The 42832-nt window shown below is 31.7% G+C and carries 47 protein-coding genes; 15 read left to right on the plus strand and 32 right to left on the minus strand.

All coding sequences use genetic code 11. The annotated features are described in order from the left end of the window. Positions 1-155 precede the first annotated feature (155 nt). The 4 genes from B3M86_RS09360 to fabV form a co-directional block, all read right to left on the minus strand. Positions 156-689: an STM3941 family protein gene (locus B3M86_RS09360; RefSeq protein ID WP_280052099.1), complete on the minus strand. Its 534-nt coding sequence runs from the start codon at positions 687-689 to the stop codon at positions 156-158. 5 nt (positions 690-694) lie between these two features. After that, positions 695-934: a hypothetical protein gene (locus tag B3M86_RS09365; protein ID WP_291075730.1), complete on the minus strand. Its 240-nt coding sequence runs from the start codon at positions 932-934 to the stop codon at positions 695-697. 528 nt (positions 935-1462) lie between these two features. Then, positions 1463-2872, minus strand: a complete 1410-nt coding sequence (locus B3M86_RS09370) for an amino acid permease (protein WP_291075728.1) — start codon at positions 2870-2872, stop codon at positions 1463-1465. A 312-nt stretch (positions 2873-3184) separates the two neighbouring features. Further along, complete coding sequence (gene fabV / locus B3M86_RS09375) at positions 3185-4387, minus strand: enoyl-ACP reductase FabV (protein ID WP_291075726.1); 1203 nt, start codon at positions 4385-4387, stop codon at positions 3185-3187. A gap of 150 nt (positions 4388-4537) precedes the next feature. Between fabV and B3M86_RS09380 the strand changes: the two genes are divergently transcribed. Together B3M86_RS09380 and B3M86_RS09385 are read left to right on the plus strand one after the other, a co-directional pair. Then, a complete protein-coding gene (locus B3M86_RS09380) occupies positions 4538-4966 on the plus strand; it encodes a transposase (protein WP_280062512.1) in 429 nt (142 codons plus the stop codon). Positions 4967-4978: 12 nt separating this feature from the next. Beyond that, the gene (locus tag B3M86_RS09385) at positions 4979-5284 is read left to right on the plus strand and encodes a hypothetical protein (RefSeq protein ID WP_038333921.1); all 306 of its coding nucleotides are present in this window, start codon (positions 4979-4981) and stop codon (positions 5282-5284) included. A gap of 33 nt (positions 5285-5317) precedes the next feature. On the opposite strand, the gene B3M86_RS09390 is transcribed toward B3M86_RS09385, so the two are convergent. Then, the gene (locus B3M86_RS09390; protein ID WP_038333915.1) at positions 5318-5629 is read right to left on the minus strand and encodes a DUF3817 domain-containing protein; all 312 of its coding nucleotides are present in this window, start codon (positions 5627-5629) and stop codon (positions 5318-5320) included. A 196-nt stretch (positions 5630-5825) separates the two neighbouring features. On the opposite strand from B3M86_RS09390, the gene B3M86_RS09395 reads away from it, so the two are divergent. Then, positions 5826-6944 (plus strand): calcium:proton antiporter, encoded by a 1119-nt coding sequence (locus B3M86_RS09395; RefSeq protein WP_291075723.1) that lies wholly within the window; start codon positions 5826-5828, stop codon positions 6942-6944. Between the two features lie 62 nt (positions 6945-7006). On the opposite strand, the gene B3M86_RS09400 is transcribed toward B3M86_RS09395, so the two are convergent. The 4 genes from B3M86_RS09400 to truA form a co-directional block, all read right to left on the minus strand. Then, the gene (locus B3M86_RS09400; protein WP_038333906.1) at positions 7007-7957 is read right to left on the minus strand and encodes a LysR substrate-binding domain-containing protein; all 951 of its coding nucleotides are present in this window, start codon (positions 7955-7957) and stop codon (positions 7007-7009) included. A 135-nt stretch (positions 7958-8092) separates the two neighbouring features. Beyond that, positions 8093-8509, minus strand: coding sequence for a hypothetical protein (locus B3M86_RS09405; protein ID WP_180906020.1), 417 nt, complete (start codon positions 8507-8509; stop codon positions 8093-8095). A gap of 77 nt (positions 8510-8586) precedes the next feature. Next, on the minus strand, positions 8587-10347 hold the full coding sequence (locus B3M86_RS09410) for an ABC transporter ATP-binding protein (protein ID WP_291075721.1): 1761 nt from the start codon (positions 10345-10347) through the stop codon (positions 8587-8589). Continuing rightward, complete coding sequence (truA, locus tag B3M86_RS09415; RefSeq protein ID WP_291046972.1) at positions 10334-11089, minus strand: tRNA pseudouridine(38-40) synthase TruA; 756 nt, start codon at positions 11087-11089, stop codon at positions 10334-10336. The genes B3M86_RS09410 and truA overlap by 14 nt, the downstream gene beginning before the upstream one ends. Before the next feature lie 34 nt (positions 11090-11123). Here truA and B3M86_RS09420 point away from each other — a divergent pair, with 34 nt between their 5' ends. Beyond that, entirely contained in the window at positions 11124-11615 is a 492-nt protein-coding gene (locus B3M86_RS09420; RefSeq protein WP_125350164.1) for a metallophosphoesterase family protein, read from the plus strand. Between the two features lie 43 nt (positions 11616-11658). On the opposite strand, the gene B3M86_RS09425 is transcribed toward B3M86_RS09420, so the two are convergent. After that, positions 11659-12693, minus strand: coding sequence for an alpha/beta hydrolase (locus B3M86_RS09425; RefSeq protein WP_219034553.1), 1035 nt, complete (start codon positions 12691-12693; stop codon positions 11659-11661). A 223-nt stretch (positions 12694-12916) separates the two neighbouring features. On the opposite strand from B3M86_RS09425, the gene B3M86_RS09430 reads away from it, so the two are divergent. Next, complete coding sequence (locus tag B3M86_RS09430) at positions 12917-13129, plus strand: DUF2071 domain-containing protein (protein ID WP_260392011.1); 213 nt, start codon at positions 12917-12919, stop codon at positions 13127-13129. A gap of 55 nt (positions 13130-13184) precedes the next feature. Here B3M86_RS09430 and B3M86_RS09435 read toward each other — a convergent pair whose 3' ends face one another. Then, positions 13185-13664: a GNAT family N-acetyltransferase gene (locus B3M86_RS09435; protein WP_219034554.1), complete on the minus strand. Its 480-nt coding sequence runs from the start codon at positions 13662-13664 to the stop codon at positions 13185-13187. A 161-nt stretch (positions 13665-13825) separates the two neighbouring features. Between B3M86_RS09435 and B3M86_RS09440 the strand changes: the two genes are divergently transcribed. Next, on the plus strand, positions 13826-14056 hold the full coding sequence (locus tag B3M86_RS09440; protein WP_280037543.1) for a CDGSH iron-sulfur domain-containing protein: 231 nt from the start codon (positions 13826-13828) through the stop codon (positions 14054-14056). Between the two features lie 152 nt (positions 14057-14208). Here B3M86_RS09440 and mnmA read toward each other — a convergent pair whose 3' ends face one another. From mnmA to B3M86_RS09455, 3 genes are all read right to left on the minus strand, one after another. Beyond that, positions 14209-15402 (minus strand): tRNA 2-thiouridine(34) synthase MnmA, encoded by a 1194-nt coding sequence (mnmA, locus tag B3M86_RS09445; protein WP_219034556.1) that lies wholly within the window; start codon positions 15400-15402, stop codon positions 14209-14211. Between the two features lie 64 nt (positions 15403-15466). Next, positions 15467-16783, minus strand: coding sequence for a Na+/H+ antiporter NhaC family protein (locus tag B3M86_RS09450; protein WP_219034557.1), 1317 nt, complete (start codon positions 16781-16783; stop codon positions 15467-15469). Between the two features lie 165 nt (positions 16784-16948). Then, positions 16949-17815 carry a cupin-like domain-containing protein gene (locus B3M86_RS09455; RefSeq protein WP_125350158.1) on the minus strand — a complete coding sequence of 289 codons (867 nt, stop codon included), beginning with the start codon at positions 17813-17815 and terminating at the stop codon, positions 16949-16951. Positions 17816-18104: 289 nt separating this feature from the next. Between B3M86_RS09455 and B3M86_RS09460 the strand changes: the two genes are divergently transcribed. Next, the gene (locus B3M86_RS09460) at positions 18105-20258 is read left to right on the plus strand and encodes an OmpA family protein (protein ID WP_291075719.1); all 2154 of its coding nucleotides are present in this window, start codon (positions 18105-18107) and stop codon (positions 20256-20258) included. 63 nt (positions 20259-20321) lie between these two features. On the opposite strand, the gene B3M86_RS09465 is transcribed toward B3M86_RS09460, so the two are convergent. Both B3M86_RS09465 and B3M86_RS09470 read right to left on the minus strand, forming a co-directional pair. Beyond that, positions 20322-21527, minus strand: a complete 1206-nt coding sequence (locus B3M86_RS09465) for an RsmB/NOP family class I SAM-dependent RNA methyltransferase (RefSeq protein WP_038333863.1) — start codon at positions 21525-21527, stop codon at positions 20322-20324. Between the two features lie 54 nt (positions 21528-21581). Next, positions 21582-22025, minus strand: coding sequence for an acyl-CoA thioesterase (locus B3M86_RS09470; RefSeq protein WP_260392413.1), 444 nt, complete (start codon positions 22023-22025; stop codon positions 21582-21584). A 342-nt stretch (positions 22026-22367) separates the two neighbouring features. On the opposite strand from B3M86_RS09470, the gene B3M86_RS09475 reads away from it, so the two are divergent. Continuing rightward, the gene (locus B3M86_RS09475; protein ID WP_291075717.1) at positions 22368-24500 is read left to right on the plus strand and encodes a Tex family protein; all 2133 of its coding nucleotides are present in this window, start codon (positions 22368-22370) and stop codon (positions 24498-24500) included. Between the two features lie 75 nt (positions 24501-24575). Here B3M86_RS09475 and B3M86_RS09480 read toward each other — a convergent pair whose 3' ends face one another. Then, positions 24576-25079, minus strand: a complete 504-nt coding sequence (locus B3M86_RS09480) for a DUF2314 domain-containing protein (protein ID WP_219034560.1) — start codon at positions 25077-25079, stop codon at positions 24576-24578. Between the two features lie 42 nt (positions 25080-25121). Next, a complete protein-coding gene (locus B3M86_RS09485; protein ID WP_221856680.1) occupies positions 25122-26510 on the minus strand; it encodes an HTTM domain-containing protein in 1389 nt (462 codons plus the stop codon). Between the two features lie 72 nt (positions 26511-26582). On the opposite strand from B3M86_RS09485, the gene B3M86_RS09490 reads away from it, so the two are divergent. After that, on the plus strand, positions 26583-26984 hold the full coding sequence (locus tag B3M86_RS09490; protein ID WP_221856678.1) for a thiol-disulfide oxidoreductase DCC family protein: 402 nt from the start codon (positions 26583-26585) through the stop codon (positions 26982-26984). An 11-nt stretch (positions 26985-26995) separates the two neighbouring features. Here B3M86_RS09490 and B3M86_RS09495 read toward each other — a convergent pair whose 3' ends face one another. From B3M86_RS09495 to hisE, 3 genes are all read right to left on the minus strand, one after another. Next, the gene (locus tag B3M86_RS09495; RefSeq protein ID WP_260509645.1) at positions 26996-27211 is read right to left on the minus strand and encodes a GNAT family N-acetyltransferase; all 216 of its coding nucleotides are present in this window, start codon (positions 27209-27211) and stop codon (positions 26996-26998) included. Between the two features lie 281 nt (positions 27212-27492). Continuing rightward, the gene (locus B3M86_RS09500; RefSeq protein WP_221856616.1) at positions 27493-28269 is read right to left on the minus strand and encodes a M48 family metalloprotease; all 777 of its coding nucleotides are present in this window, start codon (positions 28267-28269) and stop codon (positions 27493-27495) included. 18 nt (positions 28270-28287) lie between these two features. Then, positions 28288-28632, minus strand: coding sequence for a phosphoribosyl-ATP diphosphatase (gene hisE / locus B3M86_RS09505; RefSeq protein WP_135836004.1), 345 nt, complete (start codon positions 28630-28632; stop codon positions 28288-28290). A 230-nt stretch (positions 28633-28862) separates the two neighbouring features. Here hisE and gcvP point away from each other — a divergent pair, with 230 nt between their 5' ends. Beyond that, a complete protein-coding gene (gene gcvP / locus B3M86_RS09510; RefSeq protein ID WP_291069415.1) occupies positions 28863-31718 on the plus strand; it encodes an aminomethyl-transferring glycine dehydrogenase in 2856 nt (951 codons plus the stop codon). 152 nt (positions 31719-31870) lie between these two features. Beyond that, entirely contained in the window at positions 31871-32581 is a 711-nt protein-coding gene (gene aqpZ / locus B3M86_RS09515) for an aquaporin Z (RefSeq protein WP_125350651.1), read from the plus strand. Between the two features lie 26 nt (positions 32582-32607). On the opposite strand, the gene B3M86_RS09520 is transcribed toward aqpZ, so the two are convergent. From B3M86_RS09520 to B3M86_RS09565, 10 genes are all read right to left on the minus strand, one after another. Then, entirely contained in the window at positions 32608-33207 is a 600-nt protein-coding gene (locus B3M86_RS09520) for a hypothetical protein (protein WP_291079023.1), read from the minus strand. 101 nt (positions 33208-33308) lie between these two features. Next, positions 33309-33641: a PadR family transcriptional regulator gene (locus B3M86_RS09525; protein ID WP_125350649.1), complete on the minus strand. Its 333-nt coding sequence runs from the start codon at positions 33639-33641 to the stop codon at positions 33309-33311. A 62-nt stretch (positions 33642-33703) separates the two neighbouring features. After that, on the minus strand, positions 33704-34267 hold the full coding sequence (locus B3M86_RS09530; protein ID WP_291075714.1) for a DUF1572 family protein: 564 nt from the start codon (positions 34265-34267) through the stop codon (positions 33704-33706). Positions 34268-34273: 6 nt separating this feature from the next. Continuing rightward, a complete protein-coding gene (locus B3M86_RS09535; protein WP_221856620.1) occupies positions 34274-34792 on the minus strand; it encodes a DUF421 domain-containing protein in 519 nt (172 codons plus the stop codon). A gap of 66 nt (positions 34793-34858) precedes the next feature. After that, positions 34859-35041, minus strand: coding sequence for a hypothetical protein (locus B3M86_RS09540; protein WP_125350646.1), 183 nt, complete (start codon positions 35039-35041; stop codon positions 34859-34861). Next, positions 35041-35949, minus strand: coding sequence for a M28 family metallopeptidase (locus B3M86_RS09545; protein ID WP_219035372.1), 909 nt, complete (start codon positions 35947-35949; stop codon positions 35041-35043). Before B3M86_RS09545 ends, B3M86_RS09540 begins: the two co-directional genes overlap by 1 nt. Before the next feature lie 39 nt (positions 35950-35988). Then, positions 35989-36657 carry a sterol desaturase family protein gene (locus B3M86_RS09550; protein WP_221856622.1) on the minus strand — a complete coding sequence of 223 codons (669 nt, stop codon included), beginning with the start codon at positions 36655-36657 and terminating at the stop codon, positions 35989-35991. Positions 36658-36790: 133 nt separating this feature from the next. Then, positions 36791-38074 carry a citrate synthase gene (locus B3M86_RS09555; protein WP_125350643.1) on the minus strand — a complete coding sequence of 428 codons (1284 nt, stop codon included), beginning with the start codon at positions 38072-38074 and terminating at the stop codon, positions 36791-36793. 80 nt (positions 38075-38154) lie between these two features. Continuing rightward, positions 38155-39447 (minus strand): phosphopyruvate hydratase, encoded by a 1293-nt coding sequence (gene eno / locus B3M86_RS09560; protein ID WP_280063426.1) that lies wholly within the window; start codon positions 39445-39447, stop codon positions 38155-38157. Between the two features lie 206 nt (positions 39448-39653). Next, positions 39654-40103, minus strand: a complete 450-nt coding sequence (locus B3M86_RS09565) for a hypothetical protein (RefSeq protein WP_221856625.1) — start codon at positions 40101-40103, stop codon at positions 39654-39656. Positions 40104-40233: 130 nt separating this feature from the next. Between B3M86_RS09565 and greA the strand changes: the two genes are divergently transcribed. The 4 genes from greA to B3M86_RS09585 are packed head-to-tail and all read left to right on the plus strand — an operon-like array spanning position 40234 to position 42084. Further along, on the plus strand, positions 40234-40713 hold the full coding sequence (greA, locus tag B3M86_RS09570; RefSeq protein ID WP_019976987.1) for a transcription elongation factor GreA: 480 nt from the start codon (positions 40234-40236) through the stop codon (positions 40711-40713). Between the two features lie 21 nt (positions 40714-40734). Next, positions 40735-41127 carry an HIT family protein gene (locus B3M86_RS09575; protein ID WP_114999218.1) on the plus strand — a complete coding sequence of 131 codons (393 nt, stop codon included), beginning with the start codon at positions 40735-40737 and terminating at the stop codon, positions 41125-41127. Between the two features lie 3 nt (positions 41128-41130). Then, positions 41131-41700, plus strand: coding sequence for a tetratricopeptide repeat protein (locus B3M86_RS09580; RefSeq protein ID WP_219035368.1), 570 nt, complete (start codon positions 41131-41133; stop codon positions 41698-41700). Beyond that, complete coding sequence (locus B3M86_RS09585) at positions 41701-42084, plus strand: hypothetical protein (RefSeq protein ID WP_219035367.1); 384 nt, start codon at positions 41701-41703, stop codon at positions 42082-42084. It begins immediately after the preceding gene. Here B3M86_RS09585 and B3M86_RS09590 read toward each other — a convergent pair. Beyond that, positions 42081-42509, minus strand: coding sequence for an NUDIX domain-containing protein (locus B3M86_RS09590; protein WP_280037508.1), 429 nt, complete (start codon positions 42507-42509; stop codon positions 42081-42083). The two genes, B3M86_RS09585 and B3M86_RS09590, sit on opposite strands and share 4 nt — an antisense overlap. Positions 42510-42832 lie beyond the last annotated feature (323 nt).

The following is a 42832-nucleotide window of genomic DNA, read 5'->3' on the forward strand; positions in this document are numbered from 1 at the left end:
GAGGATATGACGTACCCACAGATTTCTTTAATAAAAATGTAGCAACTTTATAAAATAACAAAAGGCAAACAAACGTTTGCCTTTTGTGTTATAGTGAATTATACGTTGTGTAAAAATAACACATTTGAACATTACCTTGGAGTAGACCAACTAATCTAATTATCTCTTTTTTCCCATTTTGTAATAACTGAAGCCTCTAACTCTTGAAAAGTACAGTTTAGTTTTCTAGAATTTAAAATTATAGTTTCATTTGGATGCCAATTATTCATAACAATAAGAAGTCTTTTTAAAAGACTTATATTATTATTTATTATGTAATTTTTTTTATTTTTAATCGATAATTCTAAATATTCACCGGAATATGTTTTAACAGTTTTTATGTGAGAAATATCGTCCCATTTAATATATCCCAGACTTTCATAATTAGAATTATCTGTTATTCCAAAATTAGTTAATATAATACCTTTTTCTTTGTTTAATAATAGTATTATATGAGTGATAACCATAGCAAACGTATATATAAAACCTATTATTCCTCCAATAAAAATTAAAATATCATTTTGAATAAATTTAGAAACAAAGAAATTTGAGTTAAAAATCATAAAGATTGACAATATATTAGATAATATAAAAAATAAGATTAATCCAATTATTTTTTCGTTACTTTTCTCTATTATTATTTCACTCATTACTACTAGTATTTTAATGGTCCTGATACTGTTTGACTACTTTGAATTAATTTTTGTGTTTGTTGATTTTTTTGATCAGGTGTCAAAGGAGTCATAGCTTTATCTAAATAAAATTCCATTGTTTCTTCACCTACTACTCCTCCAACGACTGCACCTAAAAAGCCTGTAATAAGAACTCCAGGACCCGTTTCTGATCCTACTATAAGTCCAGCAGTTGCTCCTCCTAACATACTGTACATTCTCATATATCAATATTTACTTTTTTACAAAATTAATCTTTTTTACTTTATTGACATTATAACAAAAACTATTCTATATCAATAATGTAATTTATATTTTCAATTTTACAAATCTCCAACAATTATCTAAAACCAAATTACGGTTTTACGTAAAATAAAAATCCAAAAAATAATTTTCCTACTATAGTGATTACGTTTAAAAGAATTGCACGCCAAAAAACTGAACTTGCAACAAAAAATAGGACAAAATATTTAAGACCTAAGCTGCGAGCTCTTTGATATTTTCACGCTGGTAGCTCTGTTGAACGGCGCGATCTTTAAACTCTTTACTATAAAATTTTTTCTTCATTTTTCTAAGTTAATTTTTACAGCTTAATCCATAATTCTTATGTCCAAATAAAGGTAGCAAGATCAACCTGTCAGCCCACGAAAAGCTTAAACATTGTTCAAACTTTTTTTTAGGTTTCTTATCACCACAAAAAATCCTTCATCTAAAAGACAAAGGATTTCTAAAAAACTCAAAATGATGATTTTCTAACCATCAACCTTACTATGTTGTTTTCCGTAGAAAAAGTAAATACAAATTCCGATTACTAACCAAATCAAAAGTCGCCACCAACTTTCCATTGTTAATGAAGTCATTAAATAAACACAAACAATAATTCCCAAAATTGGAACAAATGGAACAAATGGAACTTTAAATTTACGTTCGGCATTTGGCATTTTTTTACGCATCACAATAATTCCAATACAAACTAAAGTAAAGGCAAATAAAGTTCCGATACTTACCATATGACCTAAATCTTTGATTGGTACAAAACCAGCAAAAATGCTCACAAAGACTAAAAAGAATACATTGGTTTTCCAAGGTGTACGAAACTTTTTGTGTACATCTGAAAAGAAAGAAGGTAACAATCCGTCATTACTCATGCTATAAAATACGCGACTTTGTCCTAATAACATCACTAATATAACCGATGTATAGCCTGCGATAATTGCTAAAATCAATACACTTTGTAAAAATGTATAACCTGTTACTGCAAATGCTGTCGCTGCTGGTGACGCATCCCCCTTAAAGGTTTCGTATGGTACCAAACCTGTCATTACCCACGAAAATAATACGTACAAAATGGTACAAATAACCAACGATCCCAAAATACCAATCGGCATTCCTTTCTGTGGATTTTTAGCTTCTTGTGCCGCAGTAGAAACCGCATCAAATCCAACAAAAGCAAAGAAAACAACTGCTGCTCCTGCTGCAATTCCTGGCATTCCTCCGAATTGAGTTCCTGGAATATTTTTAGGAATAAATGGAATATGATTTTCTGGATTGATATGACTCCAACCCAAAATGATAAAGACAATTACGACACTTACTTTTAAAATTACAAGAATATTATTGATAATCGCAGATTCTTTTGTCCCTCTCATTAACACTAAAGAAAGTAAACATACAATAAAAACTGCCAGCAAATTTACCATTCCGCCATCGGCTGGAGCATGCAACAATTCTTGAGGTAAATGAATATTTATTCCTTGCAAAAATTTATCGACGTAAGCCGACCAACTCACACTTACAGTTGCCGCTGCCAAAGCATATTCTAACACCAAATCCCAACCGATAATCCAAGCAATAAACTCTCCCATTGTTGCGTAAGAATATGTATAAGCACTTCCAGCAACTGGAATCATTGAAGCAAATTCGGCATAACAAAGTCCTGCAAAAGCACAACCAACTGCGGCTAAAACAAAGGATAAAGTAACTGACGGACCAGCATGATCTGCCGCTGCAATTCCTGTTAAACTAAATAATCCGGCACCGATAATAGCGCCAATACCCAAAGCAACTAAGGCTCCCGAAGATAGAGATCTTTTTAAACCACCTTCCGTTTCTTGCGAATCTTCTATTAGCTTCGCTAATGGTTTAATTTTCCAAATTGACATAAAAATACATGTGTTAAAACTTGACGAAATGTAAAGTGTTTCAGATATATTTTTAAAATTCGAAAAATAAATTTTATATTTTTTAGATATATTTTTAAAAGAAAACTTAATATTTACGAATAATATAATTAGAAATTAATATTAAAACGCAACTTTAAATTATTCATAAAAATTAACTCATATTTTTAATAAAACTAAATCCAATAAATTAAATAAATACGAATAAAATTATTTTTTACTTATTTTATTGAGACAAAAAAAACCTCGAAAATTATTTTCGAGGTTTTGTATTATTTTATTGAAATGATCTTCTTATTCTGCAATACTTGGAACTGAAACCAATTCGTTTGTATCAGCATCATAATCGATTTCATCAAAACTAAATCCAAACAATTGTAAGAATTCATCATGATAACCTTTGATATCAGAAATTTCTTTGATGTTCTCAGAAGTTACAATTTTCCATAAATTATCTACTTCTTTTTGTACATCTTCGCGCATTTCTAAATCATCGATACGGATACGTCCATTTTCGTCCAAAGGAACTTCTCCGTTTGCAGTATACAAGCGCTCTGCAAACAAACGTTGCATTTGCTCGATTGTACCTTCATGAATTCCTTTTGCTTTCATTACTTTGTACAATAACGAAATATATAATGGCACAACTGGAATAGCAGAACTAGACTGTGTTACCAAAGCTTTGTTTACAGAAACGTAAGAAACACCATTCAAATCTGCTAATAATTCGTTGATAACTGGAACCGTTTTTTCTAAATCGTTTTTAGCCATACCAATCGATCCATCTTTATAAATTCTATGAGTCAATTCTGGCCCGATGTAAGAATAAGCAACAGTTTTTACACCTTCAGCTAAAACACCAGCAGCTTTCAAATCTTCCATCCAAAATTTCCAATCTTCACCTCCCATTACAGCAATTGTATTATCAATTTCTTCTTGAGATTCAATCGGATCAATTGTAATATCTGTTACTTCTGCTGTATGAAAATCTACTGTTTTATTTGTAAATGGTTCTCCAATTGGTTTAAGAACTGATGAATACGCAACACCTGTTTTTGGGTGTGTACGACGTGGCGAAGCTAAACTGTAAACCACTAAATCTACTTGACCTAAATCTTGTTTGATTAAATCAATCGTTTGTTGTTTAATCTCATCAGAAAAAGCATCTCCATTAATACTTTTTGCATACAAACCAGCTTCGTGTGCTTCTTTTTCAAAAGCAGCTGTGTTGTACCAACCCGCAGTTCCCGGTTTTCTTGGTGCAGCAGGTTTTTCGAAAAAAACACCTATTGTTGCAGCATTATATCCAAAAGCAGCTGTAATACGAGATGACAGACCAAAACCTGTCGAAGCTCCAATTACCAATACTTTTTTTGGTCCTTCGGCTGAAATATTTTTTGATTTTACGTACTCAATTTGATTGTGAACATTTTTTGCAGTTCCCTCAGGATGAGTCGTAATGCAAATAAAACCTCTTGTTCTTGGTTGAATAATCATTATACTTAATTTAGTCGCATAAATTTATAAAATAAATTCTATATAACGAAACGATCTTTTTGTACATAAAATCATTCTATTTTTAATAAAATTAATAGAAATACAGATTTCGATTTACTATATTTACAATTACTCAAAACCTACTTACCTATGAAAGATATTCACATAGGCTCTTTAATCAAAAAAAGAGTCGACGAACTTGGAATTGATATATCCCGTATCAAAAGTTTCTTCAAAACTTATTCTGAAAAAGAAATTAATGCTCAATATTTAAGTAAAAGTATACAAACAGACGATTTATTAAAATGGTCGAAGTTATTGGAATATGATTTTTTTAGAATTTATACACAACACATTATTTTATTTGCTCCTGTTGGAAAAAACGCTTCAACTTCAACATCCCCTAAAAGCTCTGTTTTACCAAATTATCGCAAAAGTGTGTATACAAAAGAGATTATAGATTTTGTATTGAATTTATACACTGAAGAAAAAAAGAAAATTCAAGAAATTTCGAATGAATACAATATCCCTAAAAATACCATTCATAATTGGATAAAAAAATACCTACCACAAAATTAAATCTTACTCACTATGGAAAAACCAAACTACCAAAAAATCTATCAAGACATTATTAAACGTAATTTCCCTGAAAAAATAGAACAGACAAAAAAATTGTTAAAAAAGAATATGAATGTTTTGGATATCATGAAAGTATCAGAAATACTGAATGCAAACAAAACAGCCGAAAATCAAAAGCATAAATCTTATGATTTGAATTCTGTTTTAGAGATTTTAAAAATTCAGCAAAAAAATAATTACACCAATACTTTTACTGCTGATAAGTTTAAAATCAGTCGAAATACTGTAGCTAAATGGCGTAAAATATATGGGTATTAAAAAACGGTTTCAAAAAGAAACCGTTTTTTTTATTTATCTATTATTTTTATCCTCTTTTATTACTTTATGTACCGCTAAAGTTGCAAACGGAATAAATGCGTACATCACATAAATGATAAAGTCTTCGTCGTCCCATTTATATATTCTTCTGACTCTAAAAAGTAAAATCAAGTAAGCTGTAAACCAAAAACCGTGAAAACAACCGGCAAATGGCATTGGCAACACATAATCGAATTGATATTTAATTGGCATTGCGACCAAAAATAAGAGCGTACAACTTATCGTTTCCCACACACATGATGTGCTAAACCATTTTTTTAACTTTTCGTCAGATACGTTTAACATTTTGCAAATTTAATCGTTTATTGATAGTAGAGGTATGATAATCATTAGTTAAAAAGTTTATTTTTACTCAATTATTGAAATAACTATTAATATTTATGATAATTAAATGTTATGATTATTACTATTTATGATAATTACACATAATAATTATCAATATTATTTATTAAATTTGTAAAAATCCAAAACCTCATAATTAATGCACGTAGATAATTTTCTTTCAAAAAAATTCAATTTAGCTTTACCCTACTGGACAATTATCTGTCCCATTCTTGCCATTTTTTCATTAACAATAGCCGAAGGATTTAAAGATCAGATGTGGTTTTCTGGAATCTTAGGAATCATTTTAATTTCAGCCGTTTTATCAGCTGTACATCACGCAGAAGTTGTAGCGCATAAAGTTGGAGAACCTTTCGGAACCATTATTTTGGCTTTAGCCATTACAGTTATCGAAGTTTCGCTAATTGTTTCATTAATGATGTCCGAACCTACTGGCTTTCCTTCTGTTTTGGCTAGAGATACCGTTTTTGCTGCTGTAATGATCATTCTTACCGGAATTATAGGAATCTGTTTATTGGCTGGAGGAGTTCGTTATAGAGAACAAAATTTCATCAAACAAGGTGTTTCAACTGCTTTAATTACTTTAGTTGCAATATCTATATTAACCTTAGTTTTACCTAATTTTTTAACTTCAGAAAAAGGAGGAGAATTTTCGACAAGTCAATTAATTTTTGTGGCAATTATTTCGTTGATTTTATATGGCGGATTTATTTCTGTCCAAACCATTCGTCACCGCGATTATTTCTTACCACAAAGTAGCAAAGATAATGTAACATCAGAATTGCATGTTGAAAAACCAAATTTACTTACAACGATTTCGAGTTTGGTTTTATTATTAGTTGCTTTGTGTGCAGTTGTTTTGTTATCAAAAAAATTATCGCCAACCATCGAAACAATTGTGATGGATTTAGGCGCTCCAAAATCATTGGTGGGAATTATAATTGCCGGAGTTATCTTATTACCAGAAGGTTTAGCGGCATATAAAGCAGCAAAACAAGACCGTTTACAAACAAGTCTTAACTTGGCTTTAGGTTCTGCATTAGCTTCAATTGGATTAACGATTCCTGCGGTAGCAATTGTTTGTTATTTCACAGGATTAGAAGTTACATTAGGAATAGACGCAAAATCATCTATCTTATTAGTGTTATCCTTGTTCACCGTTTATTTATCATTAAATTCTGGTCGAACAAATATTCAGCAAGGAATTGTTTTATTAACACTTTTTGCCACATATTTATTTACTACAATAGTTCCTTAAAGAAAATTTAAAGACATAAAAAAAACGACTCAGAATTTTAATTTTGAGTCGTTTTTTTTATGTTATTTTTTTGGTAAAGAAACCATATTCGAATCTAATTTTTGATCTTTTTCTAAGAATATTTTTCCTCTCAAAATACTTTGAATTGTATTGATTAATTCTTTTTCGAAAGAATCTCTTAATTGAGATTGATGAAAAATCAACGAAACTTCTCGTGTTGGAACTGGCGACTCAAAGTTTTTGACAAATTTCTTATATTCTTGTGGTAAATCATCTGCAACCAAAGCAGGTAACAGAGTCATTCCGTAACCATCGTTCGCTAATTTAACCAACGCTTCAAAACTTCCTGAATCTAACTTAATCGGACGATTTTTCAGATTAGAAGTATCACATAAAGCCAACACATTATTTCTGAAACAATGTCCTTCTTGCAAGATTAATAAATCAGAAGTGTTTAAATCATCTTCATTGATTTTATCTTTGTCAGATAAGCGATGCCCGTTTGGTACATAAGCCACCAATGGTTCATAATAAAGAGGTTTTTCGATAATTTGATCTTCGAAAAGTGGCGAAACCACAATACCAAAATCCAACGAACCATCTTTTATTCCTTTTATAATTTTATCCGTTTGCAATTCTTTGATAATCAAATTTGATTTCGGATTATTTTTCTGAAATGTTTTATAAAATAATGGTACCAAAGAAGGTAAAACAGTAGGAATAACACCAATAATGAAATCACCTTCTAACAAACCTTTTTCTTCGTTTACCAAGTGTTTCATTCGGTTAGCTTCCATTAAAATTGTTTTTGCTTGCGCAACAATTTTCTCTCCAATTTGAGTGATTTTGATTGGATGCGATGTTCTATCGAAAATATCAATATTCAATTCTTTTTCCAATTTCTGAATCTGCATACTCAATGTTGGTTGAGTTACAAAGGATTTATCAGCAGCAATTGTAAAGTTCTTATGCTCAGCCACTGCCAGCACATATTGTAATTGTACTAATGTCATATATAAAAATTGATATCTATAAATTTTTGTGATAAAGATATACATTATTATATTATCAATCTATATCTTAAATCATAATTTAATCCATAAAAAAAGCTCGAATAAATTCGAGCTTATCATTAAATATAAATTTAATTATTTGTTTAATTGTTTCTGAATTTCAGCTGTCCAATCTTGTAATTTTTTAGCATCTTCTGGTTTCAATGTTTGAGTAAAACCTTGTAATTCTTTTTGAAAATCTACTGATTGTTTTGTCAATTCAGCTAATTTATTTGCATCACCAGCAGTTGCAGCTAATTTCATGTCAGCAGCCCATTTGTTGTATTTTCCAACAAATTCAGTAATTTTTGGATCAGAGAAAGTTGGTAAATCTTTTGCTACATCAGCAACTTTATCCATTGTCTCTTTACCAGCTTCTACTTGGTCTTCTACTGTATTTGCTACATTTTCTTGTGTGTTTTCTACTTTTGCATCTACTTTTTCTTTTTCAGATTTACAAGAAGATAAAGAAACTACACCTAATACTGCAGCAGCTAAAAATAATTTTTTCATTTTTAATTAGATTTTTAAAGTTAATATTATTGATTGTTCGAGTTAATCAAATCTAACGATTTATTTCTGTTAAATTTTTAATTTTCTTTCGAGAATTGGACTTCATATAAATTGGCATAATAACCTTTCTGAGCTAACAATTCGCTATGTGTACCTTGCTCAACAATCATTCCATTATCCATCACAATAATTTTATCTGCATTTTGAATCGTCGCTAAACGATGCGCAATGATGATAGAAGTTCTGCCTTGCGTTAGCTTATCAGTCGCTTTTTGTATTAATTCTTCCGATTCTGTATCAATAGAAGAAGTTGCCTCGTCCAACACCAAAATCTCTGGATTATAAATATATGCTCTCAAAAACGAAATCAATTGACGCTGACCTACAGAAAGTGTCGAACCACGCTCGCTTACCTCACTGTAATAGCCTTTTGGTAGTGACATGATAAAATTATCAATTCCAATAATTTTCGCTGCATTTTGGACTTCTTCCAACGAAATATCTTTATTACTTAAAACAATATTGTCATAAATCGTTGTATTAAACAAGAAAACATCCTGCAAAACAACCGCAACATGTTGACGTAAATTCTTCAATTCCATATCATGAATATTTACATCATCTATTTTAATTGTTCCAGAATCTATGTCATAAAAACGACTCAATAAATTAATTATAGTAGATTTTCCTGCACCTGTGGCACCTACAATTGCAATTTTTTCACCTGGTTTTGTCGAAAAAGAAATTCCTTTCAAAACCAAATTATTCGGAACATAAGAAAACTTCACATTTTCAAAATCGATTTTACCTTTTACATGATCCAATTTTATTGTTCCATTATCTGGCAAAGTTTGATCATCATCAATAATTTTGAACACACGATCTGCTCCTACCAAACCACGCTGAATGGTATTGAAACGTTCTGCAATTGCACGCATTGGCGCAGTTAACAACGTAACATATTGTGTAAAAGCAATCAAATCTCCGACAGAAACATCTCCATAAACAGCAGTTCTAAGACCTCCAAACCAAATCAAACTTCCTGTTGCTAAAGCCGAAATAATATCGACAACAGGAAACATTAATGAAAAATAGAAAACTGTTTTTAGATAGTTTTTCTTTAAATCATTATTAATCGAAACGAATTTGTCATATTCTGCTTGCTGACGATTAAAAACCTGAATAATATTCATTCCTGTTAATCGTTCTTGCACAAACGTATTCAGCTTCGCCACAATTGTACGTTCTTCTTGGTAAACATTTTTCAATGCTTTTTGGAATAATCGTGTAATAATCATCATCAATGGAAGAATCACAATCACAACCGTTGCTAAAACCCAATTCATCCAATACATCACAAAAACAATGAAAATGATTTTTAGTACATCGCCTAACATCACTAAAATTCCGTCATTGAAAACCTCGGCAATCGTTTCTATATCAGAAACTGAACGCGTTACCAAAACTCCATTTGGCGTTTTATCGAAGTAACCAAGCTTGAATTTGATCAAATGATTATACAAACGAACGCGCAACAAACGGATAACTCGTTGTGCAACAACATTCGCTAAATAAACCATAAAAAAAGACAAAATTCCTTCGAAAACTAACACCAAAGATAGTTTCACGATTTGCATTTGAAGCCCTGATAAATCTTTTGTCTGAATATAATCGTCGATGATATTTCCCGTTAAATACGGACGATAAACAGAAAAACACGCACTAAAAACCGCTACAAAAACCACCGACCAAAACATCACTTTGCTTTGTGCTCCGATTTGTAAAACACGTTTTAATCCATTAAAATCAAACGATGTATTCTCGTTATTTGAACTCATTTTTAAATAATTCTTTTGGATATTGAACATCTACCAAATATAATCCTTGCGCTGGTGCCGAAGCTCCTGCCGAAGAACGTTGTTTTTGTTCAATAATTTCTTCAAAATCGTGGATAGAAATTCTTCCTAATCCAACTTCAACCAATGTTCCAACAATTGCGCGCACCATATTTCGTAAAAAACGATCGGCAGTGATTTGAAAAACCAATTGTCCGTTTTCATTTTTGCGCCAAAAAGCCTCTCTCACATCACAAATATTTGTTTTCACATCGGTATGTAATTTAGCAAAACTTCCGAAATCTCCTTGCTTAATTAACAATTTTGCTGCTTCATTCATTTTTTCAATATCCAATTCTCGATTAAAAATCCAAGCACTATCAAACGCGAAAGGATCTTTGAAAGGTGAAATAAAATAATTGTAAGAACGTGAAATTGCATCAAAACGAGCATGCGCTTCATCATCCATCAAAAATAAACGATAAGCAGCGATGTCCTTTGGTAAAAAAGAATTTAACTTTTTGATTATATCAACCGATAATTCTTCTTCATAATCAAAATGAATAAACATCTTTTTCGCATGAACACCAGAATCTGTACGCCCTGCTCCGACAATCGAAATTTCTTTTCTTAAGATTTTAGACAATCTATCTTCAATAACTTCTTGAACCGAAATTTGATTGGGTTGAATTTGATAACCAAAATAATTTTTTCCGTTGTATGCTAATTCTAAAAAATATCGCAATTGTTGTAAATTTGAGCAACAAAAATACAACCTTTTGAAGAAAATTCTTTTACTTTCGGACACGCATTCTTATATCGACGATAGAATTTTGGAATATGCGCAACAAGCAGACGAAATTTGGCATGCTGGCGATATTGGCGATATTTCTGTAACCGATAAATTAGCTGAAATAAAACCTTTGCGTGCTGTTTATGGAAATATTGATGATAATAAAGCGCGCGCAGAATTTCCGCTCAACAACAGATTTACGTTAGAAGGTGTTGATGTTTGGATAACACATATTGGCGGTTATCCAGGGAAATATAATCCTACAATACGAAAAGAAATCACAGAAAATCCTCCAAAATTATTTATTTGTGGACATTCACACATTCTAAAAGTAATGCCTGATAAACAATTAGGGTTAATTCACATGAACCCTGGCGCAGTTGGTAAACACGGTTTTCAGAAAGTTCGTACAATGTTACGGTTTGAGTTGAATAAAGGAAAAATTGAAAATTTGGAAGTGATTGAATTTAAGAAATGATTTTCGAATCTCGCATTTCGAGATTCGAAGTTCGCATTTCGCTTTATTTCGCTAACTTGAATTCTTTCAGAATAGTAACAAACTTCGAATTAGTGATATATTCTCTAAATTCGTGCGAATCTTGTCCAGAAAAATCTGTTTCTTCTAAGAATGTATAATTTTTAGAAAGCTCATCATATAAATCTTTTTTGTAACCAAAATCTGTCGCAATCAAACTTCGAGATAAAACCCCAATCTTTCCTTTCCCTAATACATAATCCGTATTATTTATCGTGATATGCATGCGTTTTAACTGAGGTGTAAAGGTTTTTAATTGATTATTATCCAATGTGAAATCAACTTTTCCAATCGCAGGCGCCAACATAATGCTGTAAATTTTATTATTATTTTCTAACAAAGTTTCTGCATTCGTAAAATCGACATGATGCGCAGTTTCAGCACGTTTTATCTCACTTTCACGCAACGAAGGATTCACCAACGAGCTCAAAACAACCGATGCGCCACGACTATGCGAAATCAAATAAACGTCTTTGTTATGAATGACATTCAAAATTCTACGAAGCCCGAAAACACCCGCCATTTGGCTATTTGTCGTTGCACTTACCCAAACTTTTGCAGTACCAAAAAGACTCTCGTTCACCAATCCATCCCAATAAAAATTAATCACCTCATCATTCGAAGAATTAATATTCATATAAGTTTTGGCTTTATTGTAATTTTTCAGGCTAAACAAATAATCATTATCAATTCCATGCACAAAAATGATGACACGTTTCTTATTTTTAACTCTTTTTTCGATATTTTTTAAACGCAAACTTTCATAAGAAGTTAATTGATTTTGAAAGTTGTTTTCAGTCGCAATTTTCATCAACGAATAATCTCTACGACTTGCATTTCTAGGAGGTTTACCATACGATTTCAACCAATTATCTGGGTAAAAATTTCCGTTTTGATCCACAAAAGAACTTGTTGTATTCGGTTGAATAAAATTATTTGGATTCTGAGAAGTTGGCACATTATGTATTGCTGCACATGACGTTAAAAAACTAATCACGAAGATATAAAACAAGTTTTTCATATGATAAAAATTGGTATGCGAAGTAACTACAATTTTCTTTATTTCGCAATAGATTTTGCACCTTCAACCATAAGTTTAACAAGGTTTTAAGTGAAATATACGATCAAACAAATTCTAACCGAAAAAAAATCATCGTGGTTGAAATGACCCAACAAAACGATGGAAATATTATCAAGAATGGAACAGAGCGTTATTTTTTCATTACAGAATTGACAAAGAAATTTTGAGAGAATTAGTTCCAAAAGATTTAGAAATTGATGAAATAAATGATTCTGATTGGGTCTCAATTATCGCATTTACAATGGAAAAAATTCGACCTCGTTTTTTGCCTGCACTCTCTCCTACTTCTGATTTTGACGAAATTAATTTGAGAACATATCTCACAAAAAATGGAAAATCTGGTATTTATTTTTCATCGATTCGAGACCAGATTTAATGCATTATTCAGAAGGTGTGCAAGTTGTCGCTTGGAAAAGGATAAAGTTTAACAATTAAATTTTCTTTCTCAATAAATGTTGCATTCCATTGAACCATTCTCGTTGAGAACCATCATCTATATAACCAACTTTTAGATACAAATCATATGCTGATTTATTTTTGAAATTAACCGCTAAAACCAATTCATCAATTGTTGGAAAATTATCTTTTACAAAATCATCCATCAAACTCATCGAAATTTTTCCGTAACCTTTTCCTTGAAACTCAGGGTTTATTGATAAAGAACGCAACAACAACGAATTCGTATTATTCGTCATCTCCAATTTATCGTCACCATAGTCTAACACAAAAAAACCAATTGGTTCATCATCTAACAAAATTGTAATTGGTTTTGCATGTCCATCTGTGCGTAATTTCAAACGCTCAAAAGTCTCGCTAGGTAAGGCTGTAAAAGAAATTTGATCTTCTGGTAAATGATATAACAAAGCATTGTGATGTTTAATTTCTGTATGTTTGAGTTGAATTGTTGGCATAATCATTATTTTCAAATAAAAGTAATCAAAACATTCTAAATCCTATGTAAAAACAACAACCTTTATCTATTAAATTATAGTCAATTACTGCACAAAATTTAAACTCATTCTAACCAAAATAGTTTTTAAATTGTAGTAAATATCAGTCTAAATCTACAATTATGGATGATCAAAACAAGTTAAATATTCAAATAGGAACAAGTCAAAATACAGATGGTATCTATATAGAAATCACAGAAAATGGACCTTATATCTTGCACGGAAAGCCTAAAATTGTTCAGCAGTTTATCATTCCAAATCAGCAAGGAATTTCTGTCAATTACCAAGAAGGAGAAAAATTTGAAGCAAAAGATACAACTTATCTTTGCCGTTGTGGACAATCTTTTAATTAGTCTTTTTGTGATGGAACACATGCTTAGATGAGATTTCAAGATGGTTTACCAAAGCAACAAAAAGTAAAAGGATTTTTTTTTAATAAATGATATTAACATAAAACGCTCAAGAAAATCTTGAGCGTTCAATATAATAATGATGTTTATATTTTTTAATTATTAATTACACCAGAGCCTAAAAGTTCGTCTTCAACATACCAAGCACAGAATTGACCTTCTGTAATTGCAGATTGAGGGTTTTCAAATTCAACATACATTCCGTTTTCAGCTTTGTGTAAAATTGCTCTTTGCAAAGGTTGGCGGTAACGAATACGCGCCATCACTTCCATTGTTTCGTCGGTTTTCAAAGTTAAATCTTCGCGAACCCAATGTACTTCCTCTTCTTTTATAAACAATGCTTTCTTCAATAAACCTGAATGATCAGCGCCTTGACCTGTGTAAATAACATTAGTCTCTACATCTGTATCAATAATAAACAAAGGTTCTACTTTTCCTCCAACTCCCAATCCTTTTCGTTGACCGCGAGTGAAATAATGTGCGCCTTGATGTTTACCTACAATATCTCCGTCTTCTTGTTTGTATGAGAAACCTTTTGCTTCGAAATCTAATGCTTCATATTTATTTTCAAAAGTTGGAATTTCTCTTTTATATCCGTTCCAATCTTTGGCTATTTCTACAATTACACCTTCTTTTGGTTTTAATTGTTGTTGCAAAAATTCAGGTAAACTAACTTTTCCAATAAAACATAAACCTTGCGAATCTTTCTTATTCGCTGTAACCAAGCCTTGCTCTTGCGCAATTCTTCTTACTTCTGGTTTTTCTATATCTCCAATTGGGAATAATGCTTTGCTTAATTGATCTTGCGACAATTGACACAAGAAATACGATTGATCTTTATTGTTATCGTTACCTTTTAACAATTGAAAAATCTCTTTTCCATTTTCATCAATTGTAGAAGTTTTTCGTGCATAATGCCCTGTTGCTACATAATCTGCACCAAGTTCTAAAGCTGTTTTCAAAAACAAATCGAACTTAATTTCTCGGTTACACAACACATCAGGATTTGGTGTTCTTCCTTGCTCGTATTCATTGAACATATAATCTACAATACGTTCTTTGTACGAATCAGACATATCAATTACCTGAAAAGGAATATCTAATTTTTTAGCTACCAACAAAGCGTCTGCACTATCTTCTATCCATGGGCATTCATCTTCCAACGTTACCGATGCATCGTTCCAATTACGCATAAATAATCCGATCACATCATAGCCTTGCTCTTTTAGCAAATAGGCTGTAACACTTGAATCTACTCCTCCAGAAAGTCCTACGACAACTCTTTTCATCTTAAAAAATTTCAGTCTACAAAGTTATAAAATAATATTCGACGAATGAATATCATACATCAATCTATTTTTTGAATGATTTTGGCTGAAAAAATAAGATAAAAATAAGCGTACAAATTCCAGTTAAAAATGGATAATATAAGTTAGATAACACATCAACCGAAGAAACCTTTGTTGCACTTGAAATTGTATTTGCAGCTGCAACCGCTGCCAAAACTTGCGCACCATAAGGTAAGATTCCTTGTACAAAACACGAAACCGTATCCAAAATACTTGCCACACGTTTTCCCTCTAAATCATGATGATCAGAAATATCTTTTGCAATTTTACCACAAATCAAAATTGTAATCGTGTTATTTGCCAAACAAGCATTCGCCAAAGCTGTAAGCGACGCAATACTCATCTCAGCCTGACGTTTTGTTTTAATATTTTTGGTTAGATGATAAATGATAAAATCTAATCCACCATTCAAACGAATAATTCCAACAATTCCACCAATAATTAAACAAATAATACTCAACTCAAACATTCCTTTAAAACCTTCATTAATAGAAGAAACTAAGTCTAGTAAAGGAACACCAGAATAGAACAAACCAATTCCAAGAAACGAAAGAATTCCTACAATTAAAGCCCAAATCACATTAATTCCAGACATTGCTAGTCCAAAAACTAATAGATAAGGTAAGATTAAAATCAAGTCAAAATCTAACTGTTTTCCTTGAAAATTGGTTGTGTCAAAATGTTGAGAAAGTGAAAAATATATAATCGTCGAAACAATAGCTGCTGGAACTACTATTCGAAAATTAGTTTTAAATTTAGATTTCATGCTCACTTCTTGCGTACGTGTTGCAGCAATTGTTGTATCAGAAATAAATGATAAATTATCGCCAAACATCGCTCCACCAACTACTGCTCCTAACAAAATTGGCATAGAACCTGGAATCATTTTATCCATTTGCACTGCAATCGGCGCAACAGTTACAATTGTTCCAACCGATGTTCCCAAAGCCGTCGCAATAAAACAAGATAACAAAAAGAAACCTGCTACAATAAAGGAAGAAGGAAGATAATTCAAAAATAAATTCACTGTTGATTCTACAGCACCAATTGTAGATCCTAAACTTCCAAACGCTCCAGCGAGAAGAAAAATTAAAATCATCAACATAATGGTTTCTTCACCCGCATTCTTACAAAAAGCCTCGGCTTTCGTATGAAATGAAACCTTAGGGAATTGAACAAATGCAATTACTAATGCTAACATGAAAACAACCAATGCTGGAACAGAATAAAAATCGTTCAGATAAATAGATGCCGAAAAATAGACAAGTATGAAAATGATTAAAGGCAATAAAGCCCAAAAATTTCCTTTTTTTATGATCATATTACTAAAAATTCAGAAAAATATTCTGCAAATATCTATCGAAATTTTAAAACATGAAAATCAAATATTTATTGATTTATAAGTTTTTAGGACAGTAGAATAAAAAAAGGAACATCTTTCGAAAGATATTCCTTCATTTAGAAAAATTTTCTAAAAACTGTATTTTTATTTCGCAATTAATTTATTTGTTTGTGTAATTGCGCGCTCATTTTTTTCTTCAATCCAAGTTTTACCTTTTATTTTTCGCATCACATTATCGTATGTACGCATCAAAAATATGTTATAAATCGCTTCGGACAAATTTTTTGGTTTATGTGCCAACGAACGCAAACTCATCGAAAAACCTGGCGTCAAATATTTCATATAATGCCACCAACCTTCTGGCATATAAAGCATTTCTCCGTGTTTTAGGTCTGCAACCATCGGATTTATATTTTTCAGCGCTGGCCATTTATCAAAATCAGGATTATCAAAATCAATATCTTCTCTACAAATTACCGAATGCGGAATTTTGTACATGTATTTCGAATCCTTTGGCGGAACAATAATACAACGTTTTTTTCCTGCAAAATGGAAATGCAAAATATTCGCTAAATCGATATCATAATGCATAAAAACATTCGATCCTTCACCTCCAAAAAATAACATTGGCATCGATTTGAAAAGATTCAAACCCAAATCTGGCATTTTATAATCTTGTTGCAATTGCGGAACTTGACTCATCAAATTGTACAAAAATATACGCAAATCTGTCGGCTCACTTTGCAACAAATCTACATATTCAGACATTTTCATCTTTGCTACTGGTTCATTTACTTTCTTCGTATAATCAACCGGATCATTATTGTATAAAGGGACAACCTTGTTGCCTGCAACTTGTTTTATATACTCAAAATTCCACTTTTCGTACGCAGGCCAATCCTCTGTAATTCGCTCTACTACAACTGGTTTTTGAGGTTTAACGTAATATTTCTGAAAATCTTTTGCAGAAATACTTTCTACTCTTTCAACTTCTGTGAAATTAAAATTCATCTTTTATGTAAAATAAAGTGCAAATTTACTTAACTTTTTTGTTAAATCTGAAAGAAGCAATTATTAAACCAATCTTTTTTAAATATGATTTAATAATTATTTCTGATTTGATGATTTATTTAATATACATTGAACTTTACTATAACTGATGATAGAAAACACATCAATTCTTTCATTATCTTTACATTGAATTTTTAAAATCGATTCGTTGAACACAAAAAATCTATTTTTTTCCATTTTTTTTATTCTACTGAATACATTTTGTTGTGCACAGCAAATTTTTCCGTATTTGGAACTTCAAAATGAAGAAGATTTTGAAAAAATAGAAGCAATTTCTCTCGAAAATGACTATAATTTTCATCATTTATTGGGTAATTTGAGTCATAATTTTACTTTTCAGAACAATTCTTCGGAAGATATTTCGGCTAAATTTATTTATCCTTATCAAGCTTCTCAAAATGTGTACGAATTAAAAGCTTTTGTAAATGATAAAGTTTTCGAAATTCAATCCAAATCGATTGTAGATATTCGAAAAGAGTTAAAAAATATTGATGCTTCAACTATTTTTAAAAATCAACAAAACAATCAAGTTTTACAATTAGATTTAGGAAAAATTCCTGCACATGCTACACTAAAAATTAAGCTAAAAGTTTCGAAAATTGTTGAAGAAAATAATTTGAATTATCAAGTTTCGTTTTTAGAATTTATCGTGAAACGAACAGAATCTTTTACCCAAATTCATCGTTGGAACAATCAATTGAATGGTTTTCCGAAAAACATAAATTCAGATATTCATCTTTCGGGAAATTTTCCGATTTCAAAAATTGTTTCTGATTTAAAATTTTCAAAGGAAGATAATCGAAATTATGTTTCAAAAAATTCCGATAAAAAGATTCCAACTCTTCAATATGCTTATACAAAAAATGAACTACAAACCGGAATTGAAACGTTTACTGAAAATGGTTGCGATTATATTTTAGGAACAATTGAACCTGCAAATAATCCTTCTAAATATAATGCTCCACGAGAATTTTTGTTCGTTTTGGATGCTTCTGGTTCTATGATGAATCAACCAATTGAAACCACCAAAAAATTGATGTATCAACTTCTTCCAAATCTAAACGAAACAGATAAATTTAATGTGTTGGTTTATTCTACGAAAAATGAATTAATTTTTAATTCTTCTCAATTTCCAACGAAAGAAAACATCAATTTAGCTTTAGAAAAAATTAATTCTTTGAATGGAACTGGCGAAAAATTATTGGATGAAACAATCAAACAAATTCAGAAAAATCCTTTTGATAAAAATTATAAACGAATCATTACAATTATTTCTGATGGAGCGATGAATTTGAATGAAACTGTTTACAATTCACTCCGAAATTATGCAAAAGATACTCAATTTATAACATTAGGAATTGGAAAGGAATTGGACTATCATGCGATGAATTTCATAAGTTTAGCAACAGGAACGCTTCCGATTACGGTCAATGAACCAAGAGAATTGAATCAGAAAATAACACAATTTCTGCAAGCTGTTTTGAATTCTTCTATTTATCATCTTAAAGTTCAATCATCCCAAATCAACCTCAACGAAACGTTTCCGAAGAATTTCAATACGTATTTAGCTCAAAATTCTGTCAATTTTGTTTCACGCGATTGTAATCGTCGTTATCCAAAAAAAATAGAAATTATTGGTAATCAATCGAACCAAAATTTCACTCAAAATTTTGAAATCAAACAACCAAATCCAAGTGAATTTACCGAAGCAATTAAGTTTTATTGGGCAAAACAAAAAATTGATTATCTCTTAAAAGATGAGGAACGTTGCGGTGAAATGTGCAAAAAAGATGGACGATATCGAAAAGAAATTGAGAAAATTGGAACTGAATTTAACATTTCAACACCTTATAATTTATTGATCCAGAAAGGAAATATAGAAAATTACAACAATGATTATGATACAGATGGCGATGGCGTGATGGATATCGAAGATGAATGTCCGTATATAAAAGGAAATCGTTTTGGAAATGGTTGTCCAGAAAGCAATTTGAGTGATAAAAAGATTGGAAATTATGTTCAAGATTATTCAAATTATTTAATGGAAACCGTCGAATTTGATTTTGATAAAGCTGAAATCAGAGCTATTGATTATCCAAAATTGAATGAAGTTGTTGCAATTATGAAACGAAATCCATCACATCATTTTGTTATCGAAGGTCATACAGATGCGGTTGGAACAGAATCTTACAATATAGATTTATCACAACGAAGAGCAAACGCTGTGTTGAATTATTTGATAGAAAAAGGCTTAAATAAAAATCGATTTTCAATTTCCGCTAAAGGTTTTTCAGACTTGAAACACAAAGAATGCAATCCTGCTGCAAATTGTATTGACTGGAAAAATTTTGAAAATAGACGAGTTAGATTTAAGATAAAATAATTATTGTAACAAAAAAAGACCAAGCTTTCACTTAGTCTTTTGTATCTTATAATAATTAACAGCTTAAGAAATTCTTTCAATCAAAGCCATGTAGAATCCATCATAATTAGTTTGAGATGGATAATGCATTTTATCTGAAACCATTTTATAATTTGGATTATTCTTCAAGAATTTTTCTACTTGCTGCTCATTTTCTTGTGGTAAAATAGAACAAGTTGCATAAACCATCATTCCACCAACTTTAATGATTTTAGAATAATCAGCTAATATTTTTTCTTGTGTTGCTAATATTTCGTCAATAAATTCTGGTCTTAATTTCCATTTTGCATCAGGATTACGTTTCAAAACTCCCATTCCAGAACAAGGTGCATCAATCAATAAGCGATCAGCAGAATTCTCCATACGCTTGATTGTTTTTGCTTCAATCACCTTTGTTTGTACATTCTGAACATTGTTACGTTTTGCACGACGTTTCAATTCTTTCAATTTCCAATCGTACAAATCCATTGCAATAATTTGCCCTTTGTTTTCCATCAAAGCAGCTAAATGCAATGTTTTTCCTCCGGCACCAGCACAAGCATCTACCACACGCATTCCTGGCTGAACACGTAAATAAGGCGCAATCAATTGCGATCCTGCGTCTTGAACTTCAAACCAACCATTCTGAAATTCATCTGTACGGAAAATATTTGTTTTCTCTTCAAGCTCTAAAGCATCTTGATATTTCGATAAAACTTTCGTTTTTATTCTACGCTCCTTCAACGCTTTTTGTAATGTTTTACGGTCTGTTTTCAAGGAATTCACACGTAAAACTGTTGGTGCTTGCGAGTTCATTGCATGCACTTCATCTAACCAACGATTTCCCAACGACTTCTCTCCTAACTCGAACATCCAATCTGGATACGATTCTGCAACCGCAATATTTTTAGACGAATTGTGATGTCTTTTCAAGACTTCTTTTGGATAGATTTTTTGAAATTCTTCCCATTTTGGTAACGTTTGCTCTGGATCTAAAGCAAACCAAGTTCCAACAAACTCCCAAATTGTATCAGGAGAAAGCGGACGGCTCATTGCCCCTTCAACCAAACGTTTCCAACGAACTAAATCGTAAACCGTTTCGGCAATAAAAGCACGATCGCGCGCTCCCCATTGCTTATTCGATTTCAATGTTCGCTCAACTTCTTTATCTGCATATTTTCCTTCGAAGAAAATTTGTTGCAATGTGTCGGTAATTCCGACAAATAAATTTTTATATGGTAAAATCTTCATAACTCGGTGCAAATTTACAAAGACTTAAATGATTAGCGTAATTAATTTATAAGATTATACAACTTCAAAAAGATCTTTTATCTTTTGAGGAACCTCAACCACTTTATTTTGCTGATAATCGAAGGTCACAATTCCTGTTTTCGCTTTTGCAATTAATTTATCTTTTGTAGAAATTTTATAGATTACATCAAAACTAACACGCGAAAAATCTTGCACACCAATCTCAATCAACAATTCATCGCCATAAAAAGCTTGATTTTTATACTCAATCGCAACATCACCCATAATCACGCTTACACCTCCAAAATCTAATTCCGAATAGCCATAATGTTGAAAAAACTGAATTCGCGATTCATGTATAATGGACAATACTTTATCGTTTGCCAAATGATTTCCATAATTGAGATCAGTTATGCGTACTGGTATTATTGTTGAAAATAAAAATTTGTCTAAAAAATCTAATTTTATACGAGCCATTTTGTAGATATCTTTGCTCAAAGATAAGAAAGTTGTATAAAAAAAAAACGGGTTTAAGCTCCTCAGCTTAAACCCAATTGATTTTAAAAAAAACTTACACTAGTAAGTATAAATTTAACATTAAAAAAAATCAATCTTACTCTCTACTACCTATGGTCAAATTTAGAAATAATTTAATAAATACCAAAACTTTTTAGAAATTTTTTATTATTCTTTTTTATTTAAAATAAGACTGATATAAAAAACTCTAAATATTTAGATTATTATATAAAAAAATACTCTATTAAATACGACCTATATAAATAAAACATGCTATTTTTTATATTTGTGAAAAATAGTAATTTGCAAGGCCAAACTTTTAACATGAATTTGATTCAATACATTCATCAACATCTTAATTCTATTTCAGAAAAATCAATCAACAATACAGTAAATTGTTTGAATGAAGATAATACCATACCCTTTATTGCAAGATATAGAAAAGAGGTCACAGGAAATCTTGATGAAGTTCAAATTTCTGCTATAAAAAAACTGCAAAATCAATACAATGAAATTGTTTCTCGAAAAGAATTTATTTTAAAAACATTGGAAGAGCAGAATCAATTGAGTAACGAATTACAACAACGTATTCAGAAAAGTTTTGATTTGGTTCAATTAGAAGATTTATATCTTCCTTATAAAAAGAAGAAAAAAACACGTGCAACCATTGCAAAAGAAAAAGGTTTAGAGCCTTTGGCAAAAATCATCATGAAGCAAAATAATATTCCTGATTTGGATGATTTAGCAAAAAAATATCTAAATGAAGATGTGATAAGTATCGAAGATGCTTTTGCAGGTGTGCAAGATATTATTGCAGAATGGATAAATGAAAATGAATATGTACGTCATCGATTGCGAGATATTTTCAGAAAATCTGCTTTGATTGAAAGTAAACTAGTAAAATCTAAAATAGATGATGAAGATTCGGCTAAATACTCGAACTATTTTGAATACGAAGAATTATTGAAAAAAATTGCTTCTCACCGATTATTGGCTATTTTACGCGGCGAAAATGAAGGTTTTTTGAAAGTAAATGTATCAATTGATAAAAAAGAAGCCTTCAAATTTTTAGAATACACTTTAATCAAATCTATTCAACCAGAAGTTTCTTGGGTTATTGAGGAAGCGATAAAAGATGCTTACAAACGACTTTTAGCTCCTTCAATCTCAAATGAAGTGTTGAAAGAAGCAAAACAAAAAGCAGATGAAACATCAATAAATGTTTTTTCGAAAAACTTAAATCAATTGCTTTTGGCGCCACCTCTGGGAGAAAAACGAATTTTAGCGATAGATCCTGGTTACAAATCGGGTTGTAAAGTGGTTGTATTAGATGAGCAAGGTGATTTGTTGCACAACGAAAACATCTATCCGCATGCGCCTCAAAATGAAAAAACACAAGCCATCAAAAAACTAAAATCGCTTATCAATGCTTATAATATCGATGCAATTTCGATAGGAAATGGAACAGCTTCTCGCGAGACTGAAAATTTGGTTCAGAATATTGCATTTGATCGTCCACTAAAAGTTTTTGTTGTAAATGAAGCTGGTGCTTCGGTTTATTCGGCTTCTAAAATTGCGCGCGACGAATTTCCGGATAAAGATGTTACCGTTCGCGGTGCTGTTTCTATAGGCCGCCGTTTACAAGATCCTTTGGCAGAATTAGTAAAAATAGAGCCAAAATCGATTGGAGTTGGTCAGTATCAACATGATGTCGATCAAACTTTATTGAAAAATGAGTTGGATGATGTTGTTTCTTTCTGTGTAAACAAAGTTGGTGTAAATCTGAACACAGCAAGCAAACATTTACTAAATTATGTTGCAGGAATTGGTGAAAAAATGGCTGAAAATATTGTAGAATATCGAAGCGAAAATGGTGCATTTAATTCGAGAAAAGAGTTACTAAAAGTTCCTCGTTTGGGTGAAAAAGCATTCTTACAAGCTTCTGCTTTTTTACGAATTCCAAATGCAAAAAATCCGTTAGATAATTCTGCTGTTCACCCAGAATCGTATGCTCTTGTAGAGAAAATGGCGAAAGATTTGAAAGTTGATTTGAAAGATTTGATTCAAAATAAAGAATTGATTAATCAACTTGATTTAACCAAATATATTACCGAAAAAGTAGGTTTACCAACTTTAGAAGATATTAAAAAAGAACTTGAAAAACCTGGTTTAGATCCGCGTTCTACTGCAAAAGTTTTTAGTTTTGATCAACGATTAAAGAAATTCGAAGATTTGCAATTGGGCATGAAAGTTCCTGGAATTATTAATAATATTACCAATTTTGGCTGTTTTGTAGATATAGGAATCAAAGAAAATGGTTTGATTCATATTTCTAAAATTTCGAATGAATTTATTTCAGATGTAAATTCAAAAGTGCATTTGAGTCAACAAATTGAAGTAACCGTAATTGGAATTGATACAGAAAAACGTAAAATTCAATTGTCTTTGATTGATTAAGGAAAATAATTTCAAAATTAAAAGGCAATCTAACGAAAGATTGCCTTTTTGATTTTATTATTTTCTGAGCAGAAATTAATCCTCAAATTTTACTTTATATTGTTTATCAAACTCTTTTTTCTGCGCATCAGTCATTTTACTACGCATATATTTTATTGTAAATCCACCAATCATTTTATCACCTTTATAATACATCCAATCTGATAATTTAGTTGGATCTATCACAATTGTATCATTGTGTTTAACCAATTTTGTGTATTGAGGTACGTTGTCCACAATTCCTTTTAATTGATCGTTGTCCGAATATACATCACGAATCCAAATATGCTCTTTTTGTGTCGCATTCGGAATATCATACATTTGTTTGACAATAAAATTAGTTGTCGTTGTATCTTTCATCGACAACGCCAATTTGAAATCATCAAACGTTTGTTGCGCTTCCTTCCCAATACTATCCAAATCTTTTTGTTCTTGCTTTTGCTTATCCAAACCTTTATAAGCTTCTACTCCAGCATTTTCTTTGTTACCACAAGAAAATAATAAAACCGAAAAAGCTATTGCGAATAATGTATATTTCATAATTGTATTTCTTTGATTGTTGTCCTATAAAGTTACATAAATTTATTCAAAATAAGATAAATTCAACTCTTTTGGTGTTGGCTGAATCCATTTTTGATGACCAAAATAACTCCAAGTTGTATAAGCTAAATTGTAATTTGGATTTGTAAATTGATAATAATCGCTACCATTGACAGAAACTTTTGCATCCACAAAAACTTTGACATCTTTCACACCATTTTTCGCATAATCATATTTTACATAACGTGCAAATTGCCACATCATATCTGGGCTAACCGCCATTTTTGACATTTGTTTAAAGGTTAGATATTTAGTCAAATCTACTTTCTCGCGTTTCAAGAATTTACCTTTTTTCTGTGGATCTGGTTTCGAAACATATACCACAACTTCACCCGCTTTATTACGCAACATCATTCGCCAAGCCATGCGATGACCTTCCTCTGTCCAAAAAACATTTCCGGGAATAAAGTAATGGCGAACAGGTAAATATATTTGCCAAACTACGTAGAAAAACATCAAATAAGAGAACATGACACGACGAGTTGTCAATAAATTATCATCATCTGAACGATCCATCATAAATGATTTTTTAGGAAAAATAACTTCCTGAATTTTTACTGGATCATAAAAGAAAATTAACATTCCCAAAGCAAAGAAAGGAAATATCCCAATCCCGAAAACTGCTGAATTGAAAATATGAAAGGCTACAGCACATTTGAAAGCAATTCCGCGCGTTCTATTCATCAACATTGCAGGAATAATCAATAAATCGAAAAAGAATCCGCCCCAAGCAAACACTTGTGCAAACTCTAAACTACTTACAACTTTTCCTAAACCAACAAGATTATATTTTGTCGTCAATAAATCGCCATATTCGTGAAATTTCATTTGTAAAAAAACACCGTTAAACCAATCTGGATAAATCTTCGCGAAAGCAGCAAAAGTGTATACAATCAATAACTGAATAATGAATAAAGTTGGCACCCAATTGCGCATAGTTAGACGTTTTATTTTCGGGAAAATCAAACTATCAATCGAAAAGAAATGATGCGCAGGAATTATTGTCATCATCCAAGAAACTAGCATAAACAGATAATAATGGTTGTTGTAACTTGTTTTTTGCATGAAATACGTCAACGACCATAAGATCGAAAATACGATAATCGAAAATCGGTAAGCAAATCCAAACACGATAAACCAGCCTAAAATTCCCATGAGCACGTACAAATAAATCATATTTTGTCCCAAGAAAACATTTGTCCACTCGAATCCGATGAACGAAAATGTAATGTGCGGTTCAACAAAATTTGTTTGTACCCAACCTGTAAAAATGGCTCCCCAACATTCTGCAACAATTAATAAACCAAAGATTATTCGGAAAATTACAAGTGGAGAATTATCAACTTTTCGGAATAAATATTCGCTAAACATGATTGATTGTTAATTTTGGCTAATTTAAAAATAACCTTTAGAGTTTAGCTACTTTTAGCGTATATTTATTGTATGAAAACGAGGAAAATTATTTTGTTTGATGGAATTTGCAATTTATGCAATCAATCTGTTCAGTTTGTGATTGAACATGACAAAAAAAATCAATTTCAGTTTGCTTCATTACAATCTGATTTTGGACAAAATTTCTTGAAAGAAAATAATCTGGATGCGACAAAATTTGATTCTATCGTTTTTATTGAAGATGATAAATTTTATACCAAATCATCTGCAGCACTTAAAATTTCGAAATATTTGGACGGAATAACTTCGTGGTTGACTATTTTTATGATTGTTCCAAAACCTTTACGCGATGTGGTTTATAGTTTTATTGCGAAAAATCGTTATCGTTGGTTTGGAAAACAAGAAAGTTGCTGGCTTCCTAGTCCAGAATTGAAGGCGAAGTTTTTAGATTAAATTTTAAAGCTTTAACAAATAAAGCCAGTATTTTTTATCAAAAATTGGTTTTGTTCTTTGTTCATTACAAACCCTAAATCTTCATAAAGATGTCGAGCTGAATTCATAAATTCTGATGTATGAAGTGCGATAATTTTTTCATCTGATTCTTTTGCAAATAAAATACAAATTTTTATTAATTCTCTACCTATTCCTTTTCCTAAAAAATTAGGATGGACTCCAACCATTCTCAATTAAGTCCAATCTTTTTCGAATATTTCGGTAGGATTTCCTTTCGAAACTAAAAAAGCCATACCAATAATCTGATTATCGAATTCGCAAACAAAACAAGTAGATTTGGAAAGTAAATCTCTATACGATTGTTATGCACTTAAAAAAGAGTACATCTTATTCCAATTCAAAAGGTTTAAAACATGTTCGAATTGTTGATAAGAATCTATCCCAAGAGTACGAAGATTTTCAACATCAGATAATGATGCTTCTCTATAAGTTAAAACCATATATATTTCTACTGACTTCTATATTTCTCTATAGCAGCTTTTATTTTTTCGCGACGGTTTGATGGTGATGGATGCGTACTCTGAAATTCTGGAACTTGGCTTCCTCCCGAAGCTTCTTCCAAAATATCCATTACACCAATCAATGCTTCTGGATTATATCCTGCCTGAATCATAAATCGAACGCCCAAATCATCCGACTCCAATTCATCATCACGACCATATTTCATATTTACCATATTCGCCACAACTTGTGCATAATAAGCCGAATTTGCATCTCCTGCTGCAACGCCAGCCGCACCTGCAATTCCTTGAGAAAGCTCTTGTTTAGACATTTGTTCAGCACTATGACGTGCTATAACGTGACCAACTTCGTGTCCCAAAACGCCAGCCAATTGATCTTCATTTTGCAAACGAGTCAATAAGGCTTCGGTAATAAAAATTGGTCCACCAGGCAAAGCAAAAGCATTTACAGTTCGATTATCTGCTAACACATAAAACTGAAATGGATAATTCGTTTTATGCGCATCACTATTATTGACCACTTTCGCACCTACTCGTTTTACAAGTTCTTGGTATTGGGCATTGCGAGATAGTCCACCAAACTCTTGAGCCATTTGCGGAGCCGAATTAATTCCCATCGCTATTTCATCATCTTTGGTTAATGAAATATATTGCTTTTCGCCTGTAATTTCATTGACTTCAGAAGAAGAAAAATATTTTATAACAGAAAAAATAACAATTGCTGTCGCAATTATTAATTTTATCGACGTTCCGCCCTTTTGCATATCAGTGTAAGGTGTTAATTATTTTTTGTGCCTTTTCTTTAAAATCTCCAAAACATCTTTCAATTCAAAACCACGTGCATGTAAAGCCATTAGGTAATAAAAGAAAACATCTGCCGATTCTTCCAAAAAGTTTTCGTCGTTATCTTGTTCCGAAGCAATAACCATTTCTACAGCTTCTTCTCCCATTTTTTTAGCGATTTGCGAATTACCTTTTTTATGAACACGTTTCATTTTAGATTTTTTCGCATCCTCTAATTTCGCCTCTTCCATCATTATTTCCAATTTCTTTAAGAATGGAAATTTTTTCTCTTCTTTGACTTCAGAAGTATTTTCATTAAGTTCCATAAAATCGTTTGTTTTCATAGATTTTTTTAAACGTAGAATAAATTTAAGAAATTCTACCGAATTATTTATCTCAATTCTATTGCCAATATTACTATTTTTTGAAAAAAAAGAAAGATTTTATTCACATTTATTTCTAAAAAAATAAAATTCTAATCTATTCATTCAATTAATTTTTAACATTGTTATTCACTTTTATTTTAAGATAAAAAAACGTATTTTTACGCGAAAATAAACATAGCGCAAACACAATGAACACAAACGATTTTTCCATTAGACATATTGGAAACAATGCGCAGCAAGCAGCTGAAATGCTTTCTGTAATTGGGAAAGATTCTATTGATTCTTTAATTGAGGCAACAGTTCCTCAGAACATTCGATTGAAAAATGCTTTAGATTTACCAGAAGCTTTATCAGAATTTGAAGCTATTAATCATTTAGCTGAAATCGCTTCAAAAAATAAAAAAGTAAAAAATTATCTTGGATATGGATATTATGGTACAATTTTACCAGCGCCAATTCAACGTAATGTATTAGAAAATGCTGGTTGGTACACAGCTTATACACCATACCAAGCGGAAATTGCGCAAGGACGTTTAGAAGCTTTATTAAATTTCCAAACTGTTATTTCTGATTTAACAGGTTTACCTATTGCAAATGCCTCTCTATTAGACGAAGGTACTGCATGTGGTGAAGCAATGCACATGTTATTTGAATCTCGTTCTCGTGATCAAAAGAAAAACAATGTCAACAAATTTTTTGTAGCAGATAATTTATTCCCTCAATCTGTAGCGGTTTTAGAAACTAAAGCACATGGTTTAGGAATTGAATTAGTTGTTGGAAACTTTGAAACAACTGAATTAACAGAAGAATTCTTCGGAGCGATTGTACAATACATCGGGAAAGGAGGACAAATCAATAATTATAGATCATTTGTAGAAAAAGCAAATGCAGTTAATGTAAAAGTTGCTGTTGCAACAGATTTATTAGCTTTAACATTATTAACACCTCCAGGTGAATGGGGAGCTGATATCGCAATTGGTACTTCTCAACGTTTTGGTGTTCCTATGGGATACGGTGGACCGCACGCAGCTTTCTTATCTTGTACAGAAGAATACAAACGTGTAATTCCAGGGCGTATTATTGGAGTTTCTCAAGATCGTTTAGGAAACTATGCATTACGTATGGCTTTACAAACACGTGAGCAACACATCAAACGTGAAAAAGCGACTTCTAATATTTGTACTGCACAAGTATTGTTAGCGGTTATGGCTTCTTTCTACGCGGTTTACCACGGAAAAGACGGTTTACAATATATCGCTGATCAAATTCATACTAAAGCAGCTGTTTTACACGGAGGTTTAGAGCATTTAGGATTTAAATTAGTAAATACTAATTTCTTCGATACAATTCAAATTGAAGTTGAAAACTCAGACGAAATTGTAAAGATTTTTGCAGAAGAAGAAATTAATGTAAATGGATTCGAGAACGGAAAAATTTCAATCACAATTGATGAAATGACTTCTGAAGAAGATATTTTCGAAATTTTAAGTGTTTTTGCTACAATTAAAAATACAGAAGATGGTTTCGAATTTGAAGTAGATGACTCTTATTTACCTCAAGATTTAATCAGAACTTCTGATTTCTTAACACACGAAAACTTCAATTTATATCATACAGAAACAGAATTAATGCGTTACATCAAACGTTTAGAGCGTAAAGATTTGGCTCTTAACCAATCGATGATTGCATTAGGTTCTTGTACAATGAAATTGAATGCTGCAACAGAATTATTGCACATGTCTTGGGAAAGAATGGGGAATGTTCACCCTTTCACTCCAAAAGATCAAGTAGAAGGTTACCAAACATTAATCCAAAACTTAGAAGATTATTTAGCTGTAATCACAGGTTTTGATGCTACTTCTTTACAACCAAATTCTGGTGCACAAGGAGAATATGCAGGATTGATGGTTATTCGTTCTTACTTTGAGGCAAAAGGAGAAGGACACAGAAATGTAGCGTTGATTCCACAATCTGCTCACGGAACTAACCCTGCTTCTGCTGCAATGGCTGGAATGCAAGTTGTTGTTGTGAAAAACTTAGAATCTGGTGAAACAGATTTAGTTGATTTGAAAGAAAAATGTGAAAAACACAAAGATAACTTAGCTGCATTGATGATTACTTATCCATCAACTTATGGCGCTTTTGATAGCAATATCGAAGAAGTTACTGAAATGATTCACGCATACGGAGGTCAAGTTTATATGGACGGTGCAAACATGAATGCGCAAGTTGGATTAACTTCTCCAGGAAATATTGGTGCAGACGTTTGTCACTTAAACTTACACAAAACATTCGCTATTCCTCACGGAGGTGGAGGACCTGGTGTAGGACCAATTTGTGTAAAAGCACATTTAGCTCCTTTCTTAGGATCTTCTCCATTAATCGAAACTGGAGGAAAAGAAGCGACAAATACATTTGCTGCAGCTCCTTATGGTTCTGCATTCATTTTACCTATTTCTTACTCTTACATTTTAATGTTAGGTGCAGAAGGTTTATTGAAAGCGACACAAGGTGCAATCTTGAATGCTAATTACATGAAAACTCGTTTAGAGAAACATTTTGATATCTTATATACAAATGGAAACAATGTAGTTGCGCACGAATTTATCTTAGATTGTCGTCCATTCAAAAAAGCAGGAATTGAAGTAACTGATATTGCAAAACGTTTGATTGATTACGGATTCCACGCACCAACAGTATCTTTCCCAGTTGCTGGAACATTGATGGTTGAGCCAACAGAATCTGAGAATAAAGCAGAATTAGATCGTTTTTGTGATGCATTAATTTCCATTCGTCAAGAAATCGACGAAGTTGCAAACGGAGATTATCCAGTTGACAACAATGTATTACACAACGCGCCTCACCCAATTCACTTGATTACAGCAGACGAGTGGGAATATCCTTACTCTCGTTCTAAAGCTGCATATCCAGCAGAATGGGTTCGCGAACGTAAATTCTTTGCATCTGTTTCTCGTATTGATGATGCTTACGGAGATCGTAACTTAATCTGTACGTGTGCTCCTATCGAAGCCTATATGGATTAATTATTCTAGAAAGAATATATTTTTAAATACAAATCGCTCTGAGAAATCGGAGCGATTTTTTTTATTGAAATAATTTAAATGTTTAAAATGTTTGTATTTCTTAATTTTTTTTTAAAATTCATTCTAACTAAACTTTTAATATTAAAACATTTATGAAAAATTATGCTGCCGAGTTTTTCGGTACTTTTTGGTTAGTTTTCGGAGGTTGTGGTAGTGCAATCTTTGCAGCTGGTATTCCCGAATTAGGAATTGGTTACGCTGGTGTTGCATTAGCATTTGGTCTTACTGTATTAACAATGGCTTATGCAGTTGGTCATATTTCTGGAGGACATTTCAACCCTGCTGTCTCTTTCGGATTATTTGCTGGAGGACGATTTGATGGAAAACAACTTATTCCTTATATTATTTCACAAGTACTCGGAGCAATTGCTGCAGCTGGTGTATTATACTTAATCTCATCTGGAAACTCAGATTTTGCAATTGACAATACCAAAGCTGGTGCATTCGCTTCCAATGGATATGGAGCCTTTTCTCCACATGGTTATAGCATGTTATCTGCTTTTCTAATTGAATTTGTCTTAACAGCCTTCTTCTTAATTGTTATTTTAGGTGCTACAGATAAATTTGCAAACGGAAAATTTGCTGGAATTGCAATTGGTTTGGCTTTAACATTAATTCATTTAATTTCTATTCCAATCACTAACACATCTGTAAATCCTGCCCGTTCTACATCACAAGCTATTTTTGTAGGCGGCGAACCTTTAACGCAATTATGGTTATTCTGGGTAGCACCAATCGCTGGAGCAATTGTAGGTGGATTAATTTATAAATTATTATTACAAAAAGACGAAAGTCAAGCATAAACTAAAAGCTCCGAATGGAGCTTTTTTTATTTTATTAACTGATATTCAGGATAAAATTCATTAAGTATTTCTTCTTCTTTATTCGGTAAAAAATAACAGGTTACATAAAAAAGTAAAAAGATAAAACTAAATATAATCGAAAATACAATATTTAAAATAATTTGGTTATTATCAAGATGAATCAAAACCTGCAAACTTAGATTAAACAAAGAAAATGCAAACGAGATGATATAAAGATTTTTAAAAATAAGCTCTTGTAAAATCAGTTTTCTATTTTTCACACTTAATTTTTGACGATATTTTTTTTGTAACCTTATATATCGATAAATAAATAATCCAAAAAATAAAACAATCGTACTTAAAATAGCAATTTTACTATATTTAAAAGCTATCAAATTAAACAATAATATTCCACTCATAACAAAAATAAAATACTGAAAAGTAAGTAAATGACTTTTCATCACTTTCCAAATTAAATTATTGTATTTTTTTTGAAGCGCAAACCTTCTTTTATCTACAATTTCAGAAAAACCAAATATTCCAAACTTCTTAAATTCATTTTGTAAAGCATCTTCAAAAGTTATAGTTTCATTTGTTTCCCATTGTTCTTCAATTCCACAAGCCAAATGATCGGCTAATTCCAATTGCAAATCATAATACTCAACATAATGCTGACGCGTAAAATCGATTAATTTTTGAACTTCAAAAGCAGAAATTTTTCTCATGATTAAATCAATTTAGGGTTCAATAATTTTTGGATTTGTAGCATTGTTTCTGTTAACAATTGAATTCTTTTTACAGATTCTTTAGTTCCAAACTCAGTCAACTTATAATATTTTCTTATTCGACCTTCTACTCGCTCAGCTTCCACTTCAATTATATTCTCAGCTTCCAGCTTATGTAAAATAGGATACAATGCACCCTCTTTTAACTCAAATTCATCTTGCGTTAAAATTCTAATTTTTTGAATGATTTCATAACCATACATTCTTTTATGATCTTGTAATAGTTTTAAAATAATCGGTTGCAGAGTTCCTTTATAAAATTGAACATCTTTCATATACCTAAGTTTCTTATGTAAGTTAAGATAAATAATTCAATTAAAAACACTTTAACTAAAATTTATTTCAAAAACTCATCTGTAAAATGTTGAGTTTTTATATCGGAAGAAAATTTTGTTTGATTATAATCCGATGATTTATTTTTTGGAATCGAAAGTGAATTCCATTCATTGTCCTTTATTAATTTTCCTATAAAAACAATTTGACCAACATGATACGGATGATGCGCCAATTGACGATTAATCGCTTCTATTACTGAATGTTCTTCATTTCGGATATAAATAATTTGCTGTAAATCTTCGTCGGTTTTGATTTGTGCTAAAGCATCAAACAAACACTTCCAACCTTTCTCCCATTTATCTAAAAGTTGTTCTTTAGTTTTGATTGTATCTTCAAATTCTTCATCACGATTTCGCCGCTCTTTTTCACCATCTGTTGTCAAAAAATCAGTCCAACGCGACAACATATTTCCTGAAAGATGATTCACGATAATCGCAATGCTATTTGAGTTTTCATTGTATTGCCAAAACAATTCTTCATCCGTTAATTGCGAAAATGTTTTTTCACCCAAATGTTTATAATACTGGAATTGTTTGATAATCCCGTTTACTAAATTATTTTCCATATTCTGTTAATTAGTTCCTTGCAAATTTTTGTGATTATGCTTGCGTTTATAATGCGTTTCCTTAAATTTATTTTTATCCGTTGTCACTATTGAGATATTTCCATCAATCTCCATCATCGCCAATTTCACATCTTTAATGTGTTCCACCCCATGTTCGCGCATTGCTTCATTCAATTCTTCCGAATTAATTCCCAATTTGCTCAACATTGTAAAATCAGCTTTTCCATTACGGATTAAAATTTCAGATTTTTGTTCAATTAAGTTTCCTAAAAATTTATTTTTCAACATTATTTTTTTAACAATAAAATTTAAAAGAAACAATACAAAAGCTGCTATCAATCCTCCTTGCAAACTCGAATCTGAACCAACCATTGCATTTTGTACAGCGTTACTAATTAATAAAATTAAGATTACATCGGCCGTATTTAATTGGGATAATTGCTGTTTACCAAAAATTCTAAGTGCAATTAACATAAAAAAATACACCGAAATACAGCGCAAAACAATTTCTAAATAACCTTCCATACATTTATTTTAAGTAAATAAAAGGTACTAAAAAATCCGTTCTGAAATTGGAACGGATTTAAGAATTTATTTTGATTTTCTAAGAATATAAATTCTGGAAACTCTTAAAATTAAATAGATAATTGCGAGATAAAACTTTTTCTCATAAAACAATTCAAGACCTCTTATTGGGAAAAATTTTTCTGATAAAAACGCTAACAATAAAATTACAATAACTGCAATACTAACAATATTAATTGCTTTATCCATTAGTTGTTATATTTTGGTTGAATATTTTTCTTCATCATTTCGTATAAAGAATGTCCAATTCCTTGTGTAATCTCTGACAGATTTTCGAAATTAATCACCGAAACTTCATCGTTTTTTTGATGATAATGATGTTGATTCTCCATGTTTACAGAAGAAAGCGCATGCGATACCACTTTATGATTCACAAAATTTACATTATCCGAACGATAAAATAATTGTTGCTGCAAATAAGGGTCGTTTTCAACTTTGAATGTTTTAGTAGAATTATTATTCATCAAATTCATCAAATCCGAACGATCGCTACCCGTCATATATACTTTTCCTTCACCGAAAGCAGAAACAGTTCCAATCATTTCTAAATTCAACATCACTTTCATATTTGGTAAATAAGACTGAAAATCTGTGTTTTCTACCAACATTTTAGAGCCAATTAATCCAATTTCTTCAGCATCAAAAGCCATAAACATCATAGTTTGCTTAACTTTTTTGTTTTTGAAATAATCAGACAAAGCCATTACAGCCGAAGTTCCACTTGCATTATCATCTGCTCCATTAAAAATTTTATCCTCACCTTTGTCATCTGTTCCAACATGATCAAAATGCGCACCTACAGCGTAAATATCAGACGATTTACCTTCTTTAATTCCGCAAACATTTTGTCCTGTTTTGCCTTTATATTCAAATTCGATTAAATATGAATCACCAACACAAGGTTTTAATTTATTTTGTTTGAATTTTTCAGCAATCAATTCAGCAGCCAATCGATTTTCGGGCGTTCCAAATTTTCGACCCTGCATAGCATCAGAGGCTAATTCTTCGACATATTTCTTTTGATTTTCTTTAGAATACTGCGCGTTTGCTTGATTGAAAGCAAGTAATCCAATTGCAAGTAAAGTATATTTTTTCATTTTTATATGTGTGATTAATTTGACGGAAGATACGAAAAATTAACTTTTCTTCTCAAACATCAATTCTTTTACTTTTTCTTTGTCTTCTTTTTCATTCTTTAGGTCGAACATTGTTCCGAAAATACGATCCCAAAACGTATTGGAAACGCCAAAACCTAATTCTTCGTCTTTATAATGATGCAAATGATGATTGCGCCAAAGAGGTTTCATAAACTTGAAAGGCGGCGCAACAGCATGAATCAAATAATGCATAGACGCATACAATAAATAGCCAATCATAAAACCAGGAAAGAAAGCAAAGGTGTATTTCCCTAAAATTAAATATTGAATCAAGAAAATGATTGACGCCAAAAGAATACTTGGAACTGGAGGCATAAACAAACGTTGTTTATCGCGTGGATAATGATGATGATTTCCATGAAAAATGTAAACAATTCGTTTTAGACTTGGTTGTTCGGCTGTCCAATGAAAAAGATAACGATGCGCAAAATATTCGAACAAGGTCCAAAATAACATCGCTCCAAAAAATAGACTGACAACTGTTAAGACTGATAAATCGTAACTAGAAATTCCATAATAAATACAATAGGAAAGTAGAGGAATGTACATTCCCCAAATAACTGCGGGATGACCTTTTGTCAACATTTCGAGGTATTTGTTTTCGAAGATTTGCGCTTGACCTTTATTATGTATTTTCTCAAATTTCATGGTTACAAAATTTAATTTACTTAAAAATAAGGTTTTAACATATTTTAAACAAACAATCTCTAAAAATTAATTGTTAAAAAAAATCCGAAAATCAAAGTTTGATTTTCGGATTATATGATAAATAAGAAAATTCTTATCTGTTTTCAATTTCAACGTAATCACGTAATGGTGCTCCTGTGTATAATTGACGAGGGCGACCAATTGGTTGATTTGTTTCGCGCATTTCCATCCATTGTGCAATCCATCCTGGTAGACGTCCAACAGCAAACATAACTGTAAACATTTCAGTTGGGATATCTAACGCTTTGTAGATAATTCCTGAATAGAAATCTACGTTTGGATATAAGTTTCTTGATTTGAAATACTCGTCTTCTAAAGCAGCTTGTTCTAATTTTTTCGCAATATCTAAAATAGGATCATTGATTCCTAATTTCTCTAAAACGTTATCCGCAGCTACTTTGATGATTTTCGCACGAGGGTCAAAGTTTTTATAAACACGGTGTCCGAATCCCATTAAACGGAATGGATCGTTTTTATCTTTTGCTTTAGCTAAGTATTTTTCAACATCTCCACCATCATTTTTGATCGCTTCTAACATTTCTAATACTGCTTGGTTAGCACCTCCGTGTAATGGTCCCCATAATGCAGAAATACCTCCAGAGATAGAAGCAAATAAACCTGCATGAGAAGAACCTACTAAACGTACACTTGATGTAGAACAGTTTTGCTCATGATCTGCGTGTAAGATTAATAATTTGTCAATTGCATCAATAATAACTGGATCTAAGTCTAATTCTTGACCTGGTTTTTTGAATAATAATTGATAAAAGTTTTCTACATAAGATAATTTATCGTTAGAGTAGTTAACTGGTAATCCTTTAATTTTTCTTTGTGTCCAAGACGCTAATACTGGGAATTTACCTAATAAAGTAACTGCCGCTTTGTACATATCATCTGGAGAAGTAACATCAACAACTTTTGGGTTGAATGCTGATAAAGCAGCTGTTAAAGATGTTAATACTCCCATTGGGTGAGCAGAACTTGGGAATGCATCTAAGATTTTGATTAAATCTTCTGACACATAGTTATACTCATTAATATCAGCGATAAATTTATCTAATTCAGCTTGTGTAGGTAATTCTCCTTTGATTAACAAATACATTACTTCTACGAAAGAAGATTTCTCTGCTAATTGTTCAATAGGATATCCACGGTACATCAACTTACCTTCTTCACCATCTAAAAATGTAATTTTAGATTCGCATGCCCCTGTATTTTTGTAACCTGGATCCATTGTGATTAATCCAGTAGCACTTCTTAACTTGGAAATATCAATAGATTTTTCATCCATTGTACCAGTTGTAACAGGTAGCTCCAACTCATTTCCGTTGTAATTTAATATTACCTTATCTGACATTTTATAGTTTATATTATTTATTGCGTAATTTACACTTTTTTTATTAATTTGAGACTGATAAATATCAGTCTCAAATTATTTTATCGCTTAACTTTAAAAGCCTTAAGCCCTGGAAAAATTGCAGTTTCTCCAAGAATCTCTTCAATACGTAATAATTGGTTGTATTTCGCCATACGATCAGAGCGAGAAGCAGAACCAGTTTTAATTTGTCCTGTGTTCAAAGCAACAGCTAAATCTGCAATTGTAGCATCTTCTGTTTCTCCAGAACGGTGAGACATAACTGCTGTATAACGTGCATTTTGCGCCATTTGTACTGCTTTGATCGTTTCTGTTAACGTACCAATTTGATTGAATTTTACTAAGATAGAATTTGCTGTTTCAACATCAATTGCTTTTTCTAATTTAGTTACATTCGTTACCAATAAATCGTCTCCAACAATCTGAACACGTTTACCGATTTTATCTGTTAAGATTTTCCAACCTTCCCAATCGTTTTCATCCATACCATCTTCGATAGAAATAATTGGATATTTCTCTGTCAATTCTGCTAAATAAGCTGCTTGCTCTGCAGAAGTACGGATAGCTCCTTTCTCTCCTTCAAATTTTGTATAGTCATATTTTCCATCGTGATAAAACTCTGATGATGCACAATCTAATGCAATCATAATTTCTTCACCTGCTTTGTAACCTGCTTTTTCTATTGCAGAAATTACAGTATCTAAAGCATCTTCTGTGCCATCAAAAGTTGGTGCAAATCCACCTTCGTCACCTACTGCTGTAGATAAACCACGGTCGTGTAAAATTTTCTTTAATGCATGAAAAACTTCTGTTCCTTTGCGTAAAGCGTCAGAAAAAGATGCTGCCTGAACTGGCATAATCATGAATTCTTGGAACGCAATAGGCGCATCAGAGTGAGAACCTCCATTTACGATATTCATCATTGGAACTGGTAATGTGTTTGCATTAACTCCACCGATGTATCTAAACAATGGTAAACCTAATTCTTCTGCTGCAGCTTTTGCAACCGCCAAAGAAACACCCAAAATTGCATTAGCACCCAATTTAGCTTTGTTTTCAGTTCCGTCTAAATCAATCATTACTTGATCGATTAAATTTTGTTCAAAAACAGAAAAACCAATTAATTCTGGAGCAATCACTTCATTTACATTCTCGATAGCTTTCAAAACTCCTTTACCTAAGTACAAGTCTCCACCATCACGTAATTCTACTGCTTCATACTCTCCTGTAGATGCTCCTGATGGAACAGCTGCACGACCTAAAACACCTGATTCTGTATACACGTCTACTTCTACAGTTGGGTTACCACGAGAATCTAAAATTTGTCTTGCATGGATATGCGAAATAATGCTCATTATTAATATTTTTTAATTGATAAAATTTTGATTTACCAAAAATAATGGATTTGAGTAATCTTTACAACGAAATTATCTTTTTTTAAAAATAATTTAATTCAAAAACAATTCGAAAAACTTATGCATGCATAATAAAGAAGTATAATTTCGATGCCTGCAAAGATTATTATTTTTTGAGTGAATTAAAAAAACTTTAGATAAAAAATTTAATTTGTTATTGTAAGGGTTCCATTTGCATTTACATACACTTGGTATGTTCTTGGCGCTCTATTCGCTACTTTTGTAGGTTGTCCTGTCAATAAAATCCATTCAGAATTATCTGCATCACACACAATACTGATGTCATTCTTTACATACAGAGTGGTTTCTGCACCAGGACAAATATGCGGCGCATTGCGATCGTAAGCTTTGAAACTAGAAGCTGTACGTACCACAATCAAACCTCTAGAACCTGCTGTTGCTCCTTCAACATATACCCATCCTCCTGGATTATTAAGATTAGAATATAATGGTAAATTGATATTGATTGATACATTCACAATTGTATTTGGCACACAACTTACTGTACCATCATCTGAATTGCAGCCTTGAAATAAGCCAGCAAAAACACTAACCAAAATAACCTTATTTAGAATCGTTTTAATAAATTGTTTCATTTTTAATTTGCTGTATTTTTTTTATTATCTTTGTAGTACAATAACTAAATAGTCCTGCGCATAGTATTACATATGTGTAGGATTATTTATTTTATAAGATCTATTTAATAAAAAATTAAACATTGTTGTTATGGCAAATATACAATATGTAACGAAAGAGGGATTAGAAAAGTTGCGTGAAGAGCTTCATCAGTTAGAAACTTTTGAGCGTCCAAAAATTTCGCAACAAATTGCTGATGCGCGTGATAAAGGAGATTTATCTGAAAATGCAGAATATGATGCTGCAAAAGAGGCTCAAGGAATGTTAGAGATGCAAATTGCTAAATTGAAAGAAGTTGTAGCATATGCACGCGTAATTGATGAATCTAAATTAGACCATTCTAAAGTATCAATATTATCAAAAGTTAAAATAAAAAATACAGCGAACGGACAAGAATTAGTGTACACTTTGGTACCTGAATCTGAAGCTGATTTAGCTAAAATGCGTATCTCTGTGAATACTCCAATCGCAAAAGGATTGTTAGGAAAATCACTTGGAGAAGTTGCAGAAATTACATTACCTAACGGAATGACTTTAAATTTTGAAATTTTAGAAATATCTTTGGACTAAGATTTCAAAAATTAAAAACATATGGCAAGCATTTTCACTAAAATTATAAACGGAGAAATACCATCATACAAAATTGCCGAAAACGATAAGTACATCGCTATTTTGGACGCTTTTCCTTTGGTAGAAGGTCATGTATTGGTTATCCCGAAAAAAGAAGTCGATAAAATCTTCGATTTAGACAAAGAAACCTATTTAGGTTTAATGGACTTTTCTTACGAAATTGCACAAGCTATAGAAAAAGCAATACCTTGTTTACGCGTTGGCGTAGCTGTTGTTGGTTTAGAGGTACCACATGTACATGTGCATTTGGTTCCTCTAAATACAATGCAAGATATCAATTTCTCAAATCCAAAACTTCAATTATCTGCCGAGAAAATGATCGAAATTGCAGATAATATCAAATCATATTTATAATCGATGAACAAATACATTAAATTAGTAATCGCCGCTGTATTAATCGTTTTAGCAATCTTTTTGTTTACCATTCGCGAATACGGTTGGGGATTTGTTTCGTTATTAGTCACTGTATTTCCAATTTTATTCTATTTCAGAAACGAAAACATCTTGTTAGCTTTCTGGTTTTTACGTAAAGAGGATATGGCAAAAGCGAAAAAATGGTTACAAAAGATCAAAAATCCATCATCAGAATTAATTCCTAAACAAATGGGATATTACCACTACATGATGGGAATTACTGAAGCGCAGGACAATGTAGGGGTTTCAGAAAAATATATGAAAGAAGCCTTAAACTACGGTTTATCGTTTGATCATGACAGAGCAATGGCTAATTTATCTTTGGCTGGAGCTGCAATGTCAAAAGGTAAAAAGAAAGAAGCGGAAGGTTACATTAAAGAAGCGAAGAAAAACGATTCGAAAGGAATGTTTACAGATCAAATCAAAATGATGAATGATCAAATGAAACGTTTCAACGTAAGTAATTCGCAATTACAAAACCCACATATGCGTCACAAAGGACGTAAATTCTAAATGGATATATCAAAAATTACAGAAGAATCATCATCAAACACCAACAAGTGGAAACTGATTGAAGAATTCTTTCAACAAAATTTCACAGACGGTGAAAGACCAGATTTAGATACGATTCTTTTTTTGATCGGTGTTCAAGAATTAGGACAAGGAAAAAAACGATTCAAAAAAGATGATAAACTCAATTTATTACACATTGCAGTTTGTCGCGTGTTAGAACCTTTTGGTTTTTATCGTTTCGATGGATTAGATCCAGATGGTTGGCCACATTTTGAGTTGTTGGAAGATTTACCACCTCTCAAAACAAATGAACAAACCTTGTTAATGAAATACGCCGTTATACAGTATTTTGATGATCAAAAAATAATAAACTTCGAGTCTTAAGATTCGAAGTTTTCTTTTTTATACAAATCAACTACCACTTTATCTGCGTCTAACGTAAATTTCTCTACATTCAATTCTTCTTTGGATAACCACAACAATTCGTTGATATCCGCATCCAAAACTTTCAATTTATCCAATGCTTTCTCTGTAATTGTCGCTTTATAATAAATCAATAAAACCTGTTCTGTCGGATCAAAAGCATTCAACACAAAAAAATCTTGTGTATAAAAATGTTCATGAACTTCTACTTTCAAATTCAATTCCTCTTTTATCTCTCTCCTTATACAATCTTTTGTTCCTTCACCAAACTCCAATCCACCGCCAGGAAACTTATAAATTAACTCTCCCTGAAACGGCTCGTGAATCACCAATACCTTTCCCTTGTGTTCCAATAACGCATATACACGCACATTAAATGGTTTCATATCCTGTTTACTTTAAAACCTAAATATATAAAAATTCTTCATTCAAATGCGTATTATTATAGCGTTCCCTTCGGTCGGGCTATCCGTTGCAATCTTTTGTAGAAGAAAATTGGAAGTGATTACAGGAAAATCCAATTTCTACAAAAGGATTTCCACTACTATCCCTAACGCGGGTTGTAAGTTCTGAGTTTTGAGTAATAAGTTATAAGACGTAAGATTTAAGACTTACAGGAATAGAAGTAGAAGTTAAAATATCCACTTGAGGGAAATAGGGGCTTTTCGATTTATGAGTTGTAAGTTATAAAGGAAGCTTCCTTTTTATC

Origin of the sequence: Empedobacter sp. UBA6305, from assembly GCF_002440405.1 — a bacterium.
In the GTDB taxonomy this organism is placed as follows: Bacteria; Bacteroidota; Bacteroidia; order Flavobacteriales; family Weeksellaceae; genus Empedobacter; species Empedobacter falsenii_B.

Coding starts and splice junctions, on each gene's coding strand:
- B3M86_RS09360 (WP_280052099.1), bottom strand. CDS start 689: ATGAGTGAAATAATAATAGAGAAAAGTAACGAAAAAATAATTGGATTA.
- B3M86_RS09365 (WP_291075730.1), bottom strand. CDS start 934: ATGAGAATGTACAGTATGTTAGGAGGAGCAACTGCTGGACTTATAGTA.
- B3M86_RS09370 (WP_291075728.1), bottom strand. CDS start 2,872: ATGTCAATTTGGAAAATTAAACCATTAGCGAAGCTAATAGAAGATTCG.
- fabV (WP_291075726.1), bottom strand. CDS start 4,387: ATGATTATTCAACCAAGAACAAGAGGTTTTATTTGCATTACGACTCAT.
- B3M86_RS09380 (WP_280062512.1), top strand. CDS start 4,538: ATGAAAGATATTCACATAGGCTCTTTAATCAAAAAAAGAGTCGACGAA.
- B3M86_RS09385 (WP_038333921.1), top strand. CDS start 4,979: ATGGAAAAACCAAACTACCAAAAAATCTATCAAGACATTATTAAACGT.
- B3M86_RS09390 (WP_038333915.1), bottom strand. CDS start 5,629: ATGTTAAACGTATCTGACGAAAAGTTAAAAAAATGGTTTAGCACATCA.
- B3M86_RS09395 (WP_291075723.1), top strand. CDS start 5,826: ATGCACGTAGATAATTTTCTTTCAAAAAAATTCAATTTAGCTTTACCC.
- B3M86_RS09400 (WP_038333906.1), bottom strand. CDS start 7,957: ATGACATTAGTACAATTACAATATGTGCTGGCAGTGGCTGAGCATAAG.
- B3M86_RS09405 (WP_180906020.1), bottom strand. CDS start 8,509: ATGAAAAAATTATTTTTAGCTGCTGCAGTATTAGGTGTAGTTTCTTTA.
- B3M86_RS09410 (WP_291075721.1), bottom strand. CDS start 10,347: ATGAGTTCAAATAACGAGAATACATCGTTTGATTTTAATGGATTAAAA.
- B3M86_RS09425 (WP_219034553.1), bottom strand. CDS start 12,693: ATGAAAAACTTGTTTTATATCTTCGTGATTAGTTTTTTAACGTCATGT.
- B3M86_RS09435 (WP_219034554.1), bottom strand. CDS start 13,664: ATGCCAACAATTCAACTCAAACATACAGAAATTAAACATCACAATGCT.
- B3M86_RS09440 (WP_280037543.1), top strand. CDS start 13,826: ATGGATGATCAAAACAAGTTAAATATTCAAATAGGAACAAGTCAAAAT.
- mnmA (WP_219034556.1), bottom strand. CDS start 15,402: ATGAAAAGAGTTGTCGTAGGACTTTCTGGAGGAGTAGATTCAAGTGTT.
- B3M86_RS09450 (WP_219034557.1), bottom strand. CDS start 16,783: ATGATCATAAAAAAAGGAAATTTTTGGGCTTTATTGCCTTTAATCATT.
- B3M86_RS09455 (WP_125350158.1), bottom strand. CDS start 17,815: ATGAATTTTAATTTCACAGAAGTTGAAAGAGTAGAAAGTATTTCTGCA.
- B3M86_RS09465 (WP_038333863.1), bottom strand. CDS start 21,527: ATGAAGATTTTACCATATAAAAATTTATTTGTCGGAATTACCGACACA.
- B3M86_RS09475 (WP_291075717.1), top strand. CDS start 22,368: ATGAATTTGATTCAATACATTCATCAACATCTTAATTCTATTTCAGAA.
- B3M86_RS09480 (WP_219034560.1), bottom strand. CDS start 25,079: ATGAAATATACATTATTCGCAATAGCTTTTTCGGTTTTATTATTTTCT.
- B3M86_RS09485 (WP_221856680.1), bottom strand. CDS start 26,510: ATGTTTAGCGAATATTTATTCCGAAAAGTTGATAATTCTCCACTTGTA.
- B3M86_RS09490 (WP_221856678.1), top strand. CDS start 26,583: ATGAAAACGAGGAAAATTATTTTGTTTGATGGAATTTGCAATTTATGC.
- B3M86_RS09495 (WP_260509645.1), bottom strand. CDS start 27,211: ATGGTTGGAGTCCATCCTAATTTTTTAGGAAAAGGAATAGGTAGAGAA.
- B3M86_RS09500 (WP_221856616.1), bottom strand. CDS start 28,269: ATGCAAAAGGGCGGAACGTCGATAAAATTAATAATTGCGACAGCAATT.
- hisE (WP_135836004.1), bottom strand. CDS start 28,632: ATGAAAACAAACGATTTTATGGAACTTAATGAAAATACTTCTGAAGTC.
- gcvP (WP_291069415.1), top strand. CDS start 28,863: ATGAACACAAACGATTTTTCCATTAGACATATTGGAAACAATGCGCAG.
- aqpZ (WP_125350651.1), top strand. CDS start 31,871: ATGAAAAATTATGCTGCCGAGTTTTTCGGTACTTTTTGGTTAGTTTTC.
- B3M86_RS09525 (WP_125350649.1), bottom strand. CDS start 33,641: ATGAAAGATGTTCAATTTTATAAAGGAACTCTGCAACCGATTATTTTA.
- B3M86_RS09530 (WP_291075714.1), bottom strand. CDS start 34,267: ATGGAAAATAATTTAGTAAACGGGATTATCAAACAATTCCAGTATTAT.
- B3M86_RS09535 (WP_221856620.1), bottom strand. CDS start 34,792: ATGGAAGGTTATTTAGAAATTGTTTTGCGCTGTATTTCGGTGTATTTT.
- B3M86_RS09540 (WP_125350646.1), bottom strand. CDS start 35,041: ATGGATAAAGCAATTAATATTGTTAGTATTGCAGTTATTGTAATTTTA.
- B3M86_RS09545 (WP_219035372.1), bottom strand. CDS start 35,949: ATGAAAAAATATACTTTACTTGCAATTGGATTACTTGCTTTCAATCAA.
- B3M86_RS09550 (WP_221856622.1), bottom strand. CDS start 36,657: ATGAAATTTGAGAAAATACATAATAAAGGTCAAGCGCAAATCTTCGAA.
- B3M86_RS09555 (WP_125350643.1), bottom strand. CDS start 38,074: ATGTCAGATAAGGTAATATTAAATTACAACGGAAATGAGTTGGAGCTA.
- eno (WP_280063426.1), bottom strand. CDS start 39,447: ATGAGCATTATTTCGCATATCCATGCAAGACAAATTTTAGATTCTCGT.
- B3M86_RS09565 (WP_221856625.1), bottom strand. CDS start 40,103: ATGAAACAATTTATTAAAACGATTCTAAATAAGGTTATTTTGGTTAGT.
- greA (WP_019976987.1), top strand. CDS start 40,234: ATGGCAAATATACAATATGTAACGAAAGAGGGATTAGAAAAGTTGCGT.
- B3M86_RS09575 (WP_114999218.1), top strand. CDS start 40,735: ATGGCAAGCATTTTCACTAAAATTATAAACGGAGAAATACCATCATAC.
- B3M86_RS09580 (WP_219035368.1), top strand. CDS start 41,131: ATGAACAAATACATTAAATTAGTAATCGCCGCTGTATTAATCGTTTTA.
- B3M86_RS09585 (WP_219035367.1), top strand. CDS start 41,701: ATGGATATATCAAAAATTACAGAAGAATCATCATCAAACACCAACAAG.
- B3M86_RS09590 (WP_280037508.1), bottom strand. CDS start 42,509: ATGAAACCATTTAATGTGCGTGTATATGCGTTATTGGAACACAAGGGA.